This window comes from Microcoleus sp. D3_18a_C4, from assembly GCF_036702415.1.
Taxonomy (GTDB): Bacteria; Cyanobacteriota; Cyanobacteriia; order Cyanobacteriales; family Microcoleaceae; genus Microcoleus.
On sequence record NZ_JAUBTI010000001.1, the window covers coordinates 138,528 to 196,198 of the forward strand.

45 protein-coding genes (2 of these 45 cut by a window edge) are annotated in these 57,671 nt (G+C 45.6%); 26 read left to right on the forward strand and 19 right to left on the reverse strand.

Annotated features, from left to right (window positions below):
- Positions 1–1,958, reverse strand: partial view of an endonuclease MutS2 gene (locus QUB16_RS00665; RefSeq protein ID WP_333313420.1) — the 5' portion only. The gene continues 736 nt to the left of window position 1, outside the view; the window shows 1,958 of its 2,694 coding nt (coding positions 1–1,958); its start codon is at positions 1,956–1,958; the stop codon falls past the left edge of the window.
- A gap of 621 nt (positions 1,959–2,579) precedes the next feature.
- On the opposite strand from QUB16_RS00665, the gene QUB16_RS00670 reads away from it, so the two are divergent.
- Complete coding sequence (locus QUB16_RS00670; protein WP_333313297.1) at positions 2,580–3,851, forward strand: ATP-binding protein; 1,272 nt, start codon at positions 2,580–2,582, stop codon at positions 3,849–3,851.
- A gap of 313 nt (positions 3,852–4,164) precedes the next feature.
- Here the strand turns inward: QUB16_RS00670 and thrB are convergent, their stop codons facing one another.
- The 4 genes from thrB to QUB16_RS00690 all read right to left on the reverse strand — a co-directional run bounded on the left by thrB (position 4,165) and on the right by QUB16_RS00690 (position 7,692).
- The gene (thrB, locus tag QUB16_RS00675) at positions 4,165–5,097 is read right to left on the reverse strand and encodes a homoserine kinase (protein WP_333313298.1); all 933 of its coding nucleotides are present in this window, start codon (positions 5,095–5,097) and stop codon (positions 4,165–4,167) included.
- 89 nt (positions 5,098–5,186) lie between these two features.
- Positions 5,187–5,663, reverse strand: a complete 477-nt coding sequence (locus QUB16_RS00680) for a tetratricopeptide repeat protein (RefSeq protein ID WP_333313300.1) — start codon at positions 5,661–5,663, stop codon at positions 5,187–5,189.
- A gap of 4 nt (positions 5,664–5,667) precedes the next feature.
- Entirely contained in the window at positions 5,668–6,234 is a 567-nt protein-coding gene (locus QUB16_RS00685) for a Uma2 family endonuclease (RefSeq protein WP_333313421.1), read from the reverse strand.
- Between the two features lie 222 nt (positions 6,235–6,456).
- Positions 6,457–7,692: a VWA domain-containing protein gene (locus QUB16_RS00690; protein ID WP_333313301.1), complete on the reverse strand. Its 1,236-nt coding sequence runs from the start codon at positions 7,690–7,692 to the stop codon at positions 6,457–6,459.
- A 72-nt stretch (positions 7,693–7,764) separates the two neighbouring features.
- On the opposite strand from QUB16_RS00690, the gene QUB16_RS00695 reads away from it, so the two are divergent.
- From QUB16_RS00695 to QUB16_RS00710, 4 genes are all read left to right on the forward strand, one after another.
- Entirely contained in the window at positions 7,765–8,424 is a 660-nt protein-coding gene (locus tag QUB16_RS00695) for an ATP-dependent Clp protease proteolytic subunit (protein ID WP_006632447.1), read from the forward strand.
- 161 nt (positions 8,425–8,585) lie between these two features.
- On the forward strand, positions 8,586–9,179 hold the full coding sequence (locus QUB16_RS00700; RefSeq protein ID WP_333044307.1) for an ATP-dependent Clp protease proteolytic subunit: 594 nt from the start codon (positions 8,586–8,588) through the stop codon (positions 9,177–9,179).
- 382 nt (positions 9,180–9,561) lie between these two features.
- Positions 9,562–10,995 (forward strand): transposase, encoded by a 1,434-nt coding sequence (locus QUB16_RS00705; RefSeq protein ID WP_333313303.1) that lies wholly within the window; start codon positions 9,562–9,564, stop codon positions 10,993–10,995.
- A gap of 45 nt (positions 10,996–11,040) precedes the next feature.
- Positions 11,041–11,667: a J domain-containing protein gene (locus tag QUB16_RS00710; protein WP_333313305.1), complete on the forward strand. Its 627-nt coding sequence runs from the start codon at positions 11,041–11,043 to the stop codon at positions 11,665–11,667.
- Here QUB16_RS00710 and QUB16_RS00715 read toward each other — a convergent pair.
- The 3 genes from QUB16_RS00715 to QUB16_RS00725 all read right to left on the reverse strand — a co-directional run bounded on the left by QUB16_RS00715 (position 11,661) and on the right by QUB16_RS00725 (position 15,261).
- Positions 11,661–12,590 carry a serine/threonine-protein kinase gene (locus QUB16_RS00715; RefSeq protein ID WP_333313306.1) on the reverse strand — a complete coding sequence of 310 codons (930 nt, stop codon included), beginning with the start codon at positions 12,588–12,590 and terminating at the stop codon, positions 11,661–11,663. The two genes, QUB16_RS00710 and QUB16_RS00715, sit on opposite strands and share 7 nt — an antisense overlap.
- A 198-nt stretch (positions 12,591–12,788) precedes the next feature.
- Positions 12,789–13,745 (reverse strand): hypothetical protein, encoded by a 957-nt coding sequence (locus QUB16_RS00720; protein WP_333313307.1) that lies wholly within the window; start codon positions 13,743–13,745, stop codon positions 12,789–12,791.
- Positions 13,746–13,755: 10 nt separating this feature from the next.
- Positions 13,756–15,261, reverse strand: coding sequence for an MBOAT family O-acyltransferase (locus tag QUB16_RS00725; protein WP_333313308.1), 1,506 nt, complete (start codon positions 15,259–15,261; stop codon positions 13,756–13,758).
- Positions 15,262–15,568: 307 nt separating this feature from the next.
- On the opposite strand from QUB16_RS00725, the gene QUB16_RS00730 reads away from it, so the two are divergent.
- The gene (locus QUB16_RS00730; protein WP_333288755.1) at positions 15,569–15,823 is read left to right on the forward strand and encodes a hypothetical protein; all 255 of its coding nucleotides are present in this window, start codon (positions 15,569–15,571) and stop codon (positions 15,821–15,823) included.
- Between the two features lie 3 nt (positions 15,824–15,826).
- Here the strand turns inward: QUB16_RS00730 and QUB16_RS00735 are convergent, their stop codons facing one another.
- Positions 15,827–16,720, reverse strand: a complete 894-nt coding sequence (locus QUB16_RS00735; RefSeq protein ID WP_333313310.1) for an EI24 domain-containing protein — start codon at positions 16,718–16,720, stop codon at positions 15,827–15,829.
- Positions 16,721–16,810: 90 nt separating this feature from the next.
- Here QUB16_RS00735 and QUB16_RS00740 point away from each other — a divergent pair, with 90 nt between their 5' ends.
- Positions 16,811–17,602 (forward strand): 2-phosphosulfolactate phosphatase family protein, encoded by a 792-nt coding sequence (locus tag QUB16_RS00740; RefSeq protein WP_333313312.1) that lies wholly within the window; start codon positions 16,811–16,813, stop codon positions 17,600–17,602.
- Between the two features lie 223 nt (positions 17,603–17,825).
- Here QUB16_RS00740 and QUB16_RS00745 read toward each other — a convergent pair whose 3' ends face one another.
- Positions 17,826–19,211, reverse strand: coding sequence for a lipid-A-disaccharide synthase-related protein (locus QUB16_RS00745; protein ID WP_333313314.1), 1,386 nt, complete (start codon positions 19,209–19,211; stop codon positions 17,826–17,828).
- Positions 19,212–19,374: 163 nt separating this feature from the next.
- Here QUB16_RS00745 and QUB16_RS00750 point away from each other — a divergent pair, with 163 nt between their 5' ends.
- Positions 19,375–19,938, forward strand: a complete 564-nt coding sequence (locus QUB16_RS00750) for a Uma2 family endonuclease (protein ID WP_333313316.1) — start codon at positions 19,375–19,377, stop codon at positions 19,936–19,938.
- Positions 19,939–20,085: 147 nt separating this feature from the next.
- Here the strand turns inward: QUB16_RS00750 and QUB16_RS00755 are convergent, their stop codons facing one another.
- The 3 genes from QUB16_RS00755 to QUB16_RS00765 all read right to left on the reverse strand — a co-directional run bounded on the left by QUB16_RS00755 (position 20,086) and on the right by QUB16_RS00765 (position 29,486).
- Positions 20,086–25,281, reverse strand: a complete 5,196-nt coding sequence (locus tag QUB16_RS00755) for a PAS domain S-box protein (protein WP_333313318.1) — start codon at positions 25,279–25,281, stop codon at positions 20,086–20,088.
- Positions 25,282–25,692: 411 nt separating this feature from the next.
- Entirely contained in the window at positions 25,693–26,985 is a 1,293-nt protein-coding gene (locus QUB16_RS00760; protein ID WP_333313320.1) for an ATP-binding protein, read from the reverse strand.
- A gap of 182 nt (positions 26,986–27,167) precedes the next feature.
- On the reverse strand, positions 27,168–29,486 hold the full coding sequence (locus QUB16_RS00765) for a tetratricopeptide repeat protein (RefSeq protein WP_333313321.1): 2,319 nt from the start codon (positions 29,484–29,486) through the stop codon (positions 27,168–27,170).
- A 160-nt stretch (positions 29,487–29,646) separates the two neighbouring features.
- On the opposite strand from QUB16_RS00765, the gene QUB16_RS00770 reads away from it, so the two are divergent.
- The 3 genes from QUB16_RS00770 (at position 29,647) to QUB16_RS00780 (ending at position 37,232) form a co-directional block, all read left to right on the forward strand.
- Positions 29,647–32,190: a glycosyltransferase gene (locus QUB16_RS00770; protein WP_333313323.1), complete on the forward strand. Its 2,544-nt coding sequence runs from the start codon at positions 29,647–29,649 to the stop codon at positions 32,188–32,190.
- 134 nt (positions 32,191–32,324) lie between these two features.
- Positions 32,325–35,831 (forward strand): glycosyltransferase, encoded by a 3,507-nt coding sequence (locus QUB16_RS00775; protein ID WP_333313324.1) that lies wholly within the window; start codon positions 32,325–32,327, stop codon positions 35,829–35,831.
- Positions 35,832–35,867: 36 nt separating this feature from the next.
- A complete protein-coding gene (locus QUB16_RS00780; protein ID WP_333313326.1) occupies positions 35,868–37,232 on the forward strand; it encodes a GH39 family glycosyl hydrolase in 1,365 nt (454 codons plus the stop codon).
- Positions 37,233–37,357: 125 nt separating this feature from the next.
- On the opposite strand, the gene QUB16_RS00785 is transcribed toward QUB16_RS00780, so the two are convergent.
- The gene (locus tag QUB16_RS00785; RefSeq protein WP_333313327.1) at positions 37,358–37,657 is read right to left on the reverse strand and encodes a contact-dependent growth inhibition system immunity protein; all 300 of its coding nucleotides are present in this window, start codon (positions 37,655–37,657) and stop codon (positions 37,358–37,360) included.
- Complete coding sequence (locus QUB16_RS00790) at positions 37,654–38,193, reverse strand: RNase A-like domain-containing protein (RefSeq protein ID WP_333313329.1); 540 nt, start codon at positions 38,191–38,193, stop codon at positions 37,654–37,656. Before QUB16_RS00790 ends, QUB16_RS00785 begins: the two co-directional genes overlap by 4 nt.
- Before the next feature lie 526 nt (positions 38,194–38,719).
- Between QUB16_RS00790 and rfbF the strand changes: the two genes are divergently transcribed.
- From rfbF to QUB16_RS00815, 5 genes are all read left to right on the forward strand, one after another.
- Positions 38,720–39,496, forward strand: coding sequence for a glucose-1-phosphate cytidylyltransferase (gene rfbF, locus QUB16_RS00795; protein WP_333313330.1), 777 nt, complete (start codon positions 38,720–38,722; stop codon positions 39,494–39,496).
- A gap of 185 nt (positions 39,497–39,681) precedes the next feature.
- A complete protein-coding gene (locus QUB16_RS00800) occupies positions 39,682–40,746 on the forward strand; it encodes an acyl-CoA dehydrogenase family protein (RefSeq protein ID WP_333313332.1) in 1,065 nt (354 codons plus the stop codon).
- A gap of 139 nt (positions 40,747–40,885) precedes the next feature.
- Entirely contained in the window at positions 40,886–41,617 is a 732-nt protein-coding gene (locus tag QUB16_RS00805; RefSeq protein WP_333313334.1) for a cyclase family protein, read from the forward strand.
- A 248-nt stretch (positions 41,618–41,865) separates the two neighbouring features.
- The gene (locus QUB16_RS00810; RefSeq protein ID WP_333313336.1) at positions 41,866–42,612 is read left to right on the forward strand and encodes a DUF1995 family protein; all 747 of its coding nucleotides are present in this window, start codon (positions 41,866–41,868) and stop codon (positions 42,610–42,612) included.
- A 329-nt stretch (positions 42,613–42,941) separates the two neighbouring features.
- Positions 42,942–43,712, forward strand: a complete 771-nt coding sequence (locus QUB16_RS00815) for a metallophosphoesterase family protein (protein ID WP_333313337.1) — start codon at positions 42,942–42,944, stop codon at positions 43,710–43,712.
- A gap of 317 nt (positions 43,713–44,029) precedes the next feature.
- On the opposite strand, the gene QUB16_RS00820 is transcribed toward QUB16_RS00815, so the two are convergent.
- Complete coding sequence (locus tag QUB16_RS00820; protein WP_333313338.1) at positions 44,030–44,881, reverse strand: M48 family metallopeptidase; 852 nt, start codon at positions 44,879–44,881, stop codon at positions 44,030–44,032.
- Between the two features lie 372 nt (positions 44,882–45,253).
- Between QUB16_RS00820 and QUB16_RS00825 the strand changes: the two genes are divergently transcribed.
- Positions 45,254–45,778 (forward strand): DUF4330 domain-containing protein, encoded by a 525-nt coding sequence (locus tag QUB16_RS00825; RefSeq protein ID WP_333313339.1) that lies wholly within the window; start codon positions 45,254–45,256, stop codon positions 45,776–45,778.
- 172 nt (positions 45,779–45,950) lie between these two features.
- On the opposite strand, the gene QUB16_RS00830 is transcribed toward QUB16_RS00825, so the two are convergent.
- The gene (locus QUB16_RS00830) at positions 45,951–46,856 is read right to left on the reverse strand and encodes an alpha/beta hydrolase (RefSeq protein ID WP_333313340.1); all 906 of its coding nucleotides are present in this window, start codon (positions 46,854–46,856) and stop codon (positions 45,951–45,953) included.
- Between the two features lie 565 nt (positions 46,857–47,421).
- Between QUB16_RS00830 and QUB16_RS00835 the strand changes: the two genes are divergently transcribed.
- The 5 genes from QUB16_RS00835 to QUB16_RS00850 all read left to right on the forward strand — a co-directional run bounded on the left by QUB16_RS00835 (position 47,422) and on the right by QUB16_RS00850 (position 50,860).
- Entirely contained in the window at positions 47,422–48,000 is a 579-nt protein-coding gene (locus QUB16_RS00835) for a hypothetical protein (RefSeq protein WP_333290287.1), read from the forward strand.
- A 65-nt stretch (positions 48,001–48,065) separates the two neighbouring features.
- Positions 48,066–48,710, forward strand: a complete 645-nt coding sequence (locus QUB16_RS00840) for an IS607 family transposase (RefSeq protein ID WP_333290285.1) — start codon at positions 48,066–48,068, stop codon at positions 48,708–48,710.
- A gap of 414 nt (positions 48,711–49,124) precedes the next feature.
- Positions 49,125–49,235, forward strand: a complete 111-nt coding sequence (locus tag QUB16_RS33440; protein WP_445251082.1) for a helix-turn-helix domain-containing protein — start codon at positions 49,125–49,127, stop codon at positions 49,233–49,235.
- A gap of 136 nt (positions 49,236–49,371) precedes the next feature.
- Positions 49,372–50,610, forward strand: coding sequence for a transposase (locus QUB16_RS00845; RefSeq protein ID WP_333313342.1), 1,239 nt, complete (start codon positions 49,372–49,374; stop codon positions 50,608–50,610).
- Positions 50,611–50,704: 94 nt separating this feature from the next.
- Positions 50,705–50,860, forward strand: a complete 156-nt coding sequence (locus QUB16_RS00850; RefSeq protein ID WP_333313422.1) for a zinc ribbon domain-containing protein — start codon at positions 50,705–50,707, stop codon at positions 50,858–50,860.
- A gap of 88 nt (positions 50,861–50,948) precedes the next feature.
- On the opposite strand, the gene QUB16_RS00855 is transcribed toward QUB16_RS00850, so the two are convergent.
- Complete coding sequence (locus QUB16_RS00855; protein ID WP_333313344.1) at positions 50,949–51,899, reverse strand: hypothetical protein; 951 nt, start codon at positions 51,897–51,899, stop codon at positions 50,949–50,951.
- 301 nt (positions 51,900–52,200) lie between these two features.
- Between QUB16_RS00855 and QUB16_RS00860 the strand changes: the two genes are divergently transcribed.
- The 4 genes from QUB16_RS00860 (at position 52,201) to QUB16_RS00875 (ending at position 56,858) form a co-directional block, all read left to right on the forward strand.
- Positions 52,201–52,416 carry a hypothetical protein gene (locus QUB16_RS00860; RefSeq protein WP_333313345.1) on the forward strand — a complete coding sequence of 72 codons (216 nt, stop codon included), beginning with the start codon at positions 52,201–52,203 and terminating at the stop codon, positions 52,414–52,416.
- A 599-nt stretch (positions 52,417–53,015) separates the two neighbouring features.
- On the forward strand, positions 53,016–53,918 hold the full coding sequence (locus QUB16_RS00865) for an MBL fold metallo-hydrolase (protein ID WP_333313347.1): 903 nt from the start codon (positions 53,016–53,018) through the stop codon (positions 53,916–53,918).
- A 531-nt stretch (positions 53,919–54,449) separates the two neighbouring features.
- On the forward strand, positions 54,450–55,655 hold the full coding sequence (locus tag QUB16_RS00870) for a bifunctional riboflavin kinase/FAD synthetase (RefSeq protein ID WP_333313348.1): 1,206 nt from the start codon (positions 54,450–54,452) through the stop codon (positions 55,653–55,655).
- Positions 55,656–55,949: 294 nt separating this feature from the next.
- On the forward strand, positions 55,950–56,858 hold the full coding sequence (locus QUB16_RS00875) for a MoxR family ATPase (RefSeq protein WP_333313349.1): 909 nt from the start codon (positions 55,950–55,952) through the stop codon (positions 56,856–56,858).
- A 364-nt stretch (positions 56,859–57,222) separates the two neighbouring features.
- Here the strand turns inward: QUB16_RS00875 and QUB16_RS00880 are convergent, their stop codons facing one another.
- Positions 57,223–57,671 carry the end of a glycosyltransferase gene (locus QUB16_RS00880; protein ID WP_333313351.1) on the reverse strand. Its footprint extends 751 nt past the window's final position, so only the last 449 of its 1,200 coding nucleotides appear in the window; its start codon lies beyond the right edge, outside the window; its stop codon occupies positions 57,223–57,225.

Consider the following 57,671-nt stretch of genomic DNA (forward strand, 5'->3'; position numbering starts at 1 on the left):
GCTTTTTGAGAAACTTCTCTGTGCAATTTTTCGGTTTGGTGTAGCAGTTGAGTTGCTTCTCTGGCCTTGGTTTCCTGTTTCCGGCGCTGTGCTTCGAGTCCAGCAATTACTTGATTAACATCTTGAGAGGCTCCCCCCACATAGGTTTGAGCTTCTTCGACTATGGATGCTAGCAAACCGAGTCTTTTGGCAATGGTGAGGGCGTTGGAACGTCCGGGAATTCCCCACAGCAAGCGATAGGTTGGCTGCATGGAATTGTCGTCAAATTCTACTGAGGCATTTTCAAAGCGGGAGTCTTGATATTTGAGGGCTTTGAGTTCGCCAAAGTGGGTAGTTGCAACTGTTAATAGGGAATGTTGGGCGAGGTATTGCAACAGGGCGATCGCCAATGCACTGCCTTCAGATGGGTCTGTACCCGCTCCTACTTCGTCTAACAAAACTAAAGATTTGGGAATTGGTAATTGGGAATTGGTAATTGGGATTTGGGGTTTGGGAATTTGTAATTTAGGTTTGAGAATTGGGAGAGCCGAAACAGTGTTCTGCGTATCTGTGGCTTCTTCGTCTTGCTGTTGGGAATTAGTAATTGGAAGGTTTGATTTTTCTTCCCCTTGGGCCTGCGATTTATTTTGTAAAACTTCTAAAATGCGGCTGATGCGGCGGATATGGCCGGAGAAAGTAGACAAACTTTGCTGCAAAGATTGTTCGTCACCAATATCGGCCAAAATATTGTCGAACCAAGGCAATTCTACGGGTTCGCGGGCGGCAACAAACATTCCGGCTTTCGCCATTAAAGCTGCCAAGCCCAAGGTTTTGAGGGTGACAGTTTTGCCGCCAGTGTTGGGGCCGGTGATGGCGACGACGCGGATGTGCGGCCCGATCGTTAAATCGACCGGCACGACTGGAAAGCCTTGCTCGTGCTGTTGCTGCCAAACTAATAACGGATGGCGCAACTGGCGCAGGGTAATTTGCGATCGCAGGTTGCGAATTAATAATTGACTGTTTTCTGAGTTTTCCTCATCTTCTTTTTCCTCATCTTCTGTTTCGGGATTTTTTGGTGCTAATTCTGGCTCTCCCAATTCGATAAATTTCGGCGGATTTGCTTGCAACCAATAACTATAACGCGCTTTAGCGGCCGCTAAATCTAAAGTTGTAACTACAACCACCAATCTGTCTAAATCGGGTTTTACTGCTGCGACTTGCTCCGTGAGGGCGCGGCGGACTGCTTCTTCTTCGGCTTGTTCTTGCCTGAGCAACTGCCGCATTTGGTTGTTAAGATTGACTGTATTGTGGGGTTCTACGTAGAGTGTCGCGCCGCTGGCCGAGGAGTCGTGAACGATGCCCGGTATGGCATCTTTTTGGGGAGCTTTGACGGGAATGACAAAGCGTCCGCTTCTTTGGGTAATTAGCTGTTCTTGTACGGCGTTGGATTGGCGCTGCAAAATCCCCTGCAATATTTGATAAATGCGATCGCGCAACTGTCGCATTTGGACTCTAATTCCTGCTAATTTAGGAGTGGCTCTGTCTGCTACTTGAGCGCGATCGTCTATACAGCGATGGATTTCTTGCTCTAGTTCGGGATAAGTCCGCAATTGGGCTGCCAGTTCTTTGAGCGTCGGCACATCTGCCTGAGAGTCAATTATCCGGCGCAATTGCCTTGCTCCGGCGAGGGTAGTAGCAATTGCCAGCAATTCTTCGCCGCTGAGCAAACCTTGGAGTTCGGCTCGCTGCAGGGAAGTGCCGATGTCTTGGATTCCTTCAAAACTCAAAGCACCGCCAGCGCGGCTCTCTAACTGATAAGTTTCCTGAGTTTGGGCGAGGAGTTCGGCTGTTTGAGCTTGAGTTGCCGGGATTGCGAGGTCAAGGGCGGCGGCGACGCCGAGTTTGGTGGCCGCGAAGGTAGCCAAGTGCTGACACAGGCGCGGCCATTCTAATAGTTCTAGTGTTTCGGCTTGAATCAAAGTTGAGGTGGTGTTGGTAATTGGCATTCCCAGGCGCTGACCGAGAAGGTGAATTTAACGATACTATTAATTAATTTTAAAGTTTTTTATTGTTTCCTGGCGCAATTTGAGAAAGTATCTGCGATCGCCCTCCGCAGTCTTTCTGCCGAAAGCTCTGATGTAACATTATTACGAAGGAGAAAATTGGCATTTTTGCATTACCCGTCTAAAATTATACCTTCTCGTGATACCATTTCCCAAAAAATATGCAACTTTAGGCAAGCTCCCAACTATTATACAGTAAGTCAATCGATTTTAGATTTTAGATTTTAGATTTTAGATTTTAGATTAAAGAATTGAAGCATTGACTTGCGCGAGATAAATTCGGGGGGCAAGTTTCTCGGATACACGTTTCTAATTTCTCTACGGATGAATCACGTGGCGGGTATCCTGGATGTTTTCGGTCATTACCAATTTTTTACTCTAAAATATAAAATCTAAAATGGTATGGGCTATTTTGGGTTTTGAGGGAGCGGGTATGGGCTGTTTTTTGATGTAATTGAACTATTTTGGAATTTTAAATCTGTCAGCGCACTTCTGGCGGTTGTATCCTAAAAAGTAATTTGTGGAGATGATAGAAGTATGGCAAAGATTCTGGCGATCGTCGCGGATACTGTGACTTTTCAAGTTGTCCAAGAGTTACTCAGCCAAGAGGGACATCAGGTGAGAGTCGTTACCGACGACCAAGAGGGTTTAGACTTGGCGAAGGAATTGTCCCCCGATGCGATAATTTGCGACGGGACTTCACCTCAAATCAACTTTTTGGAGGTGTGCCGGCTGGTGAAAGCCGATTCCCTACGGGATAGCTTCGCTTCACGAGAATTGGCGGCAGCCTATTTTATTCTGCTGACAACACCGGAGCAATTTGATGAAGTTCAAGAATTGGATGCGCCCTTTGACGATTTTCTGTTTAAACCGATAGTTAAGCAGGAATTATTGGCGCGGGTGCGCGCGTCTAAGCGATCGCAGGATTTGAGGGGGCGGTTGGAGTTAACCCAGCAAGAATTGGATCTGTCGCGCGATCGAATGCTGCAAACTGAAAAAATGTCTAGTTTGGGCGAATTAGTGTCTGGGATAGCCCACGAAATTAACAACCCAATTACTTTTATTTACAGCAATCTAACTCACGTCCAAAGCTACGCAACCGATTTAATTGAACTGCTGCGATTGTATCAAAAAGAGCTAGTCAATCCCGGAGCGGAAATTCTGCAAAAGCAGCAAGATATGGATGTGGAATTCGTACTCGACGATTCATTGAAAATTGTGAGTTCCATGCGTACCGGGAGCGATCGCATCCGCCAAATAATTTTGTCGCTACAGGATTTTTCCCGCAGCGATCGATCGGGCTGGCAGTTATTTGATGTTTCCGACGGTTTAGAAAATACTCTGTTGTTGTTGCAGCACCGCTTGCCGGCTCGCGAGGGAAGGCGAGACATCAAGGTGATGAAACAATTCGGCAATTTGCCACAGATTGAGTGTTATGCAGGTCTGCTCAATCAAGCTTTTCTGAATATCATCAATCACGCGATCGATGCTTTGGAAGAGTCGGCTCAAGAGTTGGAAGAGTTGGAATCCATCAAATTTAAGCCTGTGATTTTGATTACCACTCAGGTAGTCGATGCTCAGCGAATTTCGATTGAGATTGCTGATAACGACATCGCACATAGCAAAGATATCACAGCCCAAATTTCCGATCCATTTTTGGGAGCAAAACCTGCGGAACCACCCATATCATCGGGACTTGCTCTCAGCTATCGGATAATTGTAGAGCAGCACAAAGGAGAGTTCAAGTGTTTTTCCGAACCGGGTAAAGGCACTAAAATTCAGATAGAGCTTCCGCTGCGTCACAGTTAATTAACAGTATTTACCGTGGGTGGGGGCGGATTTTTGAGATTGTTGGTTGTAGCCTGAGATTATGGTGAATCCGCCCCTACAATGACTGCATTTTTTTAATATAAAATTTTATAGATGGAAGGGCAGAAGTTATCAAAAAGAGACTTTAGTTAATATTCAAGAGATTTGAATAGTCGCCGAAAACAATTTTTAATCCGGTAATAAAACAGGCGTTGGTGGACTTACGCAACAATCCTATGGATAGGGGCAACCACGGGGGATTGCCCCTACAAAACACGGTTATGTAGATCTTGTGTGTCTAGGAGTGGAATAATTAAAGGGAGACTTGCGCGCCTTGAGTATCGAGGCCGATCGCACGCACCTCAGCCTTTACCCCAAAGTCCCCCCAAGCAGCCGCCATCGCTTTCTCAACCGCATCAGCATTAGTAACATCCGTTAAAGCCAAAAGCGTCGGCCCGGCACCGCTAATTACCATTTCATAGGCCCCTGCATTCAGGGCAGCTTGTTGCACCGCTTCATATCCCTTAATCAGAGATTGCCGGTAAGGTTGGTGAATTTTGTCTTGGAGGGCGCAGCGCAGCCAGTTTTGATTGCCAGTTTCCAAAGCCCGCACTAGCAAACCGAGGTGTGCAGCATTAAAAATCGCGTCAGCCCGACTGTAATCTGCTGGCAAAACTTTGCGGGCTTCGGCTGTAGAAAGTTCAAAATCGGGAATGGCTACCACGGGCACAATATTTGGATGCCAGGGAATATCGCAAATCTCCCAGGAACCGCTTGGTGTATTGCTAGCAGCGAGGCGACATCCTCCGAGTAAAGCGGGGACAACGTTGTCGGGATGTCCTTCAAGTTCGATCGCCAATTGCATCACTTCCACCTGACTTAAAGGCTTTCCGGCTAATTCATTTGCACCGACTAACCCACCGATAATAGCTGTGGCGGAACTTCCTAAACCTCTAGCCAGCGGCACTTGCATATCTATATGTATGGCTATAGAGGGTGGCGATTGGTTCAGGCGATCGTATAACTTGACAAAGGCTAGATAAGCGAGATTGCTGTCATCTGTCTTGACTTTGGCGGCTTCTTGGCCTGTAACTGTAATTTTTAGTTTCTCGGTTGCTGAGGGTTCGAGTCGGGAGAATTGGAAGCGGTTGTAGAGGCTTAAAGCGGCGCCGATGCAGTCAAAGCCGGGGCCTAAATTGGCGGTTGTAGCGGGTACAGTAACGGTAACGGTGGAAGTTTCGGGCATTTTTTGAATAGTTAATTTGGAATGTTTAACCGCCGATGAATGCGGATGAACGCCGATCGCAGGTATTATACTATGTTTTCAAAAGCCATTTATTCTTGCAGCATTTGAAGATGCTGTATGGCATCTTGATAATCGTTGGTATTGCCGTCTTTTTGATAAATTTCCGCTGCTTTCTGATAATCTGCGATCGCCCCGTCTTTGTCTTCTAAGAACTCGCGGACTCTGGCGCGGTTGTAGTAGGCGTCGCCGTAGTTGGGGTTAATTTCAATTGCGCGATCGAAATCTGCTTTTGCTGCTGGATAATCTTTGAGATTGCGGCCGTGGATGATGCCGCGTTTGTTGTGGGCTTTGGCGTAGTTGGGGTTGAGGCGAATAGCTTCGGTGTAATCGGCGATCGCCCCTTGAATGTCTCCCGCCTCTGATTTGGCTAAAGCACTATTAAATAAGTCTTCCGCAGGATTTTGAACGATGAGTATTGGCGCTGACTCTGCTGGAATGGCAGGGGATATGCCACCCAAAACGGTAACAAATCCTAAAATGCCGATCGCCGGGTAAAAGTGTTTCATAAATCTAAGCAAAAATTCGAGCGACAGAGCAACTAAAACCAGGTAACAAAGGCGAGGTCAATTCATCAGCGTTCAACAGCGTAGCAATGAGCCTTAAACTTGCTTGTTCCCTGCGATAAACTTCTATTTGCTCCAACCGCCAATTCACAATCCAGTATTCCTGTACTCCTCGTACCGAATAGAGTCTGAGTTTCAAATCTCTATCCCGTCTTTCATTGTCTGCACCGGGGGATAATACTTCAACAATTAACTCGGGTGCGGCGGTTAAATGGCCTGCTTCGTCTAGCAAGATAGCCAAGCGTTGGTTGCTAATCCAAACCACATCAGGAATAACACAATCTACATCGGTAAAAATAACCCCTGGACTAATTACTGATTCTCCTAATCCTGTTTTTAGTGACCAAGTTTTTAACTCCATGCAGATATTAGCACAAACTTCTTGATGATTCCAGTGTGCCGCCCATGTCATCAATAGCTCCCCATCAATAATTTCGTAACGATCGCCGTTATCGGGCAATAGTTCTAAATCGGCGGTAGTCCAGCGTACTTTATCAGATATTGTCTGGCTCATACAAGCAGTCTTGATAGGTGATACAAACATTCTAAACGATCGAGCTTCTTGTCGCTCCACAGCTTGAAACAATCCGGCTACACTGACTTTCGCTTTTTGCAGGCGAGACTCAGAATATTGAAACCCGCCTGGGCGCGGGTTTCGTTTTTGTATGGGCGATTTCGCATCGCCGAATTGTCCGATCGCCCAATTTAAAATTATTGAAAATTTCAAATCGCGCGATTACTTCAAAATAGTTTTAGAAGCAATCCGAGTTTTCTTGCGATCGGCTTCACTCAATTGTTCGCCAGACTGCAAACGAGTAGCAGAAGTTTGCAGCACAGTTGCGGCACTTTTATCGCCCATTTGCAGAGCAGTTTTCGCAGCAGTTTGCAGCATTGTCGCCGCGCCGGCTCGATCGCCCTGTTGCAATCTAGTTTCTGCGAGTTGAGTTTGGCGGTATTTAGCCAAAGCTAAAATGTGCTGCTGTACCATCGGGTTAAGTGCCGGCTGATAAACTTTCAGGACATTAGCGGAAAGTGCAACAGGATCGGAAAGCAAACCTTGACCGACACTCGGATCGTCGTAGCGAATTTGCAATTGCCCGATCGCCTGTGTACCTTCGGGCAACTGTCCAATATAAATATTAGCCAAAACTACTCGCTCTATATCCTTCATTAAATCTCCCAGGCGTACCATAAAACGATCGCCCTCTTGCTGTACCGGTAATTCGATCGTATCCGGGGCAACTTGGGCGATCGGTTTGAGTTCGGCTAACCGCACTTTTGGCATTAGGGAAAATAGCAAATAAGCATTAGTCAAACCTACACCTTGGACGCGGCTAAACAGTTTGCCAAACTCGTCAACCGCATCTTCAGGACGCTGAATGTGAGCCAGAGCACCGCCGCCTGCATCAGCAATCTTTTCCAGAATATCCTGGTTCCAGTTATCGCCAAATCCCAGAGAATTTAAAGTCATGTTGTAGTCGGCCGCCAATTTAGCCAACTTCAAACACCGGCTGTCGTCGCCGTGTTCGTTTTCGCCGTCAGTCAGCAGAAATGCCTGAGATATAGCTTCTTTTTTACCTTTGCCCAACTCTTCAATACCTAACTTAATGCCCTCATCAATTGCTGTGCCGCCGGCCGATCGCAATTGCTCAATTTGCCGTTTAATGCTACTGGGGTCTCCCACAATTTGATTGGGGACGAGGACTTTGGCTTTGTGGTCGAAAGCCACCGCGCAAAAGCGATCCCCAGGCTTCAACCTGTCTAGCAAGCGTCCGGCGGCTTGTTTGACGGTTTCCAAGGGGCGTCCGCCCATCGAACCGCTGTGGTCGAGAATCAGGCACAGGTTTAAGGGTACGCTGGAGTCGATCGAGCTTGCCATCGCAGATACTGAAATCGCTAGCTGGCGCTGGGTCGAGGGCGCGGCAGCGTCAAGGTTAGGGTCGTTTAAAACCGGGAGCAAACTAACTTTCATGCGGGATACCTAAAGATTGCGTTAGTATTTCTTTAAGAATAGCTCCATCAGTTCAGGCAACATTTCGGTTATATGAACACACCAATTAAAGCTGTGCAATCGCCATACTACGGGGAAGGGAACTCTCGGACGCCACCTCCAGATTTGCCATCCCTGTTGCTGAAGGAGCGGATCGTTTATCTGGGGATGCCTCTGGTGCCTGCGGTAACAGAACTGATTATCGCTGAACTGTTGTTCTTGCAGTACGAAGACCCGGATAAGCCGATCAAAATCTACATCAACTCGACCGGCACTTCTGGTTACAGTGGCGAACCCGTCGGCTTTGAAACAGAAGCCTTCGCTATCTGCGATACGATCAGGTACATTAAGCCGCCTGTGCACACTATTTGCCTCGGCTCGGCAATGGGGATGTCTGCGATGCTGTTAGCGGCTGGTACAAAAGGCTTTCGAGCGAGTTTGCCCCACGCTTCGATTGTGTTGCACCAACCCAAGGCTTACACGCGGGGTCAAGCAAGCGACATTCAAATTCGGGCTAAGGAAGTGCTGGCAAATAAAGCAACGATGCTTGAGATTTTTGCAAGCTGTACAGGCCAACCAATCGAAAAGATTACTAAAGATATGGATCGGTTGCTGTACCTGACGCCCCAGGAAGCTAAAGAATACGGTTTGATCGATCGCGTTCTTGAAAGTTCGGAAGAATTGCCGAAACCGCTGCCTGCAGGAGTCATCTAATTCGGTTAGGGGGTATTAGTTATTAGTTATTAGTTATTGGTTAGGGTTTAGGGGTCATTATAACCAAAAACTCAAAAACCGGAAATAACAAGTAACAAATAACTAATAAACCATAACCAATTGCCCGATCGCCAATTACCAACTAAACGGAGTTCCGAATTATGCCTATAGGTGTGCCCAAAGTTCCCTACAAAATGCCGGGTGGTTATGATACTCAGTGGATTAATATCTACGATCGCCTCTACCGGGAACGGATTATTTTCTTGGGCAGGGACGTTGACGATGAAATTGCCAATCAAATCATCGCTGTGATGCTCTACCTCGATTCGGAAGATTCAGGTAAGGATATTATTTTGTACATCAATTCCCCAGGCGGAATGGTGTCGGCAGGCATGGCTATTTTTGATACCATGCAGCACATTAAATCGGACGTGGTGACGATTTGTGTGGGCTTGGCTGCTTCGATGGGTTCTTTCCTGTTAGCTGCCGGTGCGAAAGGAAAACGGTTAGCTTTGCCTCACTCGCGAATCATGATTCACCAGCCTTCTGGGGGCACGCGGGGACAAGCAACGGATATTCAGATTGAGGCGAAAGAGATTCTGCGGCTGCGCCACGAACTCAATAATATCTATGCTAAGAATACTGGCAAGCCGATCGAGAAAATCGAGAAGGACATGGATCGCGACTATTTCATGTCCGCTGAGGAAGCCAGAGAATACGGCTTGATTGACAGAGTGATCGAAGATCGTCCGTAAGTTATTTTTGCGCTACCGTAGTGCGGGCAACCCTCGCACTACAACCTAGTTCGCAGTAAATTTTGGCAGAATCTTTACATTTAAGGATTCTGCCATATTTAACTTAACAGCCGGGAAGTCCAAGGCGTGTATAAGGCGGAGATATCTTGGAGGCGTCCGGGCGATCGCAGTACCCCGAATAAATTCAGCAAGAGGATGAAAGGCGCGGCGGTCGGAGGTACGGAGCGAGTCCATTATACTTTGGGAGCATCCTGATTCTCAATGTATATTCTAAGCATTGAAACAGTAGCACCACTACAAGATGCGATTTTCTACTAACAAGTCTTGCGCTTTTAGCATTCACACATTATATTTGAGGAAGGTCGAAAAAAGGAAGATATCATTGCAGCTAACCTACAAGTACAAACTGAAACCCACTCGTCCCCAAGCAGTGACGATATCGACTCACCTGGAACTCTGCAGGCGACAGTATAATTACCGTTTGAGCGAGAGATTCAAATGGTGGGAAGCTACCAGAACACCCATCAATACTTGTCCTTTGAATGCTTCTATAGTCTCAGTAGAGGAAATCTACAAGAATATTCCTCTGACTAGAGTGCAAACCAGAGATGGCAGGAAAAAAGATGAAGCAGGCAATCCCATAACAAGAAAGGGTGATATTTTCTCAAATATGGATGGTGGTTATGTACAGTGGCAAACCGTACAGTTAGCTGACTTGAAAAACACCAAGAAACTATTTCCTGATTACAAAAAGTTGGATGCCCAAGTCTTACAGGATGTAGTCAACAGGGTAGAAACTTCTTTCTCAAACTTTACGATACTTGACAAGAATGGCCGCCGTAGGGGGAAGCCTAGATTTAAAGGTTTTCATTATTACAAATCGTTTACTTATCCTCAACTTGACAATTTGAATATTATCAAAGATGAGCAAAGCAGGATTTGTATTGACCTAGCGAAAATAGGTCAAGTGCCGATGGCATTCCACAGACCAATACCGAAAGGATTCAAGGTTAAGACGGGAACGGTTATCAGAGAAGCAGACGGATGGTATATTTCCCTAACGCTAGAAGATAAAACAGTGCCAGTAACGGTTGCAGAAATTCAACCGACTGCCGAAAACTGTCTCGGTATTGATTTGGGAATTACGAATTATCTCTATTTGTCCAATGGCGAACGAGTCGAAAATCCTAGATTTTTGAGAAGGTCTTCTGAGAAGTTGGCCAAACTTCAAGCGAGGTTAGCTAAAAGAGTTAAAGGATCTAAGTCTTGGAAAATTATCAAAGACAAAATTTCCAAACTTCATCAATTTGTAGCTAGAACAAGATTAGATTTTCAATTCAAGACTGCACATAAATTATTCAATAAGTGTGATGTTTTAGTTTTGGAAGACTTGAGTCTCAAGAATCTAACTAGACGCGCCCAAGTTAAGACTGATATTGAGGACGGCAATCTGGTCTACTTGCCCAACGGTCAAGCGGCTAAGAGTGGCTTAAACAAATCAATGCTTGATGCTGCTCATGGTCAGTTTGCTACTGTTATCAAATATGTCGCTGGTAAACTAGGTAAAAGCGTTGTATTCGTTGACCCGAAAGGCACTTCTCAACATTGTTGGAACTGTCTCAACAAAGTGCCTAAAGAATTGTCTGAGCGATGGCATTCTTGTCAGTGTGGCGAGGAACTCGAGAGAGATGAAAATTCAGCCAAGCTTATCAAAAAGATTGGCTTGAATTACGAAAGTGGCGGTGGTTCTACGTCACTCAAAAAAGCCCTTGCAAACAGGGAAAAAGAAGCCTGCAGTCTAACGATACTCCGTTGACCGTCAGGTTTGTTCACTGGTATTATCAACGCTCATTCATGCTAGATGGATATTGCAGATTATTACCGACAGTTAGGACTGAGGTCTGGCGCGAGTTTATCGCAAGTTAAGGCCTCTTATCGGAAGTTAGCGAGACAGTATCACCCCGATGTGAATCCGGGAAACGAACAGGCTAAAAATAAGTTTATTGCTATTACGGAGGCTTATAAGTTCCTGGTGAAAATTGCCCCCCCCGATGTTGCGGAGTCGAAAGTTGCCAATTCAACTGTGCCCCCTACTTCGACACCGCCGGATCGGGGGGTGAAAGCTCAACCGCAGGCAGTTAAAGTGACTCGAAAAGAGGCCGCGGTTCAATCTCATGCGGATCTGTCGGCGGTAGAACAAAAGTTAAAGCAAGATGCTTATTTTGAGTTGCAGCAGTTGCTGAAATATCAGAGGTTCCCGCGGGCGATCGCCTTGATTGAGGGTTTGGCCCAGCGGGTTCCCGAAGATTTGGAGGTGCGTCAGTGGCAGGCGATCGCCTATCAGCGCTGGGGACGACATTTGATCGGAGAAAAGCAGGTTGATAAGGCGAGAATTTATTTGAAAAAGGCTGTGAAAACTGACCCTCACAATCGGGCTTTGTGGGCGGAAGTTGAGCGGGATTTTCGCAGGTTGGAACAGATTTATTGAAGCGATGTTGCGTCCCCCTTTTGCAGGGGGTCTGCGTCGTGAATTTTTAATTTTTCTAAAATAACTTGGGTATTTTCAGGTCGGTTTTCCGGTAGCGGTTCCATCAATTTGTCGATCGACTCTAGGAGTAACGGGTCAATATCTACAGCCTGGTTCCTCCAATTAATTTTACCAGTTTTTCCATTAACGGGAAAGTCGATCGGCTCTATGCCTGTTAATAAATGTACAAAAGTACGCCCTAGGGCAAAAAAGTCCGATCGCACGCCTGCTTTACCTAGAATTTGTTCCGGTGCGGCGTATCCAGCAGAACCTATGGGTGCGGTCTCTATCTCTGCTTCTGTGGCGGCGCCGAAGTCAATTAATCTCAATTTTCCATTGGCTTCAACCATCAGGTTGGATGGCTTAATATCCCGATGCACTACATGATATTTGTGGATTTCCTGCAAAATATTGCTCATTTGTTGCAGCCAATCAAGAGCGAGATTTTGAGAAACGTACTGTTTTTTAGTTAAGAATTCTGCCAAGTTTTCTCCGCAAATTTTTTCCATCACCAAACAAGACAATTTCTGGAAGTTATGGGGGAGTTTAATTTGGAAATAACCGTCAGGTTCGACTTGGGGAACTGAGCCCTTTCCGGCCAGCCAAATCAAAACTCGCGCTTCTTGCTTGAACACGCGAACTAAATCGGGATTGTGTGTGTGTTTCAAGACTTTTAAAATTTTGACAGTTCCCCATTCGTTTTCCCCGGTTCCCAAGTCTTCGACTTCAAAGATGTCTGTGGGGCGTGCGGGATTGGGCGATCGCACTGGTTTAAGGATACGATAGCGATCGCCAATTAACAAATCCGTGCCACAAGCCTGACAATTTTGAGCAGCAGCAGGATTTTCACGTTGTTCGCATTGAGGATTGATGCAGTAAATCATACCATTTTAGATTTTAGATTTTAGATTTTAGATGGGAAATGACTGACGCTGTATCGGTTTAGAGCTTGCTTTTGCATTCTTTTTTGGGGAAGTCGTATCACTTTGATTGATAAATTAGCATAAAACCCAGTAAGTCGAACCTGCACGATCGCATTTGTACGGTTCACGTTGAAGTTTGAGTTTGAGCTTGTACTCTGTTTATAAGCTTTCTTTTCTAGGCGCGGTGTCAAGAGCTCCCGCCGCTACCGTACCCAGCAATTTATCTCTCAAAAACTCGGCAAAATCTCTAGCGTCGCTGCGGATCAAGTGAACACCGTCATTGGTACGCCATTCTCGATCTTTTGGGGGCGGCAGCCACTCAAAACGATCGGACGGAAACAGCTTTTTAGCCAATTCTCGGACTTGTTTTCTCCTGATTGCAGCGTCAACTCGCGACTCAACCGGTATGTCAAATAAAACTACTTTAGCCCCGGTATTTTTTTTGATTTCTGCGATTTGACTTTTAATAAACTCAGCTTCTTTTTTTATAGCTTCTGCATCTTTTTCAGACAAAGGTTGACTTTGAATATCAACTACCGTTTGGATAGCTTTTTGGGATAAGTCGGGAGTAAGATATCGACCTTCTAATCTATCTAGTGTCTCTCGCGTCATCAGTTTTAGATTCTGCTTTGAGCGACTTTTTAAAGAATCCACAAAAATGCTAATCGGACGGTATTCCTCTCTCATCATCGGTAGATACTGGCGTAACCAATAAAAAAGAGGATGATACAAAGAATCCATTAATTCTGGATCTATTTTCCGAACAATAGTATCGTTAATTTCCACCAAAACAATAGGAGGCTTGCTTTTACTTCTTTTAACTATTTCTAAACCTGTTTGGCTCGCTCCTCCCCCCAAAGCTATGCTCTTTACGCCCTCTCCAATGTGTTCAACATTAAGGTTGGCCGCTAGAGAACTACCTACCATTACCATTTTTAGATCGGAATTATCCTGATATACATACCTTTGAGTTTTAACAATATTATTTTGAAGCAGGCTAACTCCGTCGGAAGCAGGCAAAACTCCGCCGCTGACAAGCGCTTGATAAAAACTCATTATAAACAGAAAAATTAGTACCGGGCGCAAAATCGGTCGCAACGGGAATTTGACAAACATAGAACACCTTCTAGAATTGGAAATAAATAAATTGTTTCGAGCTGCCACTGTTGAGGAATATCATTGCTAGCATAATTCCTAAAGCTAAATCTTGATAAAGGCTCCAGACTTTTTGGCCGTTTTTATTTGAATCCTGTTTCATCCGATTTTGCCAAGTGGGAAAATGGGGAATGTGATAAATCACTACTGGTAGCGAAAAAATTAGCGTCGGAATAATGTGACTCCAACCGGGCTTGACTTTATAGTTGCGAACTAAAGTAACTGCGAAGTCAACCGCTTCTTCAAATCGTGGCAGTTTGAAAAGCAGCCATCCCACGGAAACAAAAGAGAAAATTCCTAAAACGCTAAGGCTGTCCAATAATAATTGCTGCCAGATGGGTTTGGTTTTTACTTGATTTGGTTCTGGCAATTTGTTTTTGGATTTGTCGAACCCAAAAAAGCGTTCTACTGCTAAACCTAATCCGTGATAAATTCCCCAAACTGCATAACTCCAAGCAGCGCCATGCCATAATCCTCCTAAAGTCATTACTATCATTAAGTTAACATAAGTTCGGATTTTTCCTTTGCGGTTTCCGCCGAGGGGAAAGTATAGATAATCTCTGAGCCAAGTTGAGAGGGAAATGTGCCACCTTCTCCAGAATTCGGAGAGGGAACGCGAGATGTAGGGAAAGTCGAAGTTGTCTGGAATTTTGTAGCCCAAAGCGGCTGCAAAACCGATCGCAATTAAGGAGTAACCGGCAAAATCGGCGAAAATTTGTATTGAGTAGCCAAACAGCAGTGTCAGGTTGGTAAGAGTTCCAAATCCTTGGTAGTAGGGAAAGCTGATCCAGAAGGTATAGTCTTTTAAGTTGTCGGCGATGACCATTTTTAGGAAGTAGCCAACAACGAGCGAGCGAAAAATGAAATTCCAAGGAATATCTTTAAAGTATTTAGGAACAATCTGGGGATAAAAAGTCTTGGATTTTAAAATCGGGCCTGACAGTAAATTGGGGAAAAAGCTAATAAAAAATGAAGTATTTAGCAGGTGTTGGCTAAAGTTGGGCGAGACGTAAGCGTTTGATTCGGTTTCGCTTTTGTTTTTTTGAGTCAGTACGTCTACGATTAAACTTATGCCTTCAAATGTGTAGAAAGAAATGCCGATGGGCAGAGGCAATTTTAAGAATAAATAAGCAATGCTGCCTTCGGAGCGAGCAATATTAAAAACATCGGTAACAAAGTTAGTTAGCAAACCGGCGTATTTAAACAAGCTCAAAATTAATACATTGAGAACGACTCCCGATAAAGCCCAAAAAAATCGCTGTTTCTTGTCAGAAATTCGGGCAACTTGAAAGCTGACTGTAGCGTTGATAATAATGGAAAGTAGCAGAATCAGCAACAGTGCGGGGGCGCTCCAACTGTAAAAAATAAAGCTGGCAATTATCAGGATGGGAACCTGCACTTTTTGCAACGGAGGGAAATAATATATGGCGAAAACAATCGCAAAAAATACTAAAAATTCAATACTGTTAAATAACATAATTTGTGATTTTGCTCTTTTACGTAGCCTGTGACCCACTATATCAAGCGCCTGGGACTCATGGCAAGAGTGGCCCAGAACCCGATCGCGATCGCGCATCCTACCAAAGTGTAGCAAATATCACTCTTTGTTAGCGCTGCGACTACCTCTTGAGATAGATGCGGAAATCCCTCCCAGGGCGTGTTGTCATATCGGGAAACATTTCTTAACATATAGATAACAAAGGGAATCCGAGGAGACAGCAAAAATCCTTAAGCCCTTGGGGTGCCCCGGTTAATCAGACTTTTCGCAAACAAGGGCTAAATCAATGAACAAGCAGCAAAACTCCGAAGTTTCAGCATTTTTGCCCATGCTCCAAAAAGGCATTTGGCTGTTTGGGATTCTCTCTTGGATATTCGGGCTGACAGATAGAACTATTGCACTATTATCTGACGGATATTTGTCGGCGATCGATATTGTCCAGCTATTTACAGCATCCTTTTTCTTCATTAGCTGGCTGTTGTTAAGCCCGTTTTGGGGTATTAACTCCCAGAGTCAGCCGAAGGAAGAAGCATCTCCCTAGTTTTTAAGTTGTAATGTTAGTTTCTCGATCGCTATGAGTTTCTTCTGGGGCAAAGCGGGCCGGCCAAATGCGATCGCAAAAAAACAAAGTTCCCGCCGTCACGCACAGCGGAATCGCCAACAGATTCAACAGCGGAATGCTCACCAAACCCAAACAAACCAAACCAAAACTCCCGCTGGCCGGCAAACTAGCCCAAATTATCTCCAACTTCTCCTGAAAAGGTCGCCTCCGCCTCTCCAAAGGTGCATCTAAAAAGTCCAAACAGACAATAGTCGCGCCCAAAGCTACGCCACCCAAACTGCTAAGAATAGAGCCGACACCAGGGATAAAATTTAGCAGCAGCAGGGGTATACCGACGCTCAACAAAATTTGTAGTTTTCGCAGTTCAAAGGCGATCGCCCTTTGAATATCCCCAAAACTACTCGCCAAATTCATTGGTGCTTCTGCGGGCAATTGACCGTTCCGCAGCAGTTCCAATTGTTCGGAAAGTTTGCCGTACCACGGCGAACCTAAAATCACGCCAAACTGCACTAATAAAAATCCAATTATCAGCAAAAGTCCTGACACTAGGAGTAGGCGCAGCAGCCAGCCGAAAGCGACTGTTAACACGCCGAGAAAGCTCAGCCAAGCGGGAAAACTCGCAATTAGAGCGTTAAATCGGACGGATAAATCGGCAACTAAAACGTCTATCCCTGCCAAACTGGGAAATAGCAAGCTTAAATAAAGACCAATACCAATTATAAAATTTAGCACCACGGGAACTAATACATAAGTCCACAGCTTGGGAGTTTGCAAAATCAGCGTGAAAGCTCGCAAAGGATAGGTGAAACCTGCCAGGAGTCGAATTGGTGCGGTAATGGCGGCGTGGGCGGGGTTTGAATTTAGCTGTTTTGACATATTTTATGCTTTTGAAGACTCGACTTTATTTTCTATTATCCATTTTCCATTATTATGACTGATGAGGATTTATTGCAGGTAGCCCCAAAAGTGAAGCTTTTTATTTACCATACCCCGGAACTTACGCCAGCCGACAAAATGCCGGCTTGCGCGATCGCAGTTGATGTGCTGCGGGCGACTACGACAATGGCCACAGCCTTGAATAATGGGGCGGAAGCTGTCCAAGTTTTCAGCGACTTAGATAAGCTGATGGCCGAGAGCGAAAAATGGCCGGCAGATCAGCGGATTCGTGCCGGAGAGCGCGGCGGCGGCAAAGTTGACGGATTTGACATGGGGAATTCTCCCCTCGACTGCACGCCAGAAAAGGTGACTGGGAAGCGAATTTTTATCAGCACAACTAACGGTACTCGGGCTCTGCAGCGAGTGCAAGCTGCTGCAACTGTGTTAACGGCGGCTTTGATTAACCGCAAATCTGTGGTGCAGTTTTTGTTAAATAAACAGCCGGAAACTATTTGGATTGTGGGTTCTGGTTGGGAAGGGAGTTATTCGTTGGAAGATACGGTTTGTGCTGGTGCGATCGCCCAAAGTCTCCTGGCAGAAAGCGGTATTCCTGCGAGCGATTTTGCTGGTAACGATGAAGTATTTGGAGCTATTGCTCTTTATTTGCACTGGCAAGATAGGTTGCACGAATTGTTGGAAAGGGCCAGCCACGGCCAGCGCCTCCTCGGTTTAGGTGTTATTGAAGATTTAAAATATTGCGCGCAAACGGATACTTTAGATGTGCTGCCGATGCAGCGAGAACCGGGAGTTTTGGTTAAGTCGGATTTTAAAATTCCTCAAGCTAATTTCTGGGATCGATCTTCGGAAAAAACGGCGAATTAAATTTTTCTGCCAGTGGTGTATTAGTAAGGTGCGCGGCCGAGCACACCCTACTCGAACAACCACAATAAAATTGGTTGGCAGCATCGGAATGCAAGTCCTCATAAAAATCAGAGGACTTGCATTCCTCACTACAGACAACGGAAGTTAGTAGTTAGCCAACGAGATTTTTGTTTAAAAAGTAAAAGTAAAGATATTCGGTAGGGGCATAACTAATGTTGTGTCCCTAGTGTATGGTCGGCAATTGAGAATTGCTGTCTTCACCGCCGAACCGCTGAATTAAACACTCGGCAATTCTGGCTGCTGCACCGGGTTCTCCCATGCGCCGCCAGCCATTTTCAGCGATTAGCTGCAACCTGTCGGGGTCGCGGAGCAAAGACTGCACGGCGCCGGCAACTTCGGCGGGATGTTTGACTAAAATTAATGACGGGCCTAACAGGCGACTTTGAGCTTCTGCAAAAGCTGGAGTAAATTGCGGGCCGTTTCCGGGAATGGCGATCGCGGGTTTTCCTAAACCTACAAATTGTTCTGTAGCGGTTCCGGCCATTGCTATTGCTAAATCGGCTTCGTACAAACAATCGTTAAAACTTTGCTGAGTCAAAATCATGGTGGCGTTTCTCTGCACAAATGTCAGGGGCAATAGCAAATTAGGAGATTCTTTCCGAATTTCTTGAGCGCTGGAAACAGGAGGTCGCAAAATACTTCCTTCTGGCCGCTGCGTTCTAATTTCGCCGTCTTGTCGCCACCCGAAAAATTCTAAACTAGGTCGCAAAGCTTCTAAGTTTAACTCTGGAGAAATGGCTCCGAAAAATAACAATTTGCGATCGGCAAACAGCGATAAAATTCCGGCTACAGCCTCTACTATTAGCAGCCAATTAGCATAGGCTTCCGGCGCTCTAGAACCGGGGAGTAAGGTGATGATGAGCGATCGCTCCATTTCCCGAAACTCTGCGTCAGGGCCGTAAAAACCGGCTGGGTTTTCCGGTTCGAGTCCGTCCATCATCGGATTTCCGAGATTGTAAGCGGGAATTCCCAGCTTTTGTAAAGTCTCGGCGGTCAGCGCGTCCCTGGCAAAAACGGCCCGACAGCGCGATCGAGTCATCAACCAGCGCTCCCAAGGCAAATAAACCGATCGCGACCAATTCCACCCACCGCTTACCCTGGATTTGCGAGCCAGAGGCCCGTCCTCGTCCCGCAAATAATACTCGGACTTGGCAGTACCGACAAAGGCATAGGGCGCGCCGCTGAGCCAAGCAAACAGCAGCGGTACAATATCCCCGCAGGCTAAAATAACGCCGTCTTGATTCCCAGACTGTTGTTGAGTCCGCACCCAAGCGCGGATGGCTTTAAACTGAGCGATTGTCAACTGAAGCAGGCCGCCTTTGACATCGCGCAAAAATTCCCTTCTGTCCATGTAAATAAAGCCGCCCGAAGGCATCCGCTGCACCGGGCCGATGATGCGGGCGTTTTCTAGTTGAGCGAAAGCTTGCCCTTCGCCCACTAGCGGAAACACGGCTAATTCTGGCGGATGCGGGTGCTGTTGCAGTTCCTGCAAGATGCGAAGGGCGATCGCGTCTTCTCCGTGGCCGTTACTGAGGCAAAGTAATTTCAATCCCAACTCTCTCAAAAACTGTCTCTGAATATATAGAAGCAAGATTAGCCGCAGGATGCAAGGTGCTATAGCCGGATGTTGAAGTAAGTGGATCGCCGATCGCACGAGTCCGGGACTTTTTGGTAAAATAGCAGATAAAACTCTATTTTATAGGTAAAATCGGATGGTGCAAACCCTGCCAAAATCTTTGACACTCCAAGAGTTTCTGAAGTTGCCAGAAACCAAACCAGCCAGCGAGTACATTGACGGTGAAATCATTCAAAAACCGATGCCTCAAGGAGAACATAGTGTCATTCAAGGCGAGTTGACAAGCGCTGCTAATACTGCTCTCAAACCTCAAAAGGTGGCGCGAGCATTTCCCGAACTACGGTGCATTTTTGGCGGTCGAGCGATCGTTCCAGACGTGACTGTATTCACTTGGGAGCGCATTCCCCGTAAAGAAAATGGTGGTGTGGCCAATGTGTTTGCGATCGCCCCGGATTGGACAATTGAAATCCTCTCCCCCGACCAAAGCCAAACTAAAGTTACTAAAAATATTTTACATTGTCTCAAGCACGGAACTCAAATGGGTTGGTTAATCGATCCAGAGGAGCGATCGGTTTTTGTATATCGGCCGACTCAATCAACGGAGGTGTTTGACGAACCGGAACAGTTATTGCCCATGCCATCTTTTGCCAGGGATTTGCAACTGACAGTAGGAGAATTATTTGGTTGGCTATTAGAGTGAAACAACAGAATATTAGAGTAGAAGAGTATAGCCTTTCTCAGAAAGATGAGGTACCAGACTTGTATTGGGCATTGGGCATTGGGCATTGGGCATTGGGCATTGGAACCAATAACTAATGACTACTGACCACTGACCACTGACTACTGACTACTGACCATCGATATATTGGTTTAAAGTATTCCGAATTTGTTTGAGCTGAAATCCCTTAGCAAGTTGGCGCAGCTTCGAGACAAACGGCAGTAAATTAGGTTCTAAACTCTCCAGCTTAGCACTCTCCTCAAAAATTTCTTCAATGTCGCCCATAGCTGCGAGTTTCAAAAGTTTTGCTAACGACTCCGAAGCCGCAGGTAACAGAGAAGAATAAGCAGGAAAATCAGAGGCTGGTGACAAACTGGGAGGTTTGCGCTTTTTGTTTTCCGAAGACTCCCCATAAATCCATTGTAGTCCCAAATGCAGGCGCAACTGTTCCAAAAAGTGATTTGCTTCGATCGGTTTGGGAAGAAAATCATTGTACCCTGCGAGGATGCTATCTTGCTGCGTAGCCTCGAAAACGCTAGCTGACATAGCGATTAACACAACATCTTTTACTTCCGGCAACTGCCGCAGTTTTCTTGCAGTTTCTAAGCCATCCATTACAGGCATCCGCAAGTCCATTAAAATCACATCCGGTTGAAATTCAACTGTTTTGCAGAGGCATTCTTGCCCGTTTTGGGCCTCTGCAACCTCAAATCCCAAACGCCCCAGCAGCCTGCACAACAAATCGCGATTCATTTGATTGTCATCTACGATTAGCACTTTCCGCTTGTTGCCCATAAAACCGACAACCCAGCGTTTTTCCTGCAAAGGAGACACCTCCAAGTACCGTTTAGCTGCTGGCAATTCTAAATCTATCCAAAAAGTGCTGCCTTTTCCCAAAGTGCTGTGGACGCGAATTTCGGCACCCATTAGTTTCGCTAATTTCTGGCTGATCGAGAGTCCGAGACCTGTACCTTCCACAAATGTATTGCCTCCTACTTGGTGGAAAGGCAAAAATATTTCTTCTAACTTGCTTTGGTCTATGCCCGTGCCAGTATCCTCGACTTGAAAGCGGATTTTTAAAGCGTGTTTGGCTGCGATCGCATTGTGGGCGAAGCGCATATAATTTTCTTTCAGTTCCGAACTCAAAGTCGAGAACTCATAATTTTCTCCTTGCCCTCGACTCCAGGCCCCTGTGCCGACATAGCCGACTTTGAAAGTCACACCGCCACTGTTAGTAAATTTAACGGCATTGCTGAGTAAATTTATGAGAATTTGGCGCAATCTTTTTGGATCGACACGAACGCAGCTAGGCAGGGGAGAGACTTGTTCGTAATTGAATAAAATTTCTTTTTGAGCGGCCCGCATCTGAAAGAGATCGGCAATGTTTTTCGTGAAATTTATAAAATTCAACTCTTCCGGGTAGAGTTCCATTTTTCTAGCTTCAATTTTGGAAAGATCTAAAACATCGTCGATTAACATCAGCAGGTGTTGACCGCACTGTTGAATATTGCTGAGACTTTCTTGGTGATCTGAGCTTAAGTCTTTGTCGGTTTTGAGGATTTGAGTGTAACCTAAAACGCCGTTTAAAGGCGTGCGTAGTTCGTGGCTCATATTGGCAAGAAATTCGCTTTTGGCGCGGTTGGCGCTTTCTGCGGCTAATGCAGCTTGTTGGAGGGCAGATTCTGCAAGTTTGCGATCGACAATTTCCGTTTGTGCTTGTTGAAATAGCGTCGATTGCTGGATCGCGATCGCCAATTGCACGCACAATTGCCGGAGGGATTCTATTTCTGAGGAATCCCAGGAACGGGGGCCGCTGCAATCGTGGGCGATCAGGAGTCCCCAGAGCTGATTTTCTGCCGTCGGCTGGACCTGGGAAATGCTTTCTCTGGCTTGTAAAATCGGCACTATTAAGTTAGCTTTAACTCCAAATTGTTCTAGAAATTTAATGTGACATTCGCTCATATTTTCCGCGTAAATATTTTCTATAGCGCGAATATAGCCTTGCTGGTAAACATCAACAAATTTTTCTCCAAAACACGGATCGAAATTGTCAAAGTTTTGCAGCAAACTTATATCTTTTGCTACAGATTCGACAACTACAAGACCGCTCCAGTCGGGATTGAATCGGTAAATAACTGTGCGGTCTGTTTGCAAAAATTGCCGCACTTGTTCGACAGCAGTTGTCAGGACTTCTTCTAAATTTAGGGAGGAGCGAATGCGATCGAGCATGGCAACTACCAGCCGTTCTCGCCTTAATTGCTGCTGCAGTGCCATCTCCGCTTGTTTGCGTTCGGTGATGTCGGTAATTACTCCCACTAACCCGATTAAATGACCAGTTTCATCTTTAATGCCGTCGGCGCGAAATAAAGTTGTTACCAGTTTGTTGTTTTTAGTGTTGATTTTGAGTTCGCCTTGCCAAGATTTGCCTTTACGGATCGTTTTAAACATTTCTAGCAGCACTTTAGCTTGGGGGTAAATTGCTGTTAATCCGCCTGCTGTGTTTAGTTCTTCTGCTGTGTAGCCGTACTGTTGAACAAAGGCTTGATTGTGGTATAGCGATCGCCCTGTCAAGTCAGCAATGCCGATCGCATCGCTGGTGCTTTCCACCGCTTGAGTAACTCGCAGCAAATCTAATTCTGCTTGTTTGCGATCGCTAATATCAGTAATAGTGCCGATATAGCCTTTAATTTCCTGCTTGTCTCCGATTTCTGCAATTGCCTGACCTATCACCCAAATTACACGACCGTCTGGACGCTGAAAGCGGTATTCTGATTTAAAAGGAATTTTCTCAATAATTGCTCGATGCCATTCATTTTTCACCCGATCAACATCATCGGGATGTATGGCATTCATCCAGCCAATTTCTGCTGCTAATTCTGCGTTTAATCCCGTAATTTCGCTCCACCGTTGATTCACATAAAGGCAATTTCCCAAGGTGTCGGTGTGAAATATGCAAACTGGCGATGCTTCGGCTAAAGTTTGGTAGCGCCGCTGGCTCGATCGCAGGGCGGATTCTACCTGTTTTCTATTAGTTATATCGCGGACTATAGAAATTATTTCGCCACCGACAAGCGTTGTCAGCGACAATTCTTGAGGGAACTTAGTACCGTCCCGGCGCTGACCGGTAGCTTCTATATTGCAGTACCCTTTTTGCAGGAGCGTCGGCATTATTTGTAGTTCAAAAAATAAATTTTCTGCTTTGCTGTAGAGCATTTCCCATTTCTTACCATACAGTTCGCTAGGGCTAGCCAAGCCGTACATTTTGAGATAAGCGTCGTTGGAATAAATACATTGTTTATTATTATTAAAAATGGCGATTCCGTCATAAGCAGCGGCCATTGCTACTGCTTGTCGCTGGAGTTGGGACTCTGCTTGTTTACGAGAGGTAATGTCGTGACCGACTGAGTAGATTAAACCTTCTTCGCTAAATGGCGATGCCGTCCACAGGAAGTATTTGTAAGAACCGTCTTTGCAGATGTAGCGGTTTTCAAAGGAGATACTGGATCTACCCGCTATTAGTTTTGCTCCTTCGGCTGCGGTGGCTTTTCGATCGTCTGGATGAACAAAATCGATCATTGGCTTGGCAAACAATTCACTAATACTGTAGCCTAAAGCTGTTGACCAAGCTGGGTTTAAACGTTTAAAATGCCCGTCAAAACCTACAATGCAAAGCAAGTCTAAGGAGATGGTAAAAAAACGATCGCGCTCTGTTTGTGCCTGCTTTAATTCAGTGATATCCATCACTAAACCGTCCCAGAGAATATCGCCTTCGCTGCCAGATTTGCTCTCATTATTGAGCCTTTCAGGTCTCGCAGCTCCTTGCAGCCACTTAACTTTTCCAGATGGTAAAGTCTGCCGCCACTGCTGCTGCCAAGGTTCCAGCGTAGTGGCTGAAATTGCGATCGATGATTTTAAATCTAAGAGGTCGTCGGGGTGAATTCCATTGGAAATCAGTTCCGCATTTTGCTCTATTGCTTCGGGATCTAATTCGTAGAGTTGCCGGCTGCCTGAAGAGATGTAGGGGAAAGATATTTTTCCAGTTGCTGACCTTCGTAATTGATAAATTGTTCCCGGCAGGTTAGCTACCAATTTTTGAAAGCGAGCTTCGCTTTGTTCCAGGGCTTTTTGTTGCTGTCTGTATTCGGTAAAATCTCTAATTGTACCCACTATTACTTTACTTCCGTCTGCTATTTGGAAGACGCTTTTTTTGGTAGAAATTATGTGTTCTTTCCCGGCCGAGTCTGTGAATTTTTCTTCTGTTTCCAAGCAGACACCCGTTGTCAATACTTCTTCATCTTTTGTCCAAAAAACAGCAGATTCTGATTTGGGGAAAAAGTCATAATCGGATTTGCCGATCAGTTCTTGCCGCGATTTGCCGACCAACTGACAAAAAGCATCATTTAATATCATCCAGCGGTGTTGCTCGTCTTTGACAAAAATTGGGTCGGGCGTAGCATTTATGGTGTGGTTTAAAAATTCTTCTGACGCTTTCAGTTTGGCTTCGTAGCGGTAGCGATCGCTCACGTCTAAGACTACTTCGATCATCCGGTCGATCGACCCGTCCAGGCGGCGGATGCAGCGCAGGGAAACTCGCGTGTGAACTATTTCGCCGTTTTTTCTGAGCCACCTTTTGTCTGAGATGTAACCGTCGATCCTACCTGCTAACATCTGAGCAAAATTTTCACAATTAGCCTCCAAATCCTCTGGATGAGTCAAGTCTAGCCAATTATTTTGCACGAGTTCGTAGCGCTCATAGCCCAGCAAATTGCACAGGGCATCGTTAACTTCTATCCAGTTGCAATTTTGAGGAATTTCGGGGTCAATAATTGGAGCAATGATGGCAATGCCGATCAGAGAATTTTCCACCACCGAGCGATATTTTTCTTCACTTTTTCGCAAAGCATCTTGACTGTTCTGCCGTTCTATGGCGTAACGGAGCGATCGAATTAACAGTTCGCTGTCGATTTTTCTTTTTACCAAATAATCCTGTACGCCGACCGAAATCAACCGCAGGGCAAGTTCTTCGTCGTTTTGGGCGGTCAGAACTACGATCGGCACATTTACCCCGTACTCTTGTACCCGAGCCACCGTCTCGATTCCCAGACTATCTGGCAGTGAAAGGTCTAATAAAATTATGTCAAAAGTTTCTTCATTCAATCGCTGCTGCGCTTCGCTGAGACGCTCTACTTTCGTCAGCACTATACGCTGCGCGCCGCCAATTTCTGACAGCAAATCTTCAATCAGCTCAGCTTCGTGATGGTTGTCTTCTACTAAGAGAACTTTAAAGCAGATAGGAGGCAAAGCTAAGTTAAAAACTGCTTTCATAATATTTTTTTACCCAGAAAATATTAAACTAACTTGAATTTTACCTTTTATTTTCAGGGCAGTCATTCAATTGCCCATACACATACATCGATCGTCAGATTGGGGAGGGTAAGCAAGCGTTACAAAAATTATGTTTAATAATTACAATTATATCACGCACCAACTCGACTGTCAACGAAAAACTTTTTTTATTTGAACTGGTTATTTATACCACTTTAAAAAACCATGCAACTATAGCCCCTATCCCAACCCCGATAGTCACATTTTTTCCCAGTTATTCAGTTATTTTGTTTTCCATATAAAAGGGTGTTAACTTGTAAATTCTACTGTCTATTGTTTGACTTAAACTATAGAAATTACTTCGGTTTACCTACCTTATAGCTTATACCTTTTGCCGAAAAGAGGTCTCGACTAAGCCAGAGTAAAGTGAAAAGTTGAACCTTGCTCCGGTTCCGACTCCACCCAGATACATCCGCCGTGAATTTCCACAATTTTTTGACAAATTGCTAAACCAATACCTGTCCCAGAATATTCTCTTTGAGTGTGCAAGCGCTGGAAAATTTGAAAGATACGTTTTTGATGCTGCGGAGCAATCCCAATTCCATTATCTGAGACAGAAATTAACCAGTTTTCCTCGTGTTTGCAGGCGGTAATATGAACCACAGGCGGTGCATCGTGGCGATATTTAATCGCATTGCTGACTAAATTTTGAAATAGCTGTACGAGTTGAGAAATATCCCCCATTACCGCGGGTAATTCGCTGTAGGTGACAAGGGCTTTAGTCTCACGGATCGCCCCTTGCAGGTTCGCGAGTGCTTGCTCGACTGCATGATTGCAATCTGTCAGTTGAAAAGGTTTCCGACTCCGGCCAACGCGCGAATATTCGAGTAAATCGTCAATTAAAGTTTGCATTCTGGTGCAGCCCTGAACGATATTGCCGATAAACTTACTACCTTGGCTGTCGAGTTGGTCTTTGTAGCGTTTTTCTAAAAGTTGAGCGTAACTAGCAATGGTTGCTAAAGGCGCTTGCAAGTCATGAGAAGCCACATAAGCAAATTGTTCTAGTTCTGCATTTGAACGTGCCAATTCTTGGTTAGATTTTAATAAAGCCGATTCGGCGCGCTGGCGGTGGGATATCTCTTGTTGGAGTACCAAATTTTGCTCTTGCAAAGCTTTTTCAACGGCGCAACGGGTGCTGATTTCTTGTTGCAAAATTTGGTTTTTTTCCTGAAGAGTTTTTTCGACTGCTAAGCGGCTCGTGATTTCTTCTTGCAGCAGCATATTTTGTTCTTTTAGCTGCTTTTGTAAATTCCGCAGGCTGAGGTGACTTTCGATGCGGGCAAGCACTTCTTCAAACTGAAATGGCTTGCTGATATAGTCAACACCTCCCACAGCAAATGCGTTTACTTTGTCGAAAACTTCATCTTTAGCGCTGATAAAAATTACCGGTATTTCGCGAGTTTTAGGTTCTAATTTCAAGTGCTGACAGACTTCGTAGCCGTTCATTTCCGGCATCATTATGTCGAGCAAAATCAAATCTGGTGGATTAGAATTGCAGGCTCTCAAAGCCATTTTTCCGTTAATCACGCAGCGGGGGGTGTACCCCCTCTGAGTCAACATTGTAGACAACAGACGCAGGTTTTCTGGTGTATCGTCTACTACTAAAATGTTTCCTAACGGCGTCCCAGGTTGGTGATTGTTCATTGATTATTTCCCAGTTCCTGTTTTCTTCACAAAAAAGGTTTGCAGCTATTTTATTTGAGAATTACGAAAAACACCCGGTTTCTAGTAGGAATATGGGGAAAGAAAACGAGGAACCCGCTCATAAACTGGGTGTTTAGCCGTTTGTGTACAAGCAAGTCCTGTTATTGTTCGTTTACCAATCCTCAAATCCCCAGTAGGAGAGTCAGAGCATTATTGTTCCAAGTCAATCCTTTGTCTAAAACTTTAAATCCCGCGACTTCGCACATAGCTTCTAAAGCAGTAGCTGTAGGCAGCCACCACCACGGCGCAAAATCGTTCATGTCAAAAACTGCTTTCTCAGTTATCCCTATAAGTTGGTGGTTGTTGATGTATGGCCGCCAATAAGCTGTTAAAATAGCTCGTTCTGCGTCGTCCAAAGCGGGAACAAACATTACTCCAGAAGCCGGAATTTCATAGCGTCCCAACTCATTGTCTATAACTTCTTGGGTAATAGCTGAAGTGAAAATTAAATGCTCGCGAGTTATCTGACGCAAAGCAACTAAAATCTGCAACGGATGGGGGTGATGGTACAAAACTCCTGCACAGTGAACTACATCGTAAGGCTCGCCAATGTCTCCAAGCTGAATCTGAGTGATATCTTGATTGATACAGTGATAATTAGCAATATTTAAACTTGTCATGCGATCGTGAAAATCTTGCCACCAGTGGGAGGAGGCAGGGCTGACATCAATCATTGTCAGAGAAACTGCACCATATTTGCTAGCTACAGATACTTTTTCGTTGACAGTTCCCCACAAGCCGCCGACTTCTGCAAAAGTCTTGCCTTTGACTACTCGGGCAATGTAGCGATCGCGAAGATCCTTAGCCTCTAACTCTAATAATAGAGTAGATTCCCCTGTTTGACGCTGTTTTTCTAAAATATCCTCTAATTTTTGGGATATTTCTGGATCTTTTGGTCTAATTTCTAATGCCATCAAGTACAACATAATGGCTTCGTTAAGCCGATCGCTCTCAACAAACTTTTGGGCTATTTCGCAGTAAAATTCAGGAGCGTGCTGCGGCTGCATTTCGTGGTGATAGTAGCTAGTTGCTACATCTGAATCTACCGGAGTTCTTTTAATTAGAGCCTCACCTAACTTTATGTAAATTTTCGGGAGGGACGGCTCGATTTGAAGCGCAAAAAGGTAGGCGGAAACAGCATCGTTCCATGCGTGATTTCCACTCAAAGCATCGCCTAAATTGTAATAAGACCAAGAAATAGTGGGATTAAGTTCAATAGCACGTTGGTAAGCGGTAGCTGCGGCTTTCCACTGTTGGGTTTTTAACAGCGCTGCTCCTAAATTGTGGTAAGTCCAAGAGAATTCTGGATTGAGTGCGATCGCCCGCCGATAAGCGAGTGTTGCTGCTTCAAACTTTTGAAGTTTAACTAAAGTCAAAGCTAAGTTATAATGAGACCAAAATAAATCCGCATTTAGTGCGATCGCCCGTTCGTATGCAGCCTCAGCTTCCGACCACTTTTCTAGTTTAACAAGAGCATCCCCTAACTGGTGAAAAGCTGAGAAAAAATTCTGGTCTAATTCAGTAGCGCGCTGGTAAGCTGCGGCGGATTCAGACCATTCTTCTAATCGATCGCAAGCTGCACCGATGCTGTAGTAAGACCAAGAATAATCCGGGTTAATTTCAACAGCCGTGCGGTAGGCGATCGCAGCTTCTTGCCATTTTTCTAACTTGAGCAGCACGCTGCCTAAGTTGTAGTATGACAAAAAAGAATTGGGATTTAAATCAATACTTTTTCGGTAGGCAGCCTCCGCTTCGCGCCAGAGTTCCTTAGCTTGCAAAACATTGCCTAATTTGTAATGAAAATCCGAAATCTCCGGCTGGAGTTGAATAGCTTTGCGGTAGTTAACAATAGCTTCGTCCCACTGCTTTAGCTCGCTAGCAGCTTCTGCTAATTGGCAGTAAGCTTCGCAAAAACTTGGGTTTAAATAAATCGTGCGGTGGTAACAAGTCAGCGCTTTTTCTGGCTTGTTTTGCGCCAACAAAGTATTACCTAAATCGAGATATTCTTCCGCTATCTCTATCGGTTCCACCATGAGTGCTTGATACCAACAGTCTGCGGCTTCTTCAGCTTGACCGGCTTGGGTAAATATCCGGCTCAAATTACGGTAAAATCCTGCAAAGTTTGGTTGCAGGGAGATGGCTTTTTGGTAACAGGCGATCGCCTCTTGCCACTGTTCCCAAGTAGCGCAGAGAGTGCCGAGGTTAGCAAAAGCTTCGGCAAAATCGGGTTGCAGAGCGATCGCAACTTTATACCAATACCTTGCGTCTTCTAGTTTACCCTGAGCTTGCAGCGCCTTTCCCAAGGTCTTGCAAGTCTCTGCTGAATTGGGTTCAGATGCCAAAACTTGTTGGCAAAGTGCGATCGCCCGATCGAAGTTCCCTGTAGCCAAATAAATTTCTGCCTGCTGCTGGAAATTCACTTGCACTGTTTCTGAATTCATTTTTTATTTTCCTTTTGAGTAATCATTCCCTGTAAAATTATATGCTACACTTTGCCAAAGTTCAAGTTTTTGTAAGTAGAGCTACCGAACACAGAATAATGCTGAATGTGCGCGACATTAATATAAACTAGATAATCATAGGTTAACAGCGAGCTAAATAATGTCAACACCTACTCGAACACCGCAAGTAAGCGTAATTATACCTGTATATAATGGATCTCGCTACATCGTACAAGCGGTGGAGAGCGCGCTGTCCCAAACTTTTACTGATTTGGAGATTATTGTTGTAGATGACGGTTCTAGCGATCGCACGCAGCAAGTATTGCAGCCTTATTTTGACAGAATTCGCTACATATATCAGGAAAATCAAGGAGTAGCAGCCGCCAGAAATATTGCTTGCCAACTAGCGCAAGGCGAGTTTTTGGCATTTCTAGATGCCGATGACTATTTCCTACCATCAAAGCTAGAGAAACAACTAGCTTGCTTTAACGCTAACCCCACCTTAGATATGGTGCAAACAGGTTGGGTGATAGTCGATGAAACCGGGCGAGAAATTTCTGCTGTCAAGCCTTGGCAGCAAGCGTCAAAATTAGATTTAGAAAGCTTTATTCTATATAAATGCGTGCGACCGAGTGCAATGATCCTGCGCCGAAAGTGGTGGGAAAAATTGCGCGGTTTCGATTCTCAGTTTCCCCTAGCAGAAGATTTAGACTTTGCCTTGCGTTTAGCTTTAAAGGGGTGCAAAGCAGTTTGGTTAGAAGAGACACTTACCTGTTATCGCCAGCACAATTCTAATCTCATGTCAAGCGGTTTTCGCGTAATGAAGAATATAGAAATTGTGATTAAAAAATTCTTCGCTCGACCCGATTTGCCTCAGTCAATCCGGCAGTTAAAAAACCCGGAACGCTATCAATGCTTAAAGTGGCTGGCATGGCGGATGTATCGCGACGGTCATCTAACAGAGATGGCCCAGTGTTTAGAAGAGTCATTGCAATATACGCCTTTTTCGCCCACAAAAACAGTCTTGAATTGGCTGGAAAGTTTTCAGATGGCTTCTGAAGAATATGGTGAAAACTTTGACGCTTATTCGCTGAGTAAGTTAGCCCAATGGCAAGAGATAATTTTGATGGTGATGACTAATCCACCCCAATCTCAACAGAGTTATATTCCCACGCCTTCAAAAGCGCAAGCGCACATTTTACTCTACAACACGGACGATCCGGGCGTGGGAGGATTAGCGCAGTACAATCATGCCATTCTCTGCCAGTTAGCCTTGTTAGGGTATCGAGTCACTTGCGTGCAAACCAAATATTCTAGCCCCTTGCTTGAGCGAGAACGAGAGTTAGGTATAGAGCACTTGTGGCTGGATTTTATCGGCCATAAAGATTTACAGCGGGTGTTAAGAAATACTCAGGATGCACGAGAGCTTTTTGCTAGTAATAAACCGGATATGATTATTTTTAGCGATGGTTGGCCATTTTCCAATTTTGCAGCTAAACAGGTAGTTATAGAAATGGGAATACCATACATGATGGTGATCGGGTTAGTTATACCAGAACACGCAACTTTTTCCTGCGGGGATGTAGTGCCTTATGTAGAAGGAGTGCTCTACCACTGCCTGCAAGCTAGAGCGGTGGTTGTTGGGGCTTACGAACATTTGAATGTATTGTGCCAACATTTCAAGTTGCCAAAAGAGCGAGGACAAGTGATTTACTTGGGGCGTTCTCCCAAATATTTTGCACCTCCTAATGCTGGGGCTCGTCAACGTCGGCGACAAGAAATAGATATTCCTGAAGATGCGATTGTCTGTTTCACATCGGCTCGATTGGCATCGATTAAAGGGCATCGATATCAGATCGAAGCAATCAAGCTGTTGCAGCAGTCTCCTGTGTGGTCTAAACTGTATTTTGTCTGGGCAGGAACTGGTGAGGGAAGCGCTGACAATGTAGAAATAGAATTGAGGGAAACTATTAAAGAGTTAGGGGTGAGCGATCGCGTGAAGGCGATCGGACAGCGCTGGGATATCCTAGATTGGCTCGATGCTAGCGACATATTCATTTTGACTTCTGTAGCAGATGCAGCGCCTTCCCTTGCAGTCATGGAAGCGATGGCTAAGGGATTGCCGATAGTTGCAACGGCTGTGGGCGGCATTCCTGAAGGGCTTGGCGATACTGGGAAATTGTTGCCCGATCCGAATACCGATCCAGAGGGAACCGCCAGGGAATTGGCGAAAACTGTAGAAGCTTGGGCAATGAATCCAGAATTACGGCATCAAATCGGTCAAGCTTGCAAGCAGCGGGCCGAGAAAGTGTTTAAAGAGGAACGGATGTTGGCAGAGTCGATTGAGGCGATCGAAAAAGCTTTACTTTGCGATCGTCAAACAGATCCATTTGTTACTCAAAAAGAGGTGCAGAGGTCAATTGCGAAAATAGAAAGCCTGGTCAACTACAGCTCTTTAGTATGGAATGCTTGGCAGGCTTACTGTCAAGAAGATCTACGCGGAATGCAGAAGTGGCTTCAAGAATCTTTGAAGTACACACCTTTTTTGACAACAGAAACGCTGTTAAGCTGGGTAGAATATTTTGGCATTTTTTCCTCAGCTAAAGGGCATAATTTAGATACATATTCTCTAATTAATTCAGCAGAATGGCAACAATTAGTCCAGGAATTACAGGGTATTGAATCTGTATTTTATGCACGCTAAAATACCAAATTTACATTTCACATTCGGATTGCTCTCAACAGTAGAATTGCATCTGCCTTCTGCCTGACATCCGTTACATCCGTTACATCCGTTACAGAATCCGTTGCCGAACTTCCTGATCACCGATAAAATTCATGTCAATAGCAAATCCGACACCGCGAGTAAGTGTAATTATTCCAGCATATAATGGATCTCGCTACATCGCGCAAGCGGTAGAAAGCGTCATCAGCCAAACCTATAAAAACTGGGAAATTATCGTCGTAGACGACGGCTCAACCGACGACACCCGCCAAGCATTGCAGCCTTATTTTGACAAAATTCGCTATGTTTATCAGGAAAACCAAGGAGTAGCTGCCGCCCGCAACCGAGGAATTCAGGAATCGCGAGGTGAATTAATTGCTTTTTTAGATCAAGATGACTTTTTCTTGTCCGATAAGTTAGCTGGACAAGTTGCGTTATTTGACGCTCAGCCATCACTAGGAATTGTTAATAGTGGCTGGCGAATTGTTAAAGAGCAAGGAGAGACAGTTTCCGATATCAATGGTTGGGAATATTTCCCAACATTAAACTTAAAAACATGGATAGTACAGATGCCCGTACTTCCTAGCGCCATGATGTTTTCGCGAAAGTGGTTAGAAAATGTAGGGGGATTCAACTCAGAGTTTGATTCCGTAGATGATGCCGATTTAGTATTGCGTTTAGCATTGTTAGGCTGCGAATCGGCTTGGCTACCCCAGGTGACCGTATGTTATCGCCAGCATGACAAAAATGTGTCAATTAAAAAATCGCTCGCACAAGCAAATCTGTTTATTAAATTAAAACAAAACTTATTCAATAAACCCGATTTGCCACAGCACATCCGCGACTTAGAAAATCCTGCTTTCTACGAAGCACTGACATGGATGGCATGGCACTTGTACTATACCGGCTATCCGGCGTCAGCGGTTGAGTATTACCAAAAATCTTTCGCTTATACTCCTTACTCTGCTAAAAAAACCGTAGGAGATTGGATAAATCGTCTGGGTTGGTGCTGTAAAGCTTACGGATTTCCCCGAAATATCCAATCTTTAAGAAACTTACCCGAATGGAAAAAATTAATGTCTAGCATTCTCCCTCAGAAAACAGTGCGAGTTAGCGTAATTATCCCGGCATATAACTGCGAGTGCTACATTGCTAAAGCCGTCGAAAGTGCGATAGATCAAACTTACCAAGACTTGGAAATTATTGTGGTAGACGACGGCTCTACCGACAGCACTCGCCAAGTTTTAGAGCCTTACCTCGATTTAATTCAGTATGTTTATCAAGAAAATCAAGGAGCCGCAATAGCTCGCAATCGCGCTTGCAAGTTAGCCAAAGGGGAATTCTTAGCTTTTTTAGATGCTGACGACTTCTTCTTACCCGAAAAACTAGAAAAACAAGTAGCTTGCTTTGACGCTGACCCCACATTAGATATGGTGCAAACAGGTTGGGTTATCGTTGGCAAAAACGACGAAGGCATCTATGGAGTAAAGCCTTGGGAAGAAGAACCAAAATTAGATTTAGAAGCCTTTGTTTTCTACAAATCAGTGCGTCCCAGCGCCATGATGCTGCGGCGAGAGTGGTGGGAACGCTTGGGGGGTTTCGATCATCGCTTGCCGCCAACCGAAGATTTAGATTTTGTGCTACGTTTAGGTTTAAAAGGCTGCAAGTCAGTTTGGTTAAAAGAGATATTAACCTGCTATCGTCAGCACGACAGCAATATCATGTCTAACGGCTCCAAATTAATGAAAAATACCGAAATTTTGATGGAGCAATTTTTTGCTCGGCCAGACTTACCTCAGCACATCCGTGACTTGAAACGCGCGGAACGTTACAAGTGTTTCGTATGGATAGCATGGCGGATGTACCGCGACGGATATTTGCTAGCAATGGTCGAATGTCTGGAAAAATCTCTGTATTACACTAATCTGACAGGCACTGAAACTGTTTTTAATTGGCTGGAAACTTTTAAGGGGGTTTCAGAACAGTACGGCTACAACTTTGATGCCTATGCCTTAACCAATTTACAGGAATGGCAAGACATAGTGGCGATCGCAGCTAACAATCCTTATCAGTTTAAACCCGAGCCCAGTTCGAGTTATAGGCCGCCAACAAAGCACGTACTCCTGTACACAGAAGACTCAGGAGTCGGCGGATTGGCTCAGTTTAACCACTCGCTGATGTGTAAATTAGCTGCCGATGGCTACCGAGTAACCAGCGTTCAAAGTCAAGCTTCTAACCCTTTAATTGCCGAACAAAAACAGCTAGGTATCGAACATATTTGGCTAGAGTTCGACACGATGAAAGAGTTTTTGCGAATAGCTTACAATTTGGATGATGCTCAAAAGATTTACGCCCAGGCTCGACCGGATTTAATTATATTTAGTGACGGCTGGCCGATGGCTAACTTTGCAGCTAAACAAGTTGCGATCGAGCAAAATATACCGTACATAATCAGTCTGGGTTATATCAATCGCAATTATGAAACCTTCGATCGCGGCGATCAAATTCCCTATTTCGATGCAGTTGCCTACCAGTACATTGTAGCCAAAGCAGCAGTAGCAGTTTCCCACGAAAATTTAAACTTGTTCCAAAGTCTATTTAAAGCGCGTCTAGAACGAGGAAAAGTAATCTATTATGGCAGACCAAATAGTTATTTTGAGCCGCCAAATCTTTCTACTCGCCAACGCCTGCGTCAAGAACAAGGAATCCCCGAAAGTGCTGTCGTTTGTTTTACGGCGGCGAGATTGACCCCAATTAAAGGATATCAGTATCAATTGCAGGCGATCGCCCAATTGAAAAATCGTCCAATTTGGCCCCAAATTTACTTTGTTTGGGCCGGGCCGGGGTCTACGACTCACGACAATCTGGAACCTGAATTAAGAGCAACTGTGAGCAAATTGGGAGTAGAAGAACAGGTTAAATTCTTAGGACAGCGCTGGGATATTGCCGATTGCCTCGACGCCAGCGACATCTTTATTTTATCTTCCCAAGCAGAAGGAATGCCGCTAGCAATTATGGAAGCAATGGCCAAAGGATTGCCCGTAATTGCCACAGCAGTCAGCGGGATTCCTGAAGAATTGGGAGATACGGGAAAGTTGCTCCCCGATCCTACAATCGACCCAGAAGGAACAGTAAAAGAGTTAGTAGAAACGGTGGAAATATGGGCAGAAAATCCAGAATCGCGCAGACTTGCAGGACAAGCGTGCAAAGCGCGAGCCCAAGAACTATTCAAAGAAGAACGGATGCTTCGGGAATATGGAGAAATAATTGAACAGGCATTGGTAAGTGACGATGAGAGCGACAGTTTCTCTATTAGTCCGAAACTCAAAAAGCAGGTACAGCAAGTGGATAGCCTGCTGAAATACTATTATTTAGTGTGGAAAGCTTGGGAGGCTTACGATCGGGGAGATATGTCCGAGATGGCGAGTAATTTGCAATCTGCTTGGGCCTGCACGCCTTATTTTACCACAGAAACTATCTTTGATTGGGTGAAAAATTTTGGTATTTTCGCAGCAGAAAAAGGAGTTCCGTTCGATACCCACGAGCTGATCAACTCCCTATCTTGGCAACAAGTGATAGAATCAATACAGGGTTTTGAAGTGTTTTCATCGGTTCGTTAAAACTGAGTTCTTGCAGCATTCTTAGGAACGGGAAAAATGCCCATTCCACAAAACATCAACCAAACAAAAGATATGCAATTTACATTCAAGTTCCCACGTATTAATAAACTGCTGCCAATTTGTTTAGCTATTGTCACTGTTCTGTTAATAGCCTATTTGGGACAGCCAAGAGCGATCGCCCAACTGCGATCGAACGTTACAGTAGATTTTGGACAGCCAGCCACCGGTACAATTTCCATGAGCGGCATCCTGCACGGAATCGACACTGCAAAACCGCCGGATAGCTCGATCAAACCCTTGCAGCCCAAACTTTGGCGGGCCGGGAGACTCGATATCTACGATCGCATAATCGCCAGCGGAGCCGAGTTTCAGTTAGTAGTCAGCGACTTGTGGGGCTACGGTACCAATCCCAATGGCTGGCCCTATCAAAACTACCCCGCGTGGGAAGCATTCATCCGACAGTTAGCCCAGCAAAATAAAGGCAAGAAAATTATTTGGGATGTATGGAATGAACCAGATTGGAAAGATCCATTTTGGAAGGGAAGCAGAGAACAATTCTTTGAAACTTACAAAAGAGCTTACAAAATCTTGCGGGAAGAATTGGGGCCGTCAGCAATGATTGGCGGGCCGAGCCTCGGCCACTACAGCAAAGAATATCTTGCGGCTTTTTTGGATTACTGCAAGGCTAACAAACTTGAAGTTAATTTCCTCTCATGGCACGAACTTAACGACGCGATGATTTTATTTGTTGACGATCACGTAATTGAGGCTAAACGCAATTTTCAGCAAAGTCCCTCTTACAAGGAACTGAAATTGCAAAAAATTTACGTCAACGAAATTGTCGGGAACTTAGCGCAGTACCAGCCGGGGGAAATATTAGGTTATTTGTATAACTTAGAGTATGCAAAAGCTGACGGTGCTTGCAGAGCTTGTTGGGATACTCAAGGGCCAAATAAAGTTAGCAATTGCTTCAACAATACGCTGAGTGGGATGGTCACGCCTAATACTTTTGAGCCGAGAGCTGCTTGGTGGGCTTACAAAGCTTATGCTGACGGAGTTAATTCGCGGGTGCAGAGTTGGTCAAATAACAATCGCCTTGTCGCTTTAGCCAGTAAGTCAAATCCTGAAGGTAAAGCACAGATACTTTTAGGTTATTTCGATCCCAATTTTTCCTCAGCAACAACGGTAACATTAACCCTCGGCAATTTGGATCAGCTAGGTATTCAAAGAGGTCAGAAAATAACTCTAAAGTTAGAAAAGATTCCCAACAATCAAGAAGGAGCCGTGCCAAAGCTTGTCACCGTTAAAGAAGAAAGTTTTTCGGTGGGTAGCGGCAGCTTGGCTTATGTTATCCCTAATTTCAACGTCCACGAAGGCTACTTATTGACGGTTAGCAAGTGAGCTTGATTTGAAGAGAAATCGCGGGGTGGGGGCGGGTTTATTTAACCTATCTGTACTTTTTGAGGCTAGTGGTGAACCCGCCCCTACGGGTTTATCGATCGCGCGGTAGCTGATGTCAGTAGAGTTTAGCTGGGATTATTCAAAGATTTTTGCACCGATTCCAACCACTCTCGGACTGTTTGATTTTCGGATTGTGGGTCGTAGTAACACCCTAATTCATCGAGGATGAATGCTTCTAAATCGGCGGGGGCGATCGGCATTTCTAGCAGTTTGCTGAGTTCTTGCGATGCAGCTTCAACACTTGCGGGCGGTTCGCTGCTGCGGTAGTTGTTCACTACATCACTGGGAATGTCAGCTTCTAACGGCCAGTCTTGGTGAAAGTAGGAACTGAAAAATTGGGTTAAATGAGGAAATTGATCGATCATTGGGGATAGGCTGTGAGAATAAAGTATCCGGGAGGTAATTTGGCGCTGCGCTGGAGGACGATTCTCAGGCGAGATGTTGAAGTTGCTTTGGATGTGCGGCGACGCAGAGTAATGCCAATTATTCTGTTGGCATTGTAGTCGATCGTATAACGATTACCTTGAGTTTTCACCCAAGAGTCGATCGCACTTTGATTTCTGTTCATTGCTTCTGCAATAGCCGCTTCGGCGACGGAACGATCAGTAAAAGAAGATGCGGCAGGAATTCTCGTTTCGCTTGCGAGTCGCTGTGCTAGTTGTGCTTCTGTTTTACCAACGTGTCTCTCTAAAGTGTGTCCTCCGGCTGATTCGTGAAAGTCTAATCCGCCGCCCGGTATGTTGGGTACAAAAGCTACGGTGGTTTGTGGTATGGTTGAGATTTTCGGTGCAACAACCGTGGCGTAAACATCAGATATAGCCGATTGGAATAATATAATTATTGAGGCGATCGCACACAGGATACCTAAAAACTTTTTTAGGCGATCGAGTTGAGTTTTCATTGCTGGTGAATCTCTTCCTTATATTTAGTAGAGGTGTTGGCTTTGTTTGTCTATTTCCTAATCTACCATTCGTAATACCAATTTAATGTGAAGTTGCACATATCTCGATCCCCCTAAATCCCCCTTAATAAGGGGGACGAAAGAGAAGAATCTTGCCCCCCCCTTATTAAGGGGGAGTAGGGGGCAAGCTAAGGGGGGATCGGATTCTATGCAACCTCATAAAAAATTGGTATAAGTTAGAAATAGCGCGCCGCATTTAAATATACGGTGTGCAGTGCGCGACCTACGGTTAAGTAGAAATTTCCCGCAATATTTAAATACATGGTTCTCCGCGCGCACCCTAGGATTATTCATAAATAGAGGTAAATAGAGGGCGATCCGCCCGCACCCTACGATGATTGAGAATAGTTCGTGATTTCTGTGGTTTACAAAGCTTCACTCAGTATGAGAAAAAGTTAATAATTCTTTGACTAAATCACTGATGATTGATGATAAATTAATTGATCATCTTTAAAAAATTGAAAAAATGCAAGTAGTTATCCTAGCAGGTGGTCTCGGTACTCGTCTCAGAGAAGAAACAGAATTTCGTCCGAAACCCTTAGTTGAGGTGGGGGGGCATCCAATTATTTGGCACATCATGAAGATATATGCACACTACGGTTTCCAAGACTTTATTGTGTGCTTGGGCTATCGCGGCAACATGATTAAAGAATATTTCCTCAATTATGAAGCCATGAACAATGACTTTACTATCTGTCTGGGACGCCAAAATATCATCACTTATCACGAGGAACATCTCGAACAAGATTTTAAGGTGACACTGGCTGAAACTGGCGCAGCAAGCATGACGGGAGGCCGGGTAAAACGGATCGAAAAATATATCGATCGCGAGAATTTCATGGTGACATACGGCGATGGAGTTGCTGATGTTGATATCGAAGCACTTGTGGATTTCCATAAGTCTCACGGAAAGCTGGCAACTGTCACCACATTCCGTCCGATTTCTCGCTTTGGAATTTTGGATGTAGACAGCGAGAGCCGCGTAGTACAATTTTCGGAGAAACCTCAAATAGATGGCTGGATCAGTGTTGGATATATGATATTTAACCGCCGGGTATTTGAGTATTTGGGGGGAGATGATTGTATTTTAGAACAGGAGCCGATGCAGCGTTTGGCCGCAGACGGACAGTTGATGGCTTACCGTCATGACGGCTTTTTCTTTGCGATGGATACTTTTCGAGAGTACAAGTATTTAAACGAACTTTGGGATGAAGGGAAGGCTCCTTGGAAAGTGTGGAAATAAGTTAGTTGTGGCCTTCTCAGTCAGCCTTTTATGAACGGGCAAGATGCCCGTTCCACAAGAGAGAGAACTTATTTGTTGTGGAACAGGCATCTTGCCTGTTCTTGATAAGGGTGCAGAATGTGAGGAAATAAGTAGGAACACGGCAGTGCCGTGTCCCTACCTCTGCTATAAAATAATTATAAAACATGGATTTTCAAGCTATTCTCAACTACACAGAAACTTACCTGCAAAAGTGCGTTTTACCCCACGCGGAAATTATCGACAGCGACTCGGAAGCGCTGAAAACAGCAGTTGCGGGATTGGAAGATCGATCGCTCTTAGCATTGCGAGTTCCCCAAAAATGGGGCGGTGCCGAAATTGCACCGGAGATTTTTTACCAATATCAGGAATTGACGGCTCGATATTCCGGCGCTTTGTCTTTCCTGCAAACTCAGCACCACAGCGCAACTGCGATGCTTGCCAACAGCGACAATGAAATGCTAAAAAGCAGATACTTGCCCGCGATCGCCCAAAAAGAGTTACGCTTGGGTATTGGGTTTTCGCATTTAAGGCGATCGGGCAATCCGGCCGTCACCGCAACTCCCACAAAAGTGGGCTATTTACTGTCAGGAAAAGTTCCTTGGGTAACAGGTTTTGGCTTGTTTCAAAAGTTTATTGTAGCGGCGGTACTTCCTGACGAACGCGCTGTTTTCGGTTTAGTGCCTTTTGCCAATATTGAACGCGAACATGGTAAAATAGCTTGTAGCGAAATCATGCAGTTAATCGCCATGAACTCGACTAATACTGTGACAGCCACTCTCGATAATTGGTTGCTGCATGAATCGGAAATAATTTCAGTTAAACCTGTGGGCTGGATTTCGGAAAACGACACCAAAAATATACTGAATTTTGTTCCGGCTACTTTTGGCTGTATTCGAGCGGGATTGGATGTAATTGCAGCAGCCGGGGCTGCTAAGAATTCACCTTTTATAACGGCGGCTTGCCAAAAACTAGAGCAAAAGCTCGATCGGCTAAAACAGAATTTCCCACAATCTCAACATAGCTCGAAAACAGAACAATTAGCGCTGCGAGCTCAAGCCATTGATTTAGCGGTGCGTTGCGGGCACGCTGCAGTTGCAGTTTCTAGCGGTGGTGCTAACGGTGCGGTACACCCGGCCGGGAGAGTTTATCGAGAAGCTTTGGTGTATACTGTTTCCGGGCAAACAAAGGATGTGATGGAAGCAACGCTCGATCGACTAATCCAATTTTAGATTTTAGATTTTAGATTTTAGATTTTAGATTGAGAGTGCAGACGGTCAATCGATTTTAGATTTTAGATTTTAGATTTTAGATTTTAGATTTTAGAATTGAAGAAACTGTGTTTAATAAATAATAGATATATTTTACCTGATGACAGACCAATTAAACTCCAATAATCTCAAAACGATCGCCTACAGCAAAATTGTAGACTTAACCCATTCAATTCACCCAAATATTCCCATTTGGCCCGGAGATCCAGCGACAGAAATTGCCACAGTAGCTCAAATAGAAACAGACGGATATTTCCTGCGAAAATTTTCGATGGGAGAACACAGCGGCACTCACATCAACGCACCCAACAGCTTTTATGCAGGAGGCGCCAGCATTGATAGTTATTCCCCGCAGTCGCTCGTTGTGCCCGCAATTGCGATCGACATCCGAAAGCAAAGTCTTGCCAATCCCGACTACACTTTAACAATTGATGATATATTGACTTGGGAACGGCAGCACAAACTTATAGAACCGGGAAATCTAGTTTTATTGTATACTGGCTGGCAAGAAAAATGGGATGACGAGAAAGCATTTTTCAACCGAGACGATCGCGGAATTTGCCACTTTCCGGGATTTGGCAAAGCAGCAACTCAATTTTTGCTAGAAGAACGCTCTATCGCGGGAATTGGCACCGACACTCACGGAGTCGATACCGGGCGAGATGAAAGTTTTGCGGTTAACAAATTGGTATTGGAAAAGCAACGAATAGTGCTGGAAAATCTAGCAAATCTCGACTTGTTACCTGCGGCTGAAATGACTTTAGTTATCGGAATATTGCGCCTTTTGGGAGGTTCCGGTTCGCCCGTGTCGGTGTTAGCTTTTGTTGCTTGAGGCGGTAAAACTTAGATATTGCATTATGCTCAAGAACGGGCAAGATGCCCGTTCCACAAAGAGTCAATTTTTTTTGTGGAACAGGCCGAAAAGCCTGTTCCTAAACGGACAGCCGGATGCCCTTTCCACAAAGAGTGAATTTTCTTGTGGAACGGGCATCTTGCCCGTTCATAAATAGGTAATTGAGAATGGTGCAATATCTCAGGTAAAATTAGATTGAGAAAAGTCGAGTAAAAACAATTAAATTAATGACAGAACTGCCCAAGGATCTCAACGAGGCGATCGCCCAATCCCGCATTGCCACCGCCGCTGCCCTCTCGGACGGCAAAACTCTACTGCAAGTCGAATTAGTATTTCCAGAAATCGCCCTGCAAGCACAGTCTATCACCCTACAATTCCTCCCAGAATTTGAGGAAATCTACCCCGGAGTAAAAGTCTTTTTTCCAGACACCGGTGCGGCAGCCCTCGCGCGCCGCGACTGGGGAGAAACACCGTTTAAAGTAACTGATTTAGGCAGCAGTCGCACTCCAGTTGAAGATAAAATAGCGCCGGAAGATCAACTTTTCATTTTGATCAATCCAGCAGCCGTAGAAGTTGCCCAAGTCGAAAAACTTTACATAGCTGCTGCAGGTCGCCCAGTAATTCTACTCAACCCGCGCCTCGAAGATGTTGCCACCATAGGTATAGGCTATGCGGGCCGCCAATTGCGCGATCGATTCCTCAGCAAAATTGAATCCTGCTACTACATCAGACCCCTAGACACTGCTGCTTTATTCCGCTGCTACCCCCAATCTTGGCAAGTGTGGCTGGAAACAAACGACGAATACAAACTAATTTCTGAAACCGCCCAAAAACCAGTCGGAGACGATTTAGAGCGGATTTTAGCCGCTTCTCTCCCCAGCGCCGATCCTGACTCCACCACACCTGCCAAACCCTTAAAAAAGAAAGGTTTTTTGGCAGAACTCCAGACATTCCTCAAAGCTTTGACTCAGTAACAATCGTTAAGGCTCGATCGTATTTTACGGTGTGTCAGGTAGGATTATTTTCGACTTAATCCGTCGGCTAATCGCTGATGCACCCTAAAGCGTGAAATAACTCAAAGCTTTGCCTCAGTAACAGCAGTTGCAGAAGCACAATTAACAGCTTGCCTGTGTTTCTACCAGTAGCTACGCCAACAGGTACTGGCGAGCTTTACAGAATCTTTATAAAAAGCACTATAATGGGTGACACCCCTCCACCGTAAAAGAGGGGAGGCAAATAACAGCAAAATCAGATGCTATAAGCTAGAGATGGGGCTTTTGAGTCAGGGAAGCGGATAAACACAATGGAGCATCGGCGCATTGTTATCGGGGACGTACACGGGCATTACGACGGCTTAATGACCCTGCTAGAGGCACTTGCCCCCGGCTTGGACGATCGCGTCTATTTTTTGGGAGACTTAATCGATCGTGGCCCCAAAAGCGCTCAGGTATTAGATTTTGTGCAGCAAAGCCCCTACCACACTCTGTTGGGCAACCACGAACAACTGATGCTGGAGGCTTTGTCGGGGACGCCGATGGATATGCGAGCGTGGCAATCTTGGCTCTACAGTGGCGGCGATGCGACAGTAGCCAGCTACAGAGAGACAGGGATGATGCCGTACAAACACTTAGAGTGGCTGCGATCGCTCCCCACGCACCTGGATTTAGGGGACATCTGGCTGGTTCACGCCGGCGTTGACCCCCATCTGTCGCTCGATGAACAGTCGATCGAACAACTCTGTTGGATTCGCAGGGAATTTCACACCATGTCGAAACCCTATTTTCCCAATAAATTAATTATCACCGGTCACACAATCACCTTTACCTTTCATGGGGTCAGACCGGGCGAATTAGTCAGGGGCGAAGGGTGGTTGGATATTGACACGGGTGCTTATCATCCCAAAAGCGGCTGGCTGACAGGATTTGACCTCAGCTACCGCAGAGTTTATCAAGTAAATGTATTTAACAATCAAGTCCGAATTTTGCCGTTTGACGAAGTTGTCCGGCAATTGAAGCCCCAGCCGATTGCACCCCCGCAACCTGCGATCGATTCTATTGTTCAACAGCAGTGTTAAATCAAGTTTTCGTTTTAGGGTATGTCAGTTTAAGTTCGATCTATCTTATATCTTGCACGATTCTCAAGAACGGGCTCTCCGGCCCGTTCCACAAAGAGTAGATTTTCTTGTGGAACAGGCATCTTGCCTGTTCCTAAAAGGCTAATTGAGAATGGTGCAAGATGTGATATCTATTAAATCGAAATTAACTTGCTGCTGACATACCTTAGTAACTGGATTTATTTTTTAACGAACCGCGAAGACGCGAAGATCGCGAAGTAAGAAAAGAGAAGGGAAGAGAAGAGAAAATAAGAGAGTGTCTGACTGATTTAAAATTGCTACGAGCCCAAAAGCCTGCGGATTTCTAGCCTGTAATCCTCATTATCCAAACCTTCACCGCTAGCAAGATCCGGATCTATAGCCTGTGAAATAGCAGCAATACGATCGCCAGTTGCCGGGTGAGTGCTTAAAATGCTAGGAGGAGAAGGCTTGTTGAGCAACTTTTTCATAAAATCAACCATCCCAGATTGAGCGTAGCCGGCTCGCCCCATAGTTTGCAATCCCAACTGATCGGCTTCATACTCAGCTTGGCGACTGTGGGGGCGCCGCAAAGCCAATTCTACCCCAATCTGAACCGCCTGAGATCGATCGAGCCCAGTGGCCGAAGCTACGCCTGAAGCTATGGCCATTTGACGCATTTGTTTAATCGCGTGGCGAGCATTAATGTGAGCGATTTCGTGGGCGATGACACTGGCCAATTCTGCCTCATTGTCCGCCGCCGTCATCAAACCTTTATTCACATAAACAAAACCGCCCATAGTTGCAAAAGCATTAATCGCGTCGTCGTCAATGACTTGAAAAGTATAAGGAATATTCGGGCGAGTGCTTTCTTGAGCGAGTCGTTGACCGATGCGGTTGATATATTCTGTAGTGTCCCGATCGCGGTCAATCTTAAACTCGCTGTTGGTTAACTGCTGATTAATTTGTCGGCCAATAGTCACCTCTTGGCGATCGGACATATTCGACAATTGAATAACTTGAATGCCTCGGAAAATCAGTTCAGGCAAAGAAAATGCTTGAGTCGGTTCCGGGGAAACCACCCAGATACCCGCAGCCACCATCAGGGACAGAAACAGATAAATCCCCCGGCCACAAGTACGCCGGCAAGTCAACCAAAAATTTTTTAACATGAGTGATAGGTGCCAGAAGTTAGATAAAATTGTAGGAAAAACTCGAAAAGTCACTAAATAGGCAGACGCAATTTGAGGCTGATTAGTTGCTATTCTAGCTTTTTGTCAATTTTTAACGGCGCCACCAGCTTCTGGGCGATCGGCCCGCAGGCCAACCAACCGCCGTCAACTGCCTTCTGGGTTAAGTGCCCCAGTCATGCGGATTTGGGGCGATCGTTGTGGTAATATCTTTTAGCTTCAGGACTTACACATCAATAAAGTATGTCATTGCCAGCGGTAGCTCAGCAATAGCAGCATCTGTTTTTCATCGATGTCTGCGTAAGTCCTGAGCTTGTAAACATACTCCTGTCGCTATCAGTATAATAGGCGATTATGAAAATTTTAGATTCTCAAGGCCGACTGTTCGGCAAACTCAGCATTCTAGACGTAGCTGCAGCTCTGATCGTACTGCTAGTTGCAGTCGGAATCTTCTTCTTTCCCGGCACTTCTGGCGGTTCCGTCGCCCAAGTCGGCACCAGTATCAAACCTGTAGAGATTGATGCAATTGCGATCGGTCTCAAAGGAACAAACGTTCAAGATTTGTTCAAACCAGGTGATAAAATCAATGTGGTGATCCGCAATCAACCCTCCGGTCAGATTACCATCAAATCAGCCAAAACTCTCACCAGAACCCTAGCAGTTCCTCAGCCCAACGGCACTCTGAAAGCTCTCCCCGACCCCAGAGAAGAAGAAGCTTTCAGCAAAAATATGATGTTTACCTTAGAGGGAAAAGGTCAACTTACTGAAAATGGCCCGGTTTTAGGTAATACGAAAGTCAAAATTGGCACTACGCTAGAGCTTGAAGGCAACAAGTACATTTTCAACGCCAGCGTCATCGACGTGCGAGTGAAAGAATAATTAGTAGTCAGTAGTCAGTAGTCAGTAGTCAGTAGTCAGTAGTCAGTAGTCAGTAGTCAGTAGTCATTGCTAATGGGGAAGAGGGAATTCATATTCCTTCTTCCTTCTTCCTTCTATCCTTTACATCCGTTACATCCGTTACATCCGTTACAAAATCCGTTGCCGAACTTCTTTACCCTTCCGAAAGCAATTTTAAGTATTGCCTAATTAAGCCAATCGTGACAGCGGGAATTTCTAACTGCGGAGTCAAACCTACGTTTTCCAGAGGTTGAAAAACTTTGATTGCTTCGGGGTTGAGATTTGCCAACCGCTGGCCGATATCGGGGCCGGTAAACTGCGATTTTTCTCCCCAAATAATCGCTGTCGGCGTTGTTAGCTGAGTGATGTACAGCGACAAGTCAAAGCACAAATCTCCCCGCACAAAAGACAGGGCGGCATATTCTGCATTTGGTTCCAAAGCAGATTGGAGGTAAGCATCAACAATTTCTTGGTAAACGCGACGCGAATCGGCAAATTGGCGTTGTTCTAGGAAGCTACGGATGCCGCCGTCTGTGGCGATTCCGGTACTGTAGAGCAATTTGTCTAAAATCGGCGTGTTGACTAGCTTAGCGAAGAAACTGCTGCCGTAATCTTGTCCGAAGTCCGACAAACCGCTGGGTATCGTCAAAATTAGGGATTTGAAGAGATCCGGCCGTGCGATCGCAGCTCGAATCGCGATCGCCCCTGTTAGCGAAGAAGCAATCACCTCTGTCGGACTACCGCAAGTTTTTTCGAGAAATTCGATCGAAGTTGTGATATAATCTTCAACCTGATAATTTCTTGCCGGATGTTCCGATCGCCCCCAACCGATTAAATCCGGTGCTAAAATTCGATATTCTGTCGCAAAAGCCGGATAAACTTTCGACCATTCGTAGGCACTCGACCCGCCGCCAAAACCGTGAAAAAATACTAAGTTGGGCTTATTTTCCGAAGTTGAGGTCGGCAACCCCATCCAAGGCATTTTTTCAGCAGTGTAGTAGACCATTCTGCCGAGAGAAGTAACTATCGATCGCTGACCGAAGCCGAGGGGTACAAGCATAAACTAACCTTAATCGCTGTTATATTTTAGATTCTTTTCCGTCGCCCCGTCTTTATTTAAAAAACTTGCAAAGCTGGTGGCGTTTTTGTAAAGATTGAGTAATGATTTAAATCTATTTTAGTACAGGTGAAGCGTGAAACTACAGACAGCAAGTAAGTTTTGCGATTTGGGCAATTCGGCTGTGTAGTTATCCTTACCCTTGCAAACTACCGCCGATCGGAGATAATAGCAAAATGATGGGTAAGACCCCTCAACAAAATAGAGTCTGTTCGCCAACCCCGAAAGCAGGCGCTCGGAAAGCAGGAGTATTAGAACTCGCTTTCAAGCAGGCGGCAGGTTGGCGGAGGCTCGCCAATCACGAATCATTAATCACGATATTTTGCGGAGCAGTGGCTTTTGAGGTCGAAAGTCTTTGTTGGAGGGCGGGCGATGGGGTTTCGATTCCTAATTGCAGGTTTGGCAATCACTGGCCTCGCCGTTATCAATTCCAAAACACAAGAAACAACTAATCTCAGGGAGGTCTACTAAAATGCAACTGCTCAGAAAAAGGGATCGCGAGGGTTTTATGGTTGATGCGAAAAGTCTTCAATCGGACGGGTTGGCAGAATTTGACACAGCCTGTCGAAGCATGGATTTAAACGGCAAAAAGTCTTTTGTCGCTACTCCAGAACGATCGGGCGCAGGGTCAGATGTGCGATCGCGCGCCACGGTACCTGCGATCGTCCGCGTAGCTTTAGAAGACTTGAAATGCTTTGAAGTAGTAGAACACCAGTTTGCACATTGGGGGGTGACTTTTAGCAATGCCGTCGCCATCCAACCTTCAAACCCAGCATTTTTCACCGGTTCAGGGGCAACAGTGTTAATGGGAGCCCCCAAAAGCGGACTGATAGAAGTAATTTTTAAGTATCCAGTTCGCTGGGTGTCAGGACTTGTCACCAGTTCGCGACGAACTGTTTTATCTGCTTGTGATATTGACGGCAACCCAATTGTTCAGGATGAAATGCCGGCGCCCAATCTGATCGGGTCTAATTCTCCGATCGCCCCTAGGGCTCCCCTGCGCGTAAAAGCTCCGAATATTCATCGAATTACTTTTTACGCTTTTGACGGTCAGCTAGTAGTCGATGACTTGATTTTTGGATTTTAGACTTGAACTAAATCACCCCATAGTTCGCTAAACTTATCCATAGTTAATCCTTAAGAGGAATTTCTATGTGGAAAGTGGCAGAATTTGGAAAATTAGTTGGAGTTTCGTCTTCTACCTTGCGGCGTTGGGAAAGTGAAGGCAAGTTAGTCCCCAATAGGACACTAGGCAACCAACGTCTTTATACAGACAGTCACCTTAGTATCGCGCGAAATCTGAAAACAGGTAAAACACCAAACCGAGTTATCGTCTACTGCCGGGTCTCATGCGCTGGACAAAAACCAGAGTTACTTCGCCAGACACAGGCTATGGAACAATTTTGCTTGGCGCAAGGTGTGTCCATCACTGACTCGATTCAAGAGATTGGGGGAGGACTGAACTTCAATCGTCCCAAATTCCTGCAAATCATACAATGGGCAATACAGGGCGAAGTCAAGATGCTATACGTGGCTCACAAAGATCGACTGTGCCGATTTGGATTTGAATTGGTCGAGCAAATTCTACAGTGGAATGGCGGAACGATTATCGTCGCCAACGCCGAAACCCTTTCACCGCAGGAAGAATTGACTCAAGATTTACTGTCGATCATCGACGGCTTTTCTTCCCGCCTCTACGGATTACGGAAATATCAAGCAAAAGTTAAGAATATTGTAGAGGATATAGATCCTTGTTCAGAGTCCCATATACCTCATCAAGTAAAAAAGTCAAAGTAAGTTTAACTATGTTTGCCGTCAAACGATCGCTAAAATTGAATAACAACGAAGCGACTGTGAGGGCAAAACACTAAGCATGGAGGCAGGTTGTGTTTAATTTCGGGTTCTTGCGAACCCTGATTTATAGTGAGGGCAAGCTTTCGGACTCGAAGGCGATCAACGAAGTCAAAAAAGTTCTCACCAAAAAACTGGGTCTGAAGCCCCGTCGTTCTACGACGGCTTTTTATTGATTTTCCAGTTTCCTAATCAACCCTCTCAGTACGTCTGATTGAGAGCGCATTGTCTTTGTACAGTAACGGGCAAGAATTTCAGCTTCTTGAGAACTGATGCGTATATGCAATCTCTTATCTTTTTCCATAACTTCCACGATGTGTACTCAGTTTATGTGTACAATATAGCAAGGAGGTAAAAACAATGCAACGCTGGAACTACAAGTTAAAACCGAACAAAGAGCAAGCCGCGCTCATGGCCCAATGGCTTATAACACTGCGTAAGCACCGTAATTATTGTCTGAGAGAACGCTGAGCGCGGCTGGGAGACTAACAACAGAAATGTTGAAACGCCTCGGAGCTATGCTTTTGGGTCTTATTGCGAAATAGACACCCGTTTAGAAGTTGGTGCTGTGTGTCCTCTTAGTTGTCCGGTTGTCAAGCATGGCGTTATGTCTGCAACATTAACCAAGACCAGTAAAAAGCTAGGTCTGTGTTGGGATAGCGCTGGGGGTATTCAAAGTAAGAGAACTACTGAGTTAAGAAAAGAAAACGAGTGGTACAGCCGTATTGATTCAGATGTGTTGCAGCGAAACCTGGCTAAACTAGATACTGCGTTTGCAGGTTTTTGGAGTCATAAAAGAGGCTTTCCGGCTTACCGAAAAGCCTCAAATTTCAAGACCTTCGAGTACAAACCGGGGCGTTGCAAGTTTGAAAACAACCGAGTTTATCTTCCTGGTATTGGTTGGATGAAATACTTCAATAGCAGAAGTTTTCCATTCAATGTAGAAATCCGAACTGTAACCGTCAAGCAAAAAGGGACATATTGGTACATCAGTGTACTGCTTGACGACGGAGTGAGACTGCCAGAACTTATCGAACCTAAGTCAGTTGTTGGGATCGATGTAGGAATAAACAAGCTTGTGTCCCTTTCAGATGGTAGCTTTATTGAGAATATAGCTGTTGCAACAAACTATAGAACAGCTCGACGATTAGCGATAAGAAATCGTGCTGCCAGTCGCAAGCAAAAAGGCTCTAGCAACAGGAAAAAAGCACAGATCAAGCTGTCTCAAACCCAACACAAGCTAACCCAAAAAAGAGACGGATATAACTGGAAAGCTGCCGATAAGATAGTTAAAACGGCTGATGCTGTAGCGCAAGAAAACCTAAAAATAACCAACATGGTTAAACGCGCCAAACAATCGCACGATGGAAAAGGAGGTTATAGGAAGAATGGTGCTGCTGCCAAGAGTGGACTTAATAAAAGAATCCTAGATTGTGCTTGGGGGGATATTTTTGGAAAAATAGCGTGGCTAGCTGCGAAGTCTGGCAAGCCTGTATTTGCAGTTAACCCCCGACACACTTCTCAAGAGTGTCCTAAATGTGGACATACAGAGAAAGGCAACCGAGACGGAGAAAAGTTCGTGTGTCGCGCCTGTGGTTATGCTGAACACGCTGATACAGGAGCCTCTAGGAAAATAGCCAAGAAAAGCGGTTTATCATTTCCGCGTAATCAAAAAAGACTACCTGCGGACTGCGGGAAAGTAACGCCTTTGGAAATATCAATCCCTAAGTGGGTTGAGCCTAGGAACCTTAATTTATCGGTTAACTCGCAGTTATCTAATGTAGAAAGCGGTTATCCAGAAAAAAGGATATCCGGATTAATTTCCGGAGAATCCCCGCTGCTTTAGCACGGGGAGTGTCAACAACTACCTCAAGAAGCAACCTGAATTCGCTTAGATAAATCGGTTGTCTAGCCGAGTCTACCAAAATGCTTTGATTGACTTGAAAGATGCGTTTACTCGATGTTCTAAAACAAGCTCAAATTGTGGGAATAAAAAAGATATGCCACTGGGCGTTCGGACTTATTATTGTCCTGGTTGTGGTAGATATATCGATCGCAATTGTTGGAATGCAAGCGTTAATATTTTGAACTCTTAACCCTCGGCAGCCAGGGGGATAGCCGACTCCCTCCACTACGTTGGGCCCAATAGCGTAGGAAGTAAACTCGGATTATCTAAAGATAGCTTTAGATAAGTTTAGATAATTTGTCCGAAGCAACAAAGCCATAAGTAGCGTCCCAAGTCTGCAAACCTTCGAGAAGGGCATTGCGGACTAAAGCTTCTGGTTCCCGACTCAGCATCAGGCGAAAGCACTCGGCAGCGCGGGAACGGGCGATCCTCTGCGAGGGCTTCGCTAACGAACTTTTGACAGAGCTCACAGGGCCAAACCCACCCTGATTCACCAAATCGGTCATTTGCCGCACTGCAATCAAACGCTTCACGGGGTCAGCATCAGTCAAATCCGCCAAGATGCGATCGAGCACCACTTCATCTTTTGCGGCCCCCAGACTCAACCCTTGCCGCAGCAACAGTCCTGCAATCGCGATCGTGCCCAAATTCTGCAAAATTAGGCTCAAAGCCATCCAGTGGCTGCTTGAGTCCGCCCAAATCGCCAAACTCATGTAAGCGCCCAAGGTAGCAATGCCGCCGGTGCCGACGGCTAAAACGAAGCGGCGGTTCGGGCCTTCCCAAAATTGCTCGCCTTTTGCTCGCAGCAATTGCCAGTCCCACGACTGCCCTCGGTAAACCAGCATCATCGCTGCTATCCCCAGGCCTGTGGAAAACAGTAACTGACTGTTCCACCACCCCCAAACTGCTGCCAGGGTGACAACTGCCAGCCAACCTTTCGATCGAGTCAAACTCTCTAGCAGCCACTTGAGAAACGCAGTAGAAACCACAGGCGATCGGGCCCACTCGCTCTTGCCATCTACCCTCCGGCGCATTGTTTCGGCAGTCCGGCCTGTGGCTGTTGGGGTTCCCGGCGGGCGATCGTCGGAACTAAATTTCCTCAAAGCTTGGCCATCCGTCATTTCTACAGACAGGTCGCTCAAGGGGAGATTACCGAGTTCCAAAGTGCGATCGGACACTTTCACAGGCGATCTATTCAGCTTGGTTGTAGTTTTTTTAACTTGATTCATACTGACTTTTTTGAAAAATAACTTAAAGTTATCGAGGCTTTTTTAGCAGTGATTTAGATTCTCGGCAAACAAGAGTCTAAGACTCTATGATACCCGAAATTCAAACCCGTGGCCAGTACCGCAACTGCGCCAAATTCCGAGAAATCCTTACCAAAGATAGAGCTATTGAAGATTGTTGAGAAAAGCACCACAGGTTAACAGGGAATATTTCTGAATCACTCTTGAGGCCCTTGGGCGATCGGAGTTGGCATGATGGCAAAAACTCGAAATTTTTTAATTTCCGAAAATAGGGGAATTTTGAGTGATTCAATTCGTCCGCCAAGAAATGCACGACGAAAATTTAGCCTTTTGCCCGGTGGCTGGGGATGTCGCTGCTACCCCGGTGTCAGATGAGGCTGGGTTCAGCTTGACCGCTAGCTGGACGAACCGCCGCCTCTGGGCGAGCCGACAATCCAGACAGTATGGGTTGATAATTAATAGCAGAAGCATTCCTAAACTGCTAAGATTTTGGAATTAATGGGAGTTGAGTTAATTAAACCGGGTTCTGCTAAAAAGGAGTCCCTGATGCTCATGGGCAGGGGTTAAATGGCGGGAGCATCTCAAGTCGGGTAAATTAACCCTCCTTCTTGTAGAGGCACGTTCACGCCCGATCGGCAACATCAGCCAGATATCGGCGCAAAACAGCCCCGACACCTGCATATTATGGTCGCTAAACCGGACTAGATAGCAGGAAAGCCATCATCCGCGTTCCAACCCGTAAAGCAGCAGGGCAAACAAGCAACCGCGCGATCGGGTTCGGCAAGTGCGGAGGCTGGAACAAACAGCGGCTTTTGACCAAACTCAGACAGAACTGCTGCCCCAAAGTGTGTCTGCGGAGGTTAGGCTAGTGAAGAGACGAAAAGAATAGTTACGATCGAGACTTGATTAGTCTACCTTGTAATTTATTGCTCAGTTGTCAAGCCCAACAGTTTTGCATTCTCGCGATGAGCGAGACTCTTGGCACTTTCAACAAGTGGGGAACTCGACCGTCAAAGAACTTGGGTTTGATGGTAAAGCCCTTAGTAATATGTAAACACCTTATCGATAACTCGCCGGAACAATCTTGCAAGAAAACCCATGTCTAGTATGCACAACCAATTCACGGTTCACTTCTGGGGCGTTAGAGGTAGCATAGCGTCTCCCGGAGCAGAAACAGTACGTTACGGGGGCAACACGCCCTGTGTAGAAATGCGAGTGGGTGACAGTCGCCTAATTTTCGATGGCGGTACTGGATTGCGGGTTTTGGGACAAACTCTCCTGTCCCAGATGCCCGTAAAAGCTCATATGTTTTTTACTCACTCTCACTGGGATCACATTCAAGGATTCCCATTTTTTGTCCCAGCTTTTATTCCTGGGAACTGCTTTCACATCTATGGGGCTATTGCTCCTAATAAGGCTACTATCCAGCAGCGCCTCCACGACCAGATGCTGCACCCCAATTTTCCGGTCCCCCTGCAAATTATGGGGGCAGACCTGAAATTTAACGATATAGAAGTGGGCAAACCGCTGGAAATCGGAGAGATTAAGGTGGAAACTGCTTTGCTCAACCATCCGGGCGAAGCTATAGGCTACCGCGTAAACTGGCGGGGGTATTCGGCTGCTTACGTGACTGATACCGAACATTTTCCCGATCGTTTAGACGACAATGTGCTGTATTTAGCTCAGGATGCTGATGTGCTGATCTACGACGCTACTTATACCGATGAGGAGTATTATGCCCCGAAGAGCAGCAAGGTCGGCTGGGGACATTCGACTTGGCAGGAAGCGGTGAAGGTGGCAAAGGCTGCTAATGTCAAAAAGTTGGTGATTTTTCACCACGACCCGCTGCACAATGACGAGTTTTTAGACAGGGTGGGAGAAGAAGTGGCTCAAAGGTTCCCGAATAGTTTGATGGCGCGGGAAGGTTTGTCGTTACAATTGCTGCCTCCTGATAACGATTTGTCTGAAGCGTCGGTGCAAGCGCCTCAAGTGTCTGTCTGATGGATTTGAGATTGTCAGATGGTTCTGAAATCTCGATCTGTGAAATCTGACATTTAAGCGAGGGCTGACAATCAAGCATCCAGGATACCCGCCACGTGATTCATCCGTCCAGAAATAAAAAACCTGTATCCGATAAAGGAGCCCCCGAATTTATCCGTGGGGTGAATGCTTCAATCGAAAATCGAAAATCGAAAATCGATTGACAATCAAGCATCCAGGATACCCGCCACGTGATTCATTCCAACGCGCAAACTCAGGACCGGTGAAATAAAAAACCTGTATCCGATGAAACTTGCCGAACGTATTTATCTCGCGCAAGTCAATGCTTCCATTCTTTAATCTAAAATCTAAAATCGATTGACCTCACTCAAAGACGGATACAAGCCCCGACTCCTGTCGTGGAAAACCCAAAAGTTTAGACCATAGTTCAAGCTTCCAGATTTATCTGTGGAGTCAATTCTAAAATCTAACATCTAACATCTAATATCGACTGGCGATCGCAATCTGGCTAAGTGTGTCAAAATTTTAAGCGTGTGGGTAACTTCTTCTTGTAGCGCTGCTCTGACTCCAACTTCTGTTGCCTTGGGAAACTTTGATGGTTTGCACCTAGGGCATCGACAAGTCGTGCAGCCAATTTTAAATCGATCGCCTGGGCAAAATTCTGCGACGGTTATTGCGTCGGGGCAAAACTTGCTCTCCAACGCTGGCAGAGATCAAAATTTGGAAACAGAACATCTGGCGACCTGCGACAATGACTCAGCAGCACCGCCCGATCGAGCCTGCAGCAGCCATAATTTCGATGGTTTGATAGGGCAGACAAGGGCAGAGGGCAACAGCCTCTCTGGGATCGATTCTGATGGGGTCGATCGGCTTTACGGCACTGTGGTGACATTCGATCCCCACCCGCAAGAATTCTTTACGGGTCAACCGAAAAAACTGCTGACACCTCTGGCAGAAAAGGTAGAATTGCTCGCAGCAATGGGCGTCGAGCAACTTGTGCTGCTGCCGTTCGATCGAGAACTTGCGGCTTTGACTGCTTCTGAGTTTGTCGAGGAAATTTTGGTGCGACAACTAAAAGCGAGTCGAATTAGTGTGGGGGTTGATTTTCGGTTTGGACGGGGACGCGCTGGGACGGCTGTGGATTTGCAGTCGATCGCCTCTGGTTACGGTATTGATGTTGCTCTTGTACCCCTGCACAATTGCGGTGAGGGCGATCGGATCAGCAGTTCTGCAATCCGCGAAGGTCTGGCATCCGGCGACCTCACAAGAGCGAATCAGTTGCTGGGGCGACCTTACAGTTTAGTCGGGACTGTGGTTGGGGGACAGCGGCTGGGTAGGACGATCGGATTTCCTACTGCTAATATCGAACTGCCGCCGGAAAAATTTTTGCCACGTTTTGGCGTGTACGCGGTGCGAGTCTCGGTGAAGCAGGGAGGGGAAAAGATGAAAGAGGAAAGTTCTTCCTATCAGCGGGAAAATCCCAACTCTCTAATTCCCGGCACAGCATCAAATTTATCTTTTGTCAATGGGGTGATGAATGTTGGTTGCCGCCCGACAGTAGACGGCCTGCAACCCACTGTGGAAGTTCACCTGTTAGATTGGTCTGGGGATTTGTACGGTCAAACCTTGAGCGCGAGTTTGGTAGAGTTTTTGCGACCCGAACAAAAATTCGCGTCTCTGGAAGCTCTCAAAACTCAAATTCAGGCAGATTGTGATATTGCTAGAAGCGTATTATAGCCTTGGGCATAGGGCATAGGGCATAGGGCATAGGGCATAGGGCATAGGGCATAGGGCATAGGACTCGTCCCCATACCTCACCACGCTTGAGAACCGCTATAGCTGCTAAAGTCTAATAATTATGCGATCTAGAACGGGCGATCGGTTTTAAAAATGGTGCAAGATGAGTCAGACTAAATTCTACTTGTACAAATCCGAAGTCCGCAAGGCAAAGACTCAAGAATTTGGCAATCTTGATATCTTTTCAACAATTAGCAACTAGCAATTAGCAATTAGTAATTAGAAATCAGGGATATGAGACAACATATTGAGCGGCTCAAACAAAATCTAGGCAAAACTATGGTCGGCAAAGCGGATGCTATTCGCTTGGTGCTGGTAGCCGTGCTTTCGGGCGGGCACGCGCTGCTGGAAGACGTGCCGGGTGTGGGAAAAACGCTGCTGGCGAAGTCTTTGGCGCGATCGATCGATGGGAAGTTTCAGCGGATTCAGTGCACTCCCGATTTGTTACCGACGGATATCACGGGTACTAATATTTGGAATCCGCGCAGCGGAGAGTTTGAGTTTTTGCCCGGGCCAGTTTTTGCTAATGTTTTGCTTGCCGATGAAATCAATCGGGCGACGCCGCGAACTCAGTCAGCTTTGCTGGAAGTGATGGAAGAAAAGCAGGTGACAGTAGATGGAGTTTCTCGAAATGTTCCGACGCCGTTTTTTGTGATTGCGACTCAGAACCCGATCGAATATCAAGGCACTTTTCCGCTACCGGAAGCGCAGATGGATCGGTTTACTTTGTCTTTGACTTTGGGCTATCCCGCTGCGTTGGAAGAGTTGCAAATGTTGGAACGGCTTTCTGATAGTTTTGCTGTTGAAGATTTGCAGCCTTGTATTTCTTTGGAAGAAGTGCAGGAATTGCGTCGTTTGTGCGCTGCTGTGAAGGTGGAAGGCTCTTTGAAACAGTATATTGTAGATTTGGTGCGATCGACGCGGGAAGATGAGGAGATTACTCTGGGGGTGAGTCCCCGGGGTGCGGTGGCTTTGCACCGGGCGTTGCAGGCTTTGGCGTTTATGGAGGGCCGGGATTATGGGACTCCTGATGATGTGAAATATTTGGCACCGCACGTACTTTCTCACAGGTTGATTCCGGCGGGCGGAAGGAGGGCTAAGACGATTGTTGACAAGTTGTTGCGATCAGTTCCTATTCCTTAAAAAGTTTGTAAGTAGGTTGCTTTAATTAAAGGAACAGGCAAGATGTCTGTTCCACAAACAATTACAGCTTAATTAAAGGAACAGGCTTTCCGGCCTGTTCCACAAACAATTACAGCTTAATTAAAGGAACAGGCTTTCCGGCCTGTTCCACAAACAATAAAGAATTACAGCTTAATTCAAGAAACAGGCTTTCCGGCCTGTTCCACAAACAATTACAGCTTAATTCAAGGAACAGGCTTTCCGGCCTGTTCCACAAACAATTAATTTTCCTGTGGGGAGTAGGGGTTGGGCATCCTGCCCACCCTTGAAAGACTTATTAATAATGGTGCAAAATGTCAGTTAATCCATAGGTTTTGCACCATTCTCAAGCACTCTCAAACAGCGCCACTAATTTCTTTGCCTCTAAATCGACATTGTGTTGTTGAGCAACTCTCTCTGCTCCTGTTTTTCCCATTTGTTCTAGCTTTTCTAGAGGTGCTTCCAATACCGCGCGCATCGCTACGGCTAATGCTTCTGCGGAACCGGGAGGAACTAACCAACCGCAAACACCGGGTTCTACGAGTTCCGGGATGCCAGCAACATAGGTGCTAATTACGGGCCGATTGAGAGCGAGGGCTTCCATAATTACAACGGGCAAACCTTCAGCAAAACTAGGCAATACCATTGCCCGTGAAGCTAAAATCTCTTGCTGAACTCGATCGCCACTGGCCCAGCCGGTAATTTCTATATGGTTTTGCAGGTCGAGTTGCAAAATCTGCTGTTCAATATCCGATCGCAGCGGCCCGTCTCCTACGAGTACCAACTTAAACTCTA

Excerpts from the sequence above, each read along its gene's own strand:
- QUB16_RS00770 (WP_333313323.1), top strand. The coding sequence starts at position 29,647 with ATGTCAACACCTACTCGAACACCGCAAGTAAGCGTAATTATACCTGTA.
- rfbF (WP_333313330.1), top strand. The coding sequence starts at position 38,720 with ATGCAAGTAGTTATCCTAGCAGGTGGTCTCGGTACTCGTCTCAGAGAA.
- QUB16_RS00760 (WP_333313320.1), bottom strand. The coding sequence starts at position 26,985 with ATGAACAATCACCAACCTGGGACGCCGTTAGGAAACATTTTAGTAGTA.
- QUB16_RS00700 (WP_333044307.1), top strand. The coding sequence starts at position 8,586 with ATGCCTATAGGTGTGCCCAAAGTTCCCTACAAAATGCCGGGTGGTTAT.
- QUB16_RS00715 (WP_333313306.1), bottom strand. The coding sequence starts at position 12,590 with ATGATTTACTGCATCAATCCTCAATGCGAACAACGTGAAAATCCTGCT.
- QUB16_RS00830 (WP_333313340.1), bottom strand. The coding sequence starts at position 46,856 with ATGCTTGTACCCCTCGGCTTCGGTCAGCGATCGATAGTTACTTCTCTC.
- QUB16_RS00730 (WP_333288755.1), top strand. The coding sequence starts at position 15,569 with ATGAACAAGCAGCAAAACTCCGAAGTTTCAGCATTTTTGCCCATGCTC.
- QUB16_RS00755 (WP_333313318.1), bottom strand. The coding sequence starts at position 25,281 with ATGAAAGCAGTTTTTAACTTAGCTTTGCCTCCTATCTGCTTTAAAGTT.
- QUB16_RS00815 (WP_333313337.1), top strand. The coding sequence starts at position 42,942 with ATGGAGCATCGGCGCATTGTTATCGGGGACGTACACGGGCATTACGAC.
- QUB16_RS00845 (WP_333313342.1), top strand. The coding sequence starts at position 49,372 with ATGTCTGCAACATTAACCAAGACCAGTAAAAAGCTAGGTCTGTGTTGG.
- QUB16_RS00835 (WP_333290287.1), top strand. The coding sequence starts at position 47,422 with ATGGTTGATGCGAAAAGTCTTCAATCGGACGGGTTGGCAGAATTTGAC.
- thrB (WP_333313298.1), bottom strand. The coding sequence starts at position 5,097 with ATGCCCGAAACTTCCACCGTTACCGTTACTGTACCCGCTACAACCGCC.
- QUB16_RS00785 (WP_333313327.1), bottom strand. The coding sequence starts at position 37,657 with ATGATCGATCAATTTCCTCATTTAACCCAATTTTTCAGTTCCTACTTT.
- QUB16_RS00825 (WP_333313339.1), top strand. The coding sequence starts at position 45,254 with ATGAAAATTTTAGATTCTCAAGGCCGACTGTTCGGCAAACTCAGCATT.
- QUB16_RS00775 (WP_333313324.1), top strand. The coding sequence starts at position 32,325 with ATGTCAATAGCAAATCCGACACCGCGAGTAAGTGTAATTATTCCAGCA.
- QUB16_RS00865 (WP_333313347.1), top strand. The coding sequence starts at position 53,016 with ATGTCTAGTATGCACAACCAATTCACGGTTCACTTCTGGGGCGTTAGA.
- QUB16_RS00725 (WP_333313308.1), bottom strand. The coding sequence starts at position 15,261 with ATGTTATTTAACAGTATTGAATTTTTAGTATTTTTTGCGATTGTTTTC.
- QUB16_RS00695 (WP_006632447.1), top strand. The coding sequence starts at position 7,765 with ATGAACACACCAATTAAAGCTGTGCAATCGCCATACTACGGGGAAGGG.
- QUB16_RS33440 (WP_445251082.1), top strand. The coding sequence starts at position 49,125 with ATGCAACGCTGGAACTACAAGTTAAAACCGAACAAAGAGCAAGCCGCG.
- QUB16_RS00735 (WP_333313310.1), bottom strand. The coding sequence starts at position 16,720 with ATGTCAAAACAGCTAAATTCAAACCCCGCCCACGCCGCCATTACCGCA.
- QUB16_RS00820 (WP_333313338.1), bottom strand. The coding sequence starts at position 44,881 with ATGTTAAAAAATTTTTGGTTGACTTGCCGGCGTACTTGTGGCCGGGGG.
- QUB16_RS00720 (WP_333313307.1), bottom strand. The coding sequence starts at position 13,745 with ATGTTTGTCAAATTCCCGTTGCGACCGATTTTGCGCCCGGTACTAATT.
- QUB16_RS00840 (WP_333290285.1), top strand. The coding sequence starts at position 48,066 with ATGTGGAAAGTGGCAGAATTTGGAAAATTAGTTGGAGTTTCGTCTTCT.
- QUB16_RS00680 (WP_333313300.1), bottom strand. The coding sequence starts at position 5,663 with ATGAAACACTTTTACCCGGCGATCGGCATTTTAGGATTTGTTACCGTT.
- QUB16_RS00875 (WP_333313349.1), top strand. The coding sequence starts at position 55,950 with ATGAGACAACATATTGAGCGGCTCAAACAAAATCTAGGCAAAACTATG.
- QUB16_RS00810 (WP_333313336.1), top strand. The coding sequence starts at position 41,866 with ATGACAGAACTGCCCAAGGATCTCAACGAGGCGATCGCCCAATCCCGC.
- QUB16_RS00855 (WP_333313344.1), bottom strand. The coding sequence starts at position 51,899 with ATGAATCAAGTTAAAAAAACTACAACCAAGCTGAATAGATCGCCTGTG.
- QUB16_RS00670 (WP_333313297.1), top strand. The coding sequence starts at position 2,580 with ATGGCAAAGATTCTGGCGATCGTCGCGGATACTGTGACTTTTCAAGTT.
- QUB16_RS00710 (WP_333313305.1), top strand. The coding sequence starts at position 11,041 with ATGGATATTGCAGATTATTACCGACAGTTAGGACTGAGGTCTGGCGCG.
- QUB16_RS00805 (WP_333313334.1), top strand. The coding sequence starts at position 40,886 with ATGACAGACCAATTAAACTCCAATAATCTCAAAACGATCGCCTACAGC.
- QUB16_RS00790 (WP_333313329.1), bottom strand. The coding sequence starts at position 38,193 with ATGAAAACTCAACTCGATCGCCTAAAAAAGTTTTTAGGTATCCTGTGT.
- QUB16_RS00765 (WP_333313321.1), bottom strand. The coding sequence starts at position 29,486 with ATGAATTCAGAAACAGTGCAAGTGAATTTCCAGCAGCAGGCAGAAATT.
- QUB16_RS00780 (WP_333313326.1), top strand. The coding sequence starts at position 35,868 with ATGCCCATTCCACAAAACATCAACCAAACAAAAGATATGCAATTTACA.
- QUB16_RS00750 (WP_333313316.1), top strand. The coding sequence starts at position 19,375 with ATGGTGCAAACCCTGCCAAAATCTTTGACACTCCAAGAGTTTCTGAAG.
- QUB16_RS00800 (WP_333313332.1), top strand. The coding sequence starts at position 39,682 with ATGGATTTTCAAGCTATTCTCAACTACACAGAAACTTACCTGCAAAAG.
- QUB16_RS00685 (WP_333313421.1), bottom strand. The coding sequence starts at position 6,234 with ATGAGCCAGACAATATCTGATAAAGTACGCTGGACTACCGCCGATTTA.
- QUB16_RS00690 (WP_333313301.1), bottom strand. The coding sequence starts at position 7,692 with ATGAAAGTTAGTTTGCTCCCGGTTTTAAACGACCCTAACCTTGACGCT.